Here is a 57,671-nt window from a genome sequence, read left to right on the forward strand (position 1 = left end):
CATCTATATCAATGATGTAAAGCCCGGTGACGTGCTGAAAGTCACGATAGAAAAAATCGATATCGCAAATACCGGCGTCATGGTCACAGGACCCGGGATGGGTGTCATGGGAAACAGGCTCAAGGACATGAACGTACGGAAATTCGATGTGGATAATGAGAAAGGTACAGTGGATTTTGACGGCCTTCGGTTACCGGTCAATAAAATGATCGGCGTCATCGGAGTCGCACCGCCCAACGCCGCCGTCAACAACGGCACACCCGATACGCATGGCGGGAATATGGATTCGGTAAAAGTGACAGAGGGTGCAGTACTCTACCTTCCCGTGTATCACGAAGGCGCACTCTTCGGGCTCGGAGACGTGCATGCAGCCATGGGAGACGGGGAAATCAGCGTATCAGGGCTTGAAGTCGAAGCGGATGTTACAGTAAAGCTCGAAAAAGCAGAAACACTCAGAACCTATCATCCTGTCATCACAGACGAAGACGGCGTCTACATGATGGTGTCAGACAAAGACCTCAACCTCGCCGTCGACCAGTCGGTCCATAAGATGACAGATTTGCTGCAGCCCCACACCAATCTACCACTGTCAGAAATGACCATGCTCATGAGCCTCGCCGGCCAGACACAGATCAACCAGGTCGTCGATCCGAAGAAAACCGCACGGTTCTTCGTTCCACGGTACATTCTCGAACATTACAATGTTGAATTGAAATAAAGAATAACAGTGGCATTCCCTTGGAATGTCACTGTTTAATTTATCCATTCAATTATTTTCTCAGACGCTTTTTGAGCATCTATTTCAGTTACATCAAGCCTTAAATAATTTTGTTCCTCGATTTCTCCTGGTAAGGAATTTAAGCGGTGATTTTCCACAGAATGTAAAAGTTCTTTCTTAGAGAGATCTATATCTCGTTTCGACGGTTTCTTTTCCAAACGGTAACTTGATCCATTCCTTTTCAATCTTTCCTCTAGGCTCGCTTCAAGCTCGACAAAATATAATTTATGATGTTTATCGGAAAATAACGATTTCAGTTTGTCTATGTATTTCCAATCATCTTTCAAGTCAAATCCCCACACAAAAGTAAAAACAATACCCGGGTGATCCCCATCTTTAGAAATATGATCAAAAATATCCATCCGCAGTTGATCTGATAATTCGAATGTGCGCTCATTCCAGCCGATATACGGCCATATAGCATCCAGTGTTACATGATTATGAAATAGAGGCAGACCAAGTGATTCACCGACCTTTTCTCCTATAGTCATCTTGCCAACTGCCTGTGGACCGAAGATAAGTATAATTTTCATGCAGCCACTCCTCATGAGGAAATTTTATTAAGCATATCATTGTTACATGGACTCTGGAACAGTTATCCAAACAAACTTGGAATATTAAACAATACTATGAGACAATTAATGTAAATCGACTTTTCGGGAGAACAATTAAATGAAAGTAACCATAGTAATCATCCTGATGCTCGCAGCAGGATTTCTGCCTCTGGCAGTCAATTTTATACCGGCCATACCGGACAGCTTTTCCACAGCCGCATGGATAGGAACGATCATATTGTTATTCATCGCTGCAATTGTCCTGGATAAACATAAAAGGCAGAAAGAAAAGAAACAGGATTCTTAAGACATTTCATCAGGAGTAGGTAATCATGGCTACATGTACAAATTGTGAGACTGAATGGACTTTTAAAGACAAAGCAAAAAAATCGGCCTCTTTTTCTCCGGCAATGCCCTGTCCATATTGCGGGGCAGATCAATTTGTTTCGCCGCGTTATAGAAAGAGAAGCGTTTCAACAACTTTTATAATGACATTCGTATTCTTCATTCCACTATTTTTTAATGTTCCATGGCAGATTCATATCCCTTTAGTTGCTCTGGCATTTATCACTACTATTATATTTCAGGTTTCACTCCTTGAGTTACACGACAGGGAAGAATACCCTTTCTGATATTTTTCACTCACGGATAAATAACGGCCTCCTGAACTTACAGGAGGCCGTTATTTTCATGAATTAGCTTTTACTCTTATGAACATCAGCATCAAAAAGGAGATCACAATGATTGTGATGACCCATGCCCAGGCGAGGGTCATATTTCCGGATTGTAACGCTGTGTATATCGCTGTCGGCATCGTCTGTGTACGGCCGGGAATATTGCCCGCCACCATGAGTGTGGCACCGAATTCACCGATTGCACGGGCAAAGCTTAATAACGCTCCTGTTACCAGTGCGGTTGTGGACAGAGGGAGGGTTACTTTTATGAATGTCTGCAGACTGTTTGCCCCGTCGACTTTTGCTGCGTTCTCGATATCCGCATCCACGTTCAAAAAACCCGCTTTTGCCGACTGGTACATCAGCGGGAATGCGACGACTGTACTGGCGATGACGGCTGCATACCATGTGAACATGATGGTGCCGCCGAAGAGAGTCTCATATAGATCACCGATGAAGCCGTTGTTTCCGAATATCATTATGAGCAGAAAACCCACGACTGTCGGCGGCAGCACCAGAGGCAGCATCAACAGTGTCTCGATTATGACCTTGCCCCTGAATTCCGTCCTTGCCATGAATCGTGCGGCTGCAGTGGCAAGGACAAATACGATCAGGAGGGCAATTATCGCCACCTGGAGTGATAACAATACCGGCGTTGTGAATTGTTCGGTTGTTAAGTTACTCAATAACAAAACCATAATCTTTAAATACCTCTAATGCCTCTTCAGATTGAAGGTAATCATAAAACTTTTCGGCAGCTTGCGGGTTTTGCGACTCGTTGATCATGCCTGCCGGATAAACGATCGGATCATGGGTATCCGCCGGTGCTGTCTCTATGATTTCCACTTTATCACTCGTTTCAGCATCTGTCCTGTATACGAGGCCGGCGTCCACATTGCCTGTTTCCACATAGGTCAGCACCGCCCGGACATCTTCAGCATAAACGAAAACCCCTTCCAGATCTTCCATCATTCCCATGGATTCAAGGGCCTCGGCCCCGTATGCGCCCGCCGGCACGGATTCAGGGGTGCCCATGGCTATCTGCTCCGCTTCACGGAGTCCTTCAAATGATGTCACTGAATCGTTGCCATCAGGGGCAATCAGTACCAGCTCATTTCTAAGCAACTCCGTTGAGTTTTCCGCATCTATGCAGCCCTCATCCATCACCGTCTGGAAATGTTCCCCGGACGCCGATAAGAACAGGTCGGCCGGCGCGCCCTGGATGATCTGCTGGCTCAGGGCGCCAGAACCGCCGAAATTATAGTCCACCTGCACTTCCGGGTATTCTTCCATGAACTTTTCAGCAATCTCATTCATCGCATCCGTCAGGCTTGCCGCTGCAGAGATGGTGATGGTCCCTTCAACGGTCTCTTCCGATCCGGATCCGTCCGCTGCACTTTCATTGCCGCACGCTGTCATGAAAAGCATGAGTAATCCCAATATCCCTAAGGCTCTTCTCGCCGACATCCCGCTTCCTTCTTTCCTGTTATGACCTTTATATGTATTGTACCAGTAAACAGGCACGCAGATCTTTGAACTTATTGAACATATTTCAGCCTCTGTAAAGCTGTATGCCCAGATAAATTGCCACGCCCCATATGATGACTGCTGATATTTTGTTTATTCGACCAAGCAGCTTCCCTTCAGTGTCGAAATTGCCGACTGTCCTTCCCGCGACTGCAAGCCCGATGAACCAAAGGCAGGAAACGGCGATACAGGAAGCGGTAAAGAGGATCCTTTCACCGCCTGCGTAACTCAGTGAACTCGTACCGATCACTCCGATAGTATCCAGAATCGCATGGGGGTTGAGCAGGGAGACGGACATGGCGAACAGTATCTGTTTTCTGGTCGAGAGCGCCGCTTCTTCTTTATCCAGGCCGGCAGGGTCGCTGTTCCATATCGACCAGCCCATATAAAGCAGAAAGATGATGCCGACAGAGAAGATGACCATCTGGAGCACCGGCACAGTGAGCACAATGACCGAAACACCCAAAACAGCGAGCAGTATGAGCAGAGCGTCGCACAGAGAAGCGGTGATGATGACGGGGACTGCGCCCCTGAATTTCGGCTGTGATGCGCCCTGATTGAAGACGAAGACATTTTGGGCACCCAGCGGGAGAATCAGCCCGAATGCCAGAATGATGCCGTGGATAAGTGCTGCTGTCATAAATCTGTCCTCCTGGAAACTTAAATATACTATCCCTAAATATTACAATATATTAAGACACCACTCCAACATGGAATGGTGTCTTATAGTCATTTTGCCGGGTGATGCTGCACGTGAACTTCATATGTGGTCAGCTCTGCACCAAGGATCGGGCTTTCCGCTTTGTCGTCTTTTGGGTTATTTTGGGCTTCATGCGCTTTCCTTGTGGCCCTGCTTTCCCGCCATGCTTCAAATGAGGCGTGGTCTTCCCACGTTGTACAGACCTGGATTTCATCGAATTCCTCGGTGTTTTCCTTGATGAGCACCTCCATCAGCACGAAGCCGTCGAACGTGTGGACTGATTTTGCCTGATTGAACTTTTCGGCTACTTCATCCCCCGTCCCTTTTTTAAGACGTATGGTGTTTACAGCTTTGATCATTTCATATCCTCCTGTTTTCATATTTTCCTATGCACTTATAATGATAGAGTAAATGCAGTTGTTTCACCATGGGTTCAATTTGAATAATAGGTGAAGTTTTTGCGCCGCATCAATTCGATTTCTTTCTCATGTGCTCCTGATATTCATAAAACACCTGGAAGAGCAGAATCAGCAGGGCGGAATCGTATGTGTCGTCCAGTATCTCCAGATCATGTCTGGATGCGAGTTTGAAAAACTCGGACTTCGTCGTCATTATTTCACGCCCGTCACGGTCTGTGACGGTAACTGAACGCGAAAAGAAACCGGACTGGAAAAAAAGACGGTTCCCCTCATTACTTTCGAATGTCATTTTCGGACGGAATGCCATCTTAGTCGTAAATTCACCGATTACCTCGCCGTCCTTCATTACACCCCAGACGGTTCTGAAGGGCGTCTTGAACTTTCCTTCGAATGACTTCTCCTGTTTTGTGGCGTATCCGGCATCTCCGCCTTCGATTTTAAAATTATGTTTCTGCCGGCCCAGATAGGCGAATGTCTTCTGCCTTTCGGAAGTATAGTACAGGCTGAGAGCATACTTTGGATTATCCCCTTCATCATAGACGTCTATCGCCTTTGTGGAGGAATCAAAAAAATTCTCCCGGTAATGAAAATTCACCATGATAATCTCTCCTATAATTTCATTTGTCTATAAAATACTTCTAATGCCGGCCCTTGTACAGCAATATCCAGCGTCTGTGATAAAATGGGGAATGGCTTCAATAATAATTCTTATACTACAAAAGGTGAGGGATTTTTAATGGGTAATTTGAAAGAAAATGGTTATGAAAAATATGATATGATGCACAGTCTGCATTACGATGGTATAGAGGAAGACTATAATGAGATACTCAATTATTTCGAAAATCTGCCGGAGGATGACTATGCCCCGGGCTTAAATAGATACAGACGATATTCAAGGGCGCTTGTCCTGCCATCATCGGGCGGCATCGAGTGGCTGCCGACCGTAAAAAGGGACGGCACTGAGTATGCCGCCTATTTCCAGGGCAAATTCAACCCCGAGCACAGCGGCTCCTACAGGGAGTTCCATTCAATCGATGAAAATATCCGCAATAATAAACTGCTCCGGGAAATCATCATGGCCGACTACCACGAAACGTTCTGGCAAGAGGAAGAGAAGATCATGCCGATCCATGTCGGTGTCCATTTTGTAAAGCTTCTGGTCAGGCAGGATGGTGAGAAAGCCGTATCATCACCCGACTGCCTCCACCAGGACGGAGAGCCATTCACTTTCGCCCACCTCGTAAAGCGCGGGAACGTAAAAGGCGGTACAAATGCAATCGGCATCCCGGCTGTCAGGGGCAGCCGGCCTGAAGATGTACCAAAAGGGGATATCCATGAAATCTTCGAACTGGAAAAACCTCTTGAATCATACGGGGTCTACGATTCCAAAGTCAGTCATTACGTAAGTCCGGTAGAGAAGGGCGATGGACCGGAGGAAACGGGTGTCCGGTCCATCATCCTGATCGACTATCAGCAGACGGTCGTGGCAGACATGGATGAATAATACCGGGATATTTCCCGGGAAACTTTTCAACAGGTTGACCCTGTAAACAACTTCCTTTGCCATTCCCGGGTCCCGTGATAGCATATTCCTTATAAAGTACTGAGGAGGTATGCATTATGTCAAGAGTGCTCGTAGTCGGAGCAAACGGCCAGGTGGCCAGCCACCTGACTGCCAAGCTCAAAGAAAAAGGCCATGATCCTGTGGCTATGGTGAGGAAAGAGGAGCAGGTTTCCCAATTTGAGGATGAAGGTATCGAAACAGTGCTCGCAGATCTTGAGAAGGATTTCTCGCACGCATTTGACAATGTGGATACCGTTGTCTTTGCGGCCGGATCCGGGCCGCACACAGGACCGGATAAAACGATCGTCATCGATCAGGAAGGTGCAATCGAGACCATCGATAATACGGTCGCGAAAGGTATCAAAAACTTTGTCATGCTGAGCGGCCTGCCGTCAGATGGTCCGAAAAACACTTCAGACAATATGAAGCACTATTATTACGCCAAACACAGGGCGGATGAATACTTGAAGGGCACCGACCTGAACTTTGCAATATTACGGCCTGGCCGTCTGACAGATGATGCTGAGACCGGTAAAGTCCGGATAGATGAGCATGCCAATGCGTCATCCGAGTCGACTGACGGCAGAGTGCCGCGACAGGACGTAGCCGAAGTCCTTGAGCAGATTGTCGACAGGAACAACCTGTCCGGCCAGACCTACTACCTGATCGGTGGGGACACTGCCATTGAAGATGCATTGTAACTCAAACAGCAGAGCCATCCAGCCGGTGGCTCTGCTGTTTTTTATCAAAAATCGGTGCTTCAGTCTATAATGGTACTGACACCGGCCTGAAAGGAAGTGATTGCCATCGATATCAAACATATGCGGTATTTCGTGGCTATTGTAAAATACGGCAGCATGACCGAAGCTTCACAACGGCTCTACATATCCCAGCCGACGATCAGCAAAGCGATACAGGACATTGAAACAGAACTCGGCATGTCTTTGTTCGACCGCAACAAAAAGAAAATCGCCCTGACTGATGCCGGCAGAATCTTCTTCGACCAGTGCGAGGAGATCCTCCGGCTCCATGCAGAGTTGCCAAACGACCTTAAAAATATGGTGGGGATGCGGCAGGGTCATATAAAAATCGGCCTGCCCCCCATCATGGATGCAGGCAAACTGATGGCAATCATCAGAGATTTTCACGACCTGTATCCGAAAATCACTTTCCAGCTCATAGAAAGCGGCAGCCGGACAATCGAGTCCCGCCTGATCCAAAATGAAATCGATGTCGGCATAACCGTCCTGCCGACAGAAAGTGACCACTTTGACAATTTCAATTTCATCAGTGAATCACTATGCCTTGTAGTACATGAGAACCATACGCTGGCCCCAAGACAGTCTGTACATTTGAGAGAGTTGAAACATGAGAGTTTCATCATGTTCAGCGAGGACTTCTATCTGAATGAGATCATCACCTCCGCATGTAAAAATGCCGGCTTCGTACCTGACATAATATCGAAGACTTCCCAATGGAATTTCATCGAGGAAATGATCGACCGGGAGCTGGGCATATGCATCATGCCTCAAAGTGTCGCGGGGCTCCTCAAAAGCTCCTCTGTCACAGTGGAGATTGACGATCCTCCGCTGAATTGGCGTCTCGGTCTCATCTGGAACAGAGATAAATATATAAATTTCATCACCAAGGAGTGGCTCAGATTTTTTCAGCATCACTATACCTGATGGATTGGCGCCGCTTTCATAGTTTTTATGCATACTTCCCATGAAATACCGCTATTTTTCTTAATCCGCTGCATCCCCCATACTGGCTTTATCAGACGAAAGAAAGGTAGAGCAAAGTGGCAGAAACAAAAAACCCCAGAGACAGCAGAGTAACCAGTATCGACCAGGTGTTTGCAAACGACCTGAATAACTATAATACGCTTTTCGGCGGTGTACTGATGAAGCGTATCGACAATGTCGCCTCCCTTGCGGCCAGGCGCCATGCGAGAGTCCGTGAATGCGTGACCGCTTCAATCGATTCCATCGATTTCCTCCATCCGATTACCCAGTCGGAATCGGTATGCATAGAGGCCTTCGTCTCTTCGACAGGGAATAAGAGCATGGAAGTTTTCTGCAAAGTGGTCACCGAAGATATGATTACCGAGAACAGGAAGGTCGCCGCAACAGCTTTCCTGACATTTGTGGCGCTGGATGACTCCAAGCAGCCGATACAAGTGCCCGGTGTTGCACCGGAGACCGACGAAGAGAAATACCTTTACCAGTCCGGCACACAAAGGGCGGCGATGCGAAGGGAAAGGCGCGTACACAGCAAGGAGCTCACACAAAAAATCAGTGTCGACAAACCATGGGATAAGTAAACGAGAGGAGTGGTTTTCATGTATGCCAGCCAGAAAACAGTACGCGGAATGCAGCAGGAACTGGACTATATAGGTCACGAATACCCCGAGCTTTACGCCCGAATCCAGCATGTAACAAGCTTTGCCAGACAGCTTCAGGTGAAATACAGATACCTGGCGGATCTGATAACCGGAGAATCCGTCGAACCGGAACCGAAATTCATCAAAGCCTCCGTCCTTGAACTGCTGATTGTGGAAGTCGGCAAACTGAAGGCGATGCCGCATTTCGAAGTGTTCCTGAAGCTCCTTGATGACAATGAGCATGCTGACGCTCCGGAAATATTCCTCCTGGTACTTGGTGCCAGAGAGGACACCGTGGTGAACAACGCCATCATCAGCTGATATACAATGAAATCCCCGGATTCCGGGGATTTTGTCATGTCTGTATTTCTTTTTTGAATAATTGCTTCCTGTCCCACTTGCCAAATTTGTAATACATGAAGGCGAACAGACTGCTGATGATGAAGCTCACACCCATCCCGAGACCTATGCCTGTCTGGCCGAAGATCGAAGAGAACAGATCGGTGAGCGGATAGCGGAGTACCCAGAATGAGATGATGTTCAGCACCAGCACCTGATACATGGCCCCCGCCGCCCTCACAATACCGTTCAGGACGAAATTCAGTCCCAGGAACGGATAGCAGAGTGCGACTATGCGCAGGTATTCGGTCCCGAAGGCGACGGATGCATCGTCCTGGATGAACAGCCTGACACCCGCCTCTGCAAAAATGATGACAGCCACTGCCACAGCGACCATGATTGCGAAATTATATACTGCCGCAAGCTTTGCGATTTTCCTGACACGGTTCCAGTCATTGATGCCGATATTCTGACCGGCCATGCTGTTCACTGCGGTGCCGAGCGCCATGGCGGGCAGCATGATCAGGCTGTCGAGTCTCTGGGCCGCGCTGAAACCAGCAACGGTATATCCCCCAAACTGGGTGACGACACTGAGGATGGCAGCGACCCCCGCATGTATCACTGCCATCTGCAGCCCGGCAGGTATGCCGAGGTTCAATATCAGCGATACTTCCGACCGCTTCGGCAATGATGGCGGCGTAAACGGAATCAGCCGGTTCTTCACCGAATAGTATATGGAATACAGGAATGCGATGCCCTGGGCTGCCACCGTGGAAAATGCCGCCCCCTCAATCCCAAGGTCCAATACACCGATGAACAGAGGGGCAAGCAGTGCATTCATCACGACCGCTATCAGCACGATCCTCATAGGGGTCCTGCTGTCGCCGATGGCGCGCAGAACTGTATTTACAAAGTTATATGCAAACAGGAAAAACATTCCCAAAAAGCTGATTTGCAGGTAGATCCTTGCCTCCGCGAGTATCGATTCCGGCGTGCCGATCAAAAGGAGCAGCTTTTCCGAGAATATAAATCCGAAGACACCGAATACTATGGCCATTGCGGTCATGAGCACCACAAAAGCATTCAGATAGCTTTTCAACCCCTCCTCATTCTTTCTGCCGTACTGCTGTGACAGGATCGTCAGTGCCGCATTGTTCATCCCGAGTATGAACGACAGCACAGTCACCAGTATGGTGGTGGCGACCGCCACCGATCCGAGCGCGCCTGCACCCAGCAGGTTCCCCACCCACAGACTGTCCACGATCTGGAATGATGTCTGCAGCAGATTCGTCAGCATGATGGGACCCGAGAACAGTATCAGAGGTTTCAGGATCCCGCCTTTGGTAAAATCGGTTTGATGTTTATCAGCCACCGCTCATCTTCTCCTTAAAATATCCCTATATAGTAAATAATAAATATCATTCTATCATCTTTGGAGGCAAAGTTTATTAAGAAAATGTGCGGGTATATCCCTAATACATGCAAGAGTAATCCATTAAGACAATCAACATGGAACGAAGCAATATAGAATTTAAATAGACGGAGGTATTGATCATGCGTAATATCGAAACGTTTACCAATGAAGAAGAGCTGAACGGCAGAATTGAGCAGCTGAAAGCAGAAGGCGTCAACGAAGATGATATAACAGTCGTATCCAGAGAGGAGCTTGCAGGCAGTGCGGTTGGATATACAGGCGTCAATTTCAGGACGTCGGAAGGGAACGCCTGGGATAAGATCGTCTCCTGGTTCTCCGATGAAAATCCCGAAGACCGTGTCATGACGGAGCTGGATGTGGATTCCCGCGAGGAAGGTGAATACAAGGAAGCCCTGGACCGGGGAGAAATCCTGCTTCATGTCAAAAACAGCTCAGAAAGCGGTACGGGAGTCTATCCGGAGCGCGGCACCGGCATCTACCCGGAAGACGAGAAGTCTGAAAATATGGATGCGGAACGCGGCACGGGGGTCTATGCAGAAGACGATGCTCTTGAAGACGATGAGGAGCTGCATACGACCCGGGACAACCGGACCGTCGGCAAAGGTGAAGCCGCAGAAGGCCAGCGTGAACAGAACGTGATGGACACACACAGGGATGACCCGCTCGGCGACAAGGAAGGCGACTACAGTGTCGATGAAAGGGCACTGAACACCAGCGGAGGCCTCGCAGGCAGCACTGACGAAGGTTATGATTACGATGAAAATGAAATCAGGGACCGCGAAATTGGCGACAGTGAACGCGAAGATCTCTCCGAAGAGGAAAGGCTCCAGCTGCGCGAAGAACACTTGAATGTGGATAAGGAAAATGTGCAGACGGGCGAAGTGAATGTAGGCAAACACGTCGAAACAGACCACCAGGAATTCGATGTGCCTGTTGAACGTGAGGAAGTGTCCGTGGAAAGGCGGCCGGTTGAAGATGATGCGAGACCGGGATCCATTGATGATACCGGCAGTGATGATTCCGTCCACATTCCGGTCAGTGAAGAGCGCGTCAATGTAGAAAAGGAAAATGTGGTCAACGAAGAAGTCGTGGTTAAAAAAGATAAGGTCAGAGATACGGAACATGTTTCAGAGGATGTGCGCCGTGAAGAAGCGGATATCAATGAAACGGACAATCAGGACCGTGAAACGAGGAACCGGGATACCGAAGGGAACATCAACGACGAAGACAGGAATTTCCCGGGAAATGATGATTACAGAAGATAACGGAACACGATTGACAGGCCCATAGTTTAAACTATGGGTCTTTTTTACTGGCATTCCCGAAATGGGCACTTGAAATGGAGCGCTAATATTGTTATTCTCTTAATGTTTGTAAATTACTTTATAAAAGTCCAGTAGCTTTTAATGCAATCCAATTAAGGGGAGAAAATGATGAACAAAAATACGAAAGACCGTAAACGGACCGTTTCCAACGTCTTCACATACTCTGCAGTGATAGTCGGCATACTGGTAGTTCTCGGTGCCATATTCCCGAATCAATTCGGTGACATTTCCGGCTCTATCTCTGCATGGGTCACTGAATATTTTGGCTGGTACTACATGATCCTCACCACACTGCTGGTATTCTTCTGCGTTTTCCTGATGCTCAGCCCGATTGGCAAGCTGAAATTGGGAAAACCGGATGACAAGCCGGAATTCCGGACGATTTCCTGGTTTGCCATGCTGTTCAGCGCAGGTATGGGTATCGGCCTCGTCTTCTACGGGGCATCAGAACCGGTATCGCACTTCATAGCACCGCCTTCCGCCGATCCACAGACGAATGCAGCTGTTCTGGAATCTATGCGCTCCACATTCCTGCACTACGGCTTCCACGCCTGGGCGATGTATGGTGTTGTGGCACTGGCGCTTGCATACTCCCAGTTCAGAAAAGGGGAAAGCGGACTGCTTTCCAAGACACTCCGTCCGATATTCGGGAACCGGGTCGATGGCGTCCTGGGCACCGTTGTTGATGTCCTGGCAGTATTCGCCACCATCATCGGGGTCGCCGTATCACTCGGCGTTGGCGCGCTGCAGATCAATGGCGGCCTCAATTACCTGTTCGGTCTGCCGAATAACATCATCGTACAGGGCGTCATCATCGCTGTCGTCACCTGTCTGTTCCTGATCAGTGCATGGAGCGGTCTGAGCAAGGGCATCCAGTATTTAAGTAACACCAACATGGTCTTTGCCGGCATATTATTTGCGACCGTACTGATAGTCGGTCCGACAATGATCATCCTCAACATGATGACCCAATCCACAGGCCTCTATCTGCAGACATTCCTGGAAAACAGCTTTGATGTCGCAACGCTGAATGAACAGAAGAGCGCATGGCTCAAGGACTGGACCATATATTACTGGGGCTGGTGGATGAGCTGGAGTCCGTTTGTCGGCATTTTCATCGCCAGGATCTCTCGCGGACGCACCATCCGTGAATTCGTCGGTGCCGTGCTTTTCGTCCCGACGATTGTCAGCATCATCTGGTTCAGCGTGTTCGGCATGACCGGCATCACAGTCGGACAGGATACACCGGGCATCTTCGACATGGCTCCTGAAACACAGCTCTTTGCGATATTCAATGAAATGCCTGTGGGATCACTGCTTTCCATTGTCGCCATCATACTTGTCTCAGTATTCTTCATCACATCTGCAGATTCCGCTACTTTCGTTCTCGGCATGCAGACGACATTCGGGTCACTCACGCCGCCTGCCATTGTCAAGATCGTATGGGGTATTTCGCTCTCTTCAATTGCCTACATCCTTCTGTTAGCCGGAGGGGAGACTGGGCTCAATGCCCTTCAGTCGGCTGCCATCATTTCCGCACTGCCTTTCAGTATCGTGGTCATTCTGATGGTTGTCGCATTTTACAAAGATGCCAATACTGAAAGAAAATACCTTGGTCTTTCCATCACGCCGAACAAGAAACGCATGCAGGCCTACATGGAAAGCACACCGGAAGAACACCAGGAAGACATCGAAACCTATATTGAAGAAAAAGAAGATGAAACAAAAGGTATATAGCCACCAGAGCACGGACCCGCCGGTCCGTGCTTTTTTGACTGAACACACCGTTAATTTATATGCGGATAGATGTTATTCTTATTATGGAAGCGCTTGACCGCCTAAATCTAGTATAATGTTAGTGATACATCAACTTCGGCCGCCTGAGGATTCACTCCGGCCGTCAATCAGAGGAGGATATGCAGTCTTGGAAACAAAGTATTTGGATTTATTAGCTGAAAAGTTTGACCAGGAAGAAAAAGTGGCCACGGAAATAATCAATTTGGAATCCATTCTCGACCTGCCCAAGGGGACTGAGCATTTCGTCAGCGACCTGCACGGAGAGTTCCAGGCATTCCAGCATGTTTTGAGAAATGGCTCCGGGAATGTCAGGCAGAAGATCACTGATATTTTCAAAGACACGCTTAGCAAGGAAGAGATCAGCCAGTTTGCGGCACTGGTCTACTACCCGGAAGAAAAGCTCCAGCTGATCAGAAACCAGTTCGAATCGAAAAAAGATCTGGATGCATGGTATGTCACGAAGATCGATCAGATGATCGAACTTATTGCGTATGCCTCGTCCAAATACACCCGCTCCAAACTCCGCAAGGCGCTGCCGGAACAGTTCGTCTTCATCATCGAGGAGCTGCTCTATAAGAGCGACGAGTTCAGCAATAAAAAACCATACTATGAAAAACTCGTCCAGCAGATCATCGGCCTCGGCCAGGCCGACAAGCTGATCATCGGCATGTCCTACACGATCCAGCGCCTTGTCGTCAACCACCTGCATGTCGTCGGCGACATATATGACAGAGGGCCGGAGCCGGACAAGATCATGGAGACTCTGATCGATTACCACTCCCTTGATATACAATGGGGGAATCATGACGTGCTCTGGATCGGCGCATATGCGGGTTCCAAAGTCTGCCTGGCCAACATCCTCAGAATATGCGCCCGCTATGACAATCTGGATATCATCGAGGATGCATACGGCATCAATCTGCGGCCGCTGGTCAACCTGGCGGAAAAATACTATGGTGACAACCCTGCCTTCCACCCGAAGAAAACCGCCGATCAGGAGCTTTCGGATGTGGAGAAGCTACAGATTACAAAAATACATCAGGCGATCGCCATGATCCAGTTCAAGCTGGAAAGCCCGATCATCAAGCGCCGGCCGTACTTCGACATGGAGGAAAGGCTTGTACTGGAGAAAGTCGATTACGACAGGCAGGAGATCACCGTCTACAACAAGACGTATCCGCTTGAAAACACCTGCTTTGCCACCGTGGACCGGGAAGACCCGGCCAGGATGCTTCCGGAGGAGGAAGAGGTCATCAACAAGCTCCTGCTTTCCGTACAGCAGTCCGAAAAGCTCAGGCGCCATATGAATTTCCTGATGAAAAAGGGAAGCCTGTACCTGAAGTATAACGGCAACCTTCTCATCCACGGCTGCATCCCTGTGGATGAGAACGGTGAGATGGAACAGATGGAGATCGACGGTAGGATATACGGGGGCCGGGAGCTGCTGGACCAGTTCGAGGATTATCTCCGCAAGTCTTTCCAGGACAAAGAGACGACAGATGACCTGGCGACCGACCTTGTCTGGTACCTCTGGACCGGGAAATACTCCTCCCTTTTCGGCAAGCGCGCAATGACCACATTTGAACGCTATTTCATCAAGGACAAAGCATCCCATAAGGAGGAAAAGAACCCATACTACCATCTGCGGGAAGACAGTGCCATGTGCCGCAAGATGCTCGCGGAGTTCGAACTCGATCCGGACCAGGGCAGGATCATCAACGGCCACACGCCGGTGAAGGAAATAGACGGGGAGGATCCGATCAAGGCGAGCGGCAAGATGATCGTCATCGACGGCGGCTTCTCCAAAGCCTACCAGTCCACTACGGGAATAGCCGGCTACACACTGCTCTATAACTCCTTCGGCATGCAGCTTGTCGCCCATCAGCATTTCAACTCCAAGGAGAATGTCCTGCTCGACGGTGCCGATGTGCTCTCTGTAAGGCGTGTTGTCGATGAGGAGCTGGAAAGGAAGAAAGTACGCGACACCAATATCGGCGAAAAGCTGCAGGAGGAGATCAGGATGCTCAAAAAGCTGATGTCCTACCGGTATATTGAATAGCGCATGACAGTGCGCTATTTTATCAATTTGGAGATGGACGTGTTATAATCCAATTAATCACATTATTCTTTGACTGACCGTCAAAGGGGAGTAGCGTTGGAAAAGATGCGTTCTTTTTCAAAATAAAGCCGTCAGTTCATGGAGGAATCCATCGGTTTTATTAGCAGATATTGCTCAGCGAGACCTTTGCCCCCCGGGGTGAAAGTCTCGTTTTTTGTTACTCTTTCCATATCCCAAAAGGAGGAAGCGATCTTAAATGGCCATTTACCAGAAAAGCATTGGCGCGGTTTTCGATGATGTGGATACATCAGAAAAAGGTCTGTCGAAACCGGAGGCTGCAGACCGTCTTGAAGAATACGGCTATAACGAAATCAAGGAAAAGGAGAAGGCTTCGACGCTGCAACTTTTCCTGGAGACTTTCAAGGATGCGATGGTCATCGTGCTCCTCGTCGCGGCAGGTGTCCAGATTGCACTCGGTGAAATTGCGGAATCCGCGATCATCTTCCTGGTGCTGATCATCAACGCCGTCATCAGCGTCGTCCAGACAAAAAAGGCGGAAAGCTCACTCGAGGCATTGCAGGACATGTCTGCTCCGGAGGCGAATGTCCTCCGGGACGGCACAAAGATGACACTGGCGGCAAAAGAGCTCGTGCCGGGGGATATCGTATTCCTCGAAGCGGGGGACTATGTGCCGGCCGATGGCCGTGTCATCGAGAGCGGCTCGCTCAAAGTGAACGAGGGCATGCTCACCGGTGAATCCGAAGCGGTTGAAAAAGGCATAGAAACTATCCGGGAAGAGGCTGTGCTCGGAGACAGGCACAACATGCTGTTCTCGAGTTCCCTGGTCGTATACGGCCGCGGCACCTTCGTCGTTACCGGCACTGCCGAACAGACCGAAATCGGCAAGATCGCCGACATGCTCTCCACCGCGGAACAGAAACAGACACCGCTGCAGCTTAAGCTGAACAGCTTCAGTAAAAAGCTCGGCATCGGCATACTCATACTCTGTATATTGATTTTTGCCGTACAGGCCGCACGTATCTGGTTTGGCGACAGTAACGCCGATACAACGACGGCATTGCTCAACGCCCTGATGTTCTCTGTGGCCATTGCGGTGGCCGCCATACCGGAGGCGCTGCAGTCCATCGTGACCATCGTCCTCTCAGTCGGAACGAACAAGATGGCAAAGCAGCACGCCATCATCAGGAAGCTGCCGGCGGTTGAAACACTGGGTTCAACGAGCATCATCTGTACGGACAAGACCGGAACACTGACGCAGAATAAGATGACAGTGACGGATCACTTCATACCGGACGGCTCCAGTGGCAGTCTGCCGGATAACCCTGAGAATTGGAGTACATCCGAAAGGATGCTCGTCAATATCGGCGTACTCTGCAATGATTCATATATCAACAAAGACGGCAATCCGATCGGCGATCCGACCGAGGTCGCACTGATCAACTTTGCGAATGCCGGCAACGGGGATTATGAAGAGATACGGGACAGATACCCGAGAGAGGCGGAACTGCCGTTTGACTCCGACCGTAAGCTCATGTCCACGGTCCATGAGATTGACGGCACTCCGATGATGCTCGTCAAGGGCGGACCGGATGTCGTATTCGAACGTGCGGGATATGTCCTCGTGGACGGTGAGGAACGCCCGATTGACGATGACATGCTCCAGAAATTCCAGGATGCGTATGAAACATTTTCAGAACAGGCACTGAGGGGACTTGCGTTCGGCTACAGGAAACTCGACTCCACAGATGCCGCAATCACCCATGATGATGAATATGACATAGTGCTCACCGGTATCATCGCCATGATGGACCCTCCGCGCGAAGCGGTGTACGGCTCCATCGAAGAATCCAGGAAAGCCGGCATCCGTACCGTCATGATAACGGGTGACCATAAGATCACCGCCCAGGCAATCGGCCGTGAAATCGGTCTGATGCAACAAGGTGATATCGCCGTTACAGGCAGGGAACTCGACGATATGACAGAGGAGGAACTTGAGGACAAACTGCAAAGCATCTCTGTATACGCCCGTGTATCACCGGAGAATAAAATCCGCATCGTCCGTGCATGGCAGCGCAGGGATGTCATTACAGCCATGACCGGTGACGGCGTCAATGACGCCCCGGCACTGAAGCAGGCGGATATCGGCATTGCCATGGGCAGCGGTACCGAAGTCGCCAAGGATTCATCAGCGATGATACTGACCGACGACAACTTCGTCTCCATCGTCAATGCCGTCGGCGTCGGCCGGACAGTGTTCGATAACATCAAAAAGGCAATCGGCTATTTATTCGCGGGGAACCTGGGCGCCATCATCGCCATACTGTATGCTGTAACGCTCAACATGCCGAATCCATTCACGGCGCTGCAGCTGCTTTTCATCAACCTGGTCAATGATTCACTGCCGGCGATTGCACTCGGCATGGAAAAATCCGAACCGGATGTAATGGACCGCAAACCGCGGGATGTCGATGAGGGGATTTTCGCAGGCGGAACGATGAAAGCCGTCATCACCCGCGGCATCCTGATCGGTATCGCCGTTATCATCTCCTTCCATATCGGACTCGGTGCCTCTGTGGAAATCGGCGTGGCAATGGCGTTTACGACTCTGATCCTGTCCAGGACCCTCCAGACATTTGCGGCAAGATCCAATACACAGACGGCGTTCGGCGCCGGATTTTTCCAGAACAGATATGTCATCGGTGCGGTGATCCTCGGATTTGCCCTCTATGGTATGACAACACTGCCTCTCGTGAGGGGAATCTTCAATATCCCGCCGGAATTCGGTATCGTGGAATGGCTGTATGCAACAGGACTCGCCCTCGCTTCCGTCATCATGATGGAAATTGTGAAAGTGGTCCAGCAGCGCATGAGCAGATAGGTTAAAATATCGTCTTTACCTGTGTATAATGTCAGCCAGTAAAATATAAGGGCAGGAAAATGAATGAAAAGGACAATTCTTACAGCACTCATACTGATCCTGGCGGTGACAGGGTTCATCGCCTTTAATGACCGGTCTGGAGAAGGACTTGTCAAAGAGATTGAATATGCCGTAATGCCCGACCCGATGGAGCACAACAGATATGACGAAGGCCAGTGCACCCACTATATTTTCGAACGGGTGAAAACAGACGGGAATATGATCGAAAAAGGCTGGAGTGACGCAGAACACTGGGCAAAGAAGGCCGAAGAAGACGGCTATACGGTCAATGCAGAACCGTCTGAAGGGGCCATCCTCCAGACCGAACGGGGCGAGCTGGGGCATGTCGCCTATATCGAGGCCGTGAACGATGACGGCTCAATTGAGATTTCCGAGATGAACTTCGTTGAGGCATATGAAGTCACCGAGCGGACAATCGGGGCCGGCGATACGGACCGGTACCGGTACATCCATCCCAAAGAAAATCCGTATGACGGCAGCGGAGAGTCTGCATAGATTTTTCCGGATGTGAAATACATCAGAGAGGTGAAACGCCATGTCAGAGATACGCATAATCGGCGCCAATCAGAACAACCTGAAAAATGTGTCAGTCGATATACCAAAGCATCGGCTCACAGTATTCACCGGCCGTTCCGGCTCGGGGAAATCATCCCTTGTATTCAGCACGCTTGCAGCCGAATCAGAACGCCTGTTGAACGAGACGTATTCCAGCTATATGCAGCATCAGCTGACCCGCTTCGAAAAGCCGGATGTCGACCATATAGAAAATCTGCCGGTGGCGATGATCATCAACCAGAAAAGACTGGGAGGAAACTCCAGGTCGACGGTGGGGACCATTTCGGATATATACTCCACTGTCAGGCTGCTCTGGTCCCGCATCGGCGAACCGTTCGTCGGCTATTCCAATGTGTTCTCATTCAACAACCCCGGCGGTATGTGTGAAAAATGCCAGGGGCTCGGCTATGTGGAGGACATCGATCTCTGCGAGCTGCTGGATTTTGACCGTTCACTGAATGAGGATGCCATCAGATTTCCGTCTTTCAGACCGGACAGCTGGCGGGGGAAACGTTATTTATACAGCGGTCTCTTTGATAACGACAAGAAGCTCAGAGACTATACGGAAGAGGAGATGGATACTTTCCTCTACACCAAACCGAGGAAACTGAAGGACCCGCCTGAAAACTGGCCGCGGACTGCGAAATTCGAGGGGCTCATCCACCGTTTCAGGCGCTCGTTCCTGCTGAATGACAATTTCGAAAAGAAGCGGTTCCTGGAAGATGTGAATCGGGTCGTCACCTCTCATAAATGTCCCGCATGCGATGGTAAAAGACTCAACCCCAAAGTGCTGAGCTGTAAAGTAGCCGGACTGGACATTGCCGAATTTACCGCCCTGTCCATTGATGATGCCATTTCTTTCCTTGAAGCGCGGAAAGATGAAAAAGCGGTCTTCATCATCAAGCCGCTGCTCGAACAGCTCCGGGCCCTCTCCTATGTCGGTCTGAACTATTTGACGCTCGATAGGGAAACACCGACACTCTCGGGCGGCGAGTCACAGCGGATAAAACTGATCCGTCATCTGAACAGCCCGCTTACAGACCTTGTCTATATCATCGATGAACCGAGCGTCGGACTGCATCCGGAGGACATAGAGAAGATCAACGGCATCATGTGTTCGATACGGGATAAGGGAAATACCGTCCTCGTTGTCGAACACGATCCCGACGTCATACGCATTGCAGATCATGTCATCGATATCGGGCCCGGTGCGGGCAGGCACGGGGGAGAAATCATCTTCCGCGGCACATATCAGGAACTGACAGAGTCGGAAACACCGACCGGCGAAGCGCTGAAACGGAAGCACCGGCTGAAGGAAGCTCCGCGGCAGCCGGATGGTTTCATCCGTCTTGAAAATATCACGCGGAACAATCTGACGGATGTATCCGTGGATATACCCAAAGAGGCACTGTCCGTCATCACCGGCGTTGCCGGTTCCGGAAAGAGCACACTGCTTTTTGCGGGTCTCGGAAATTCATCAGAAAGCATATTCATCAATCAGAAGCCGGTGCACGCTTCAAGCCGTTCCAACCTGCTGACATACATGGACCTTTTCGACGACATCCGCTCTTTCTTCAGCCGTCAGACCGGCCTGAAAAAAGGCATGTTCAGCTATAACTCGGAAGGTGCATGCCCGGAATGCGGCGGCAAGGGCGTCATCCGGACCGAGCTTGCATTCATGCCCGATTTCTCCCAGGTCTGTGAAGTCTGCGGCGGCACACGCTACCGGCCGGAGGTTCTTGAAGCGAAAGTGAAAGGATACTCCATCGCAGATGTGCTGGCATTGACCGTCGAGGAGGCACTGGCAGTATTCAGACAAAACACCGGCGTCATCACCCGTCTCAGACACCTCGAAGCGACAGGCCTTCATTATATGACACTGGGACAGTCACTTGATACGCTATCCGGCGGGGAGATCCAACGCATTAAACTCAGCAGATATATGGACAGCGAGGCAACAGGGCAGATTTTCATCTTCGATGAACCTACGACCGGGCTTCATGAGGATGATATCCCGAGACTGCTCGCATGTTTCGAACAGCTGATCTCACAGGGCAATACAGTCATACTGATCGAGCACAATCTCACAATGATGACCCATGCGGACTGGATTGTCGACGTCGGCCCGGGACCCGGCGCACGCGGCGGCAGCGTGATGTACAGCGGATTCCCGGGCGGACTTCCCGGCATCAGCGGCTCGCCCACGGCAAAACACCTCGGCAGGTACATCAGTGAATGAAGGAAACGGGCTAAAACGTCCGTTTCCTTTATTATTCTCACTTAATCTCTGAATAATCTGATATTGATGATTTAAACGGATGCAAAAGGGGAAACATGAAAGATAAAGACTCGGGAAAGGAGATATAGACATGAATGACCATCTTGAAATTACGCTGAACGGAACAAAGCAGAGCGTTCAGAATGACGTTATGCTTTTGAGTCATCTGAAGGAGAATGGGACAGAGCCGCCGCACCTTTGCTACCACGAAAGCCTCGGTGCCCTTGAAACATGTGATGCATGTATCGTCAAGGTCAACGGTGAATACGTCCGTTCCTGTTCCACTACCATAAATGAAGGGGATGTGGTGGAGACTGTCGGGGATGATATCCACGAAGCGCAGCTCATCGCCATGGACCGTATTTTAGGCAATCACGAACTCTATTGTACGGTGTGCGATTTCAACAACGGAAACTGTGAAATACATAACACGGTGAAAGAGATGAGGATCAGCCACCAGGATACGCCGCACACAGGAAAGGACCATGAAGTGCAGCGGAATGCATTCTACCGCTATGACCCTGACCAGTGTATCCTGTGCGGGCGGTGCGTCGAGGCATGCCAGGACCTCCAGGTGAATGAGACCCTCCTGATTGACTGGACACTTGAACGGCCGCGCGTCATCTGGGATAACGATACTACGATAGATGAATCATCATGTGTGAACTGCGGTCATTGCTCCACAGTGTGCCCGTGTAACGCGATGATGGAAGTCGGCATGGAAGGGGAGGCCGGTTTCCTGACCGGAATGGCTGAAGAGACATTCCGCCCGATGGTCGATATTACAAAGGATATCGAAACGGGATACGGCTCGCTCATGGCCGTCTCGGATGTCGAAGCGACAATGCGCGAAGAACGGATCAAAAAGACGAAAACCGTCTGCACATACTGCGGTGTCGGCTGTTCATTCGATGTATGGACGAAAGACCGTGAGATCCTGAAGATCGAACCGCAGGAAGAGGCCCCGGCAAACGGGATTTCCACCTGCGTCAAAGGCAAGTTCGGCTGGGACTTCGTAAACAGCGAGGAACGTCTGACAAAGCCGCTGATCCGCGAAGGTGATGAATTCCGGGAGGCGGAATGGGAAGAAGCCCTCTATCTCATCGAAAAGAAATTCAAGGAAAACCGGAGGGAAAAAGGACCGGACTCACTCGCTTTCATCTCATCTTCTAAATGTACGAATGAAGAATCCTACCTGATGCAGAAACTTGCAAGAGGTGTCATCGGAACCAACAACATCGACAACTGTTCAAGATACTGCCAGTCCCCGGCAACAATGGGACTTTGGCGCACCGTGGGGTACGGCGGGGACTCCGGCGGCATCGGTGATATCGCACAGGCGGAACTCGTCATTTCCGTCGGGTCCAACACCGCAGAATCCCATCCGGTGCTTGCGACGCGTGTGAAGCGTGCGCAGAAACTTCACGGACAGAAAGTCATCGTCGCCGACCTGCGTGAAAATGAACTGGCAGGCCGTGCGGACCTCTTCGTCAGACCTGCACCGGGGAGCGATCTGGTATGGCTGTCAGCCGTGACAAAATACATCATCGACCAGGGCTGGGATGATAAAGCATTCCTCCGCGACCATGTGAACGACGTCGATGAGTACATGGCGAGCCTGGACAAATACACACTGGAGTATGCTTCTGACGTTACAGGAATGACAAAAGAAGAACTGATTGAAATCGCGACATCGATACATGAAGCAAAGACGACATCCATCCTGTGGGCGATGGGGATCACACAGCACGGCGGCGGCAGTGATGCGAGTACCGCAATCTCCAACCTGCTGCTGGTGACCGGGAACTATATGAAGCCGGGCGCCGGCGCATACCCGCTCCGCGGACACAACAACGTGCAGGGGGCGAGTGACTTCGGCAGCATGCCCGACCGTTTCCCGGGCTATCAGTTCGTGACGGATGATGACGTGCGCGCACGCTTTGAAGAGAACTGGGGCGCGGAAATACCGACAGAGCCGGGGCTGAACAACCATGAAATGGTCGAGGCCATCCACGAGGGCAACCTCGAGATGCTGTATCTGAAAGGCGAGGACATGGGCATCGTAGACTCCAATATCAACTATGTCCAGTCTGCGTTTGAAAAGCTGAAATTCTTCGTCGTGCAGGACATCTTCTTCTCTAAGACATGCCAGTACGCCGATGTGGTACTGCCTGCCAGCCCGAGCCTGGAAAAGGACGGCACATTCGTAAATACGGAAAGAAGATTCCAGCGCCTTTATAAGGTGATGGATCCGCTCGGTGAATCCAAACCGGACTGGCAGATCATACAGGAGATCGCCAACCGCATGGGAGCAGGATGGGACTACAGCCATCCGGGTGAAATCATGGATGAAGCGGCTTCCCTGACACCGCTTTTCGCAGGGGTAAGCTATGACCGTCTTGAAGGATATGACAGCCTGCAGTGGCCGGTCGCTGAAGACGGTACGGATACGCCGCTTCTGTTCGAAAAGGAATTCCCGCTGCCTGAAGGCAAAGCGCGGCTCTGGCCGGTCGAGTGGACGAAACCGCTCGAATTCGAAGATCAGTATGATCTGCACGTCAACAACGGCAGGATTCTGGAACATTTCCACGAAGGGAACATGACATACAAATCGGAAGCCATCACAGGGAAGACACCTGAAGTATTCCTTGAAGTATCGCCACAGCTTGCCGCGGAGCGCAAACTCGAAGACGGGACCAAAGTCCGACTGACCTCCCCTTACGGCAGTGTCAAAGTGAGCTGCATCGTCACAGACCGCGTATTCGGCAAACAGCTGTATCTGCCGATGAACACAGCCGGCGAAGGGGCGATCAACCACCTGACAAGCTCCCATTCGGATAAAGATACGGACACGCCTGCATACAAAGAAGTCTCTGTGAAGATGGAAGTGCTGGAGCCAAAAGGAAAAAGCCCGCTTCCAAAAACCAACCACCGTTACGGCAATCCGCAGCCGCAGATCGGTGTAAACGTGGAAGAGAAATGGGCGCGCCGCGACTATATCTTCCCGGGAGACATCGTCAAGGCGAGAAGGGGGGATAAATAATGGCCAAAGCGACGAAAGTGATCCATAAGATGGAAACCGATCCCGAAGTGCGGCACGAATGTGAACTCCGGGAGCTGGAGCAGCTTTTGACGAATCATAAGGAAGTCCTGGGGGATATCCTGTCGATAGCGGACAAGATGAAGGACCGCGAATTGCTGGATATGATGAGCAGCGGTCTCGGACAGGGGGACAGGATCGTACACCGGATAGTGACCGCACTCGATGATTCCGAAACGCCCCAGTCCATCAAGAATGCACTTCTTTTGTTCCAGCTGCTCGGGACGGTGAATATGACTGAGCTTGAACCGCTCGTACTGAAGATCAATACCGGAGTTTCAAAAGCGGCTGAATACGAGCACGGGAATGAGAAGGCGGGATATGCCGGCCTCATCGGCGCATTGAAGGATCCGGAAGTGGTGGAAGGCGCCAATGTCCTCCTTCAGATACTGAAGGGCATGGGCACCCAGAAAGATGAAGAGGAGCACATCAAACCCCAGACCGAACGGGTGCGGAATCCCGAACGTGAAATGGATGAACAGGAAAACGATCATGCAGAAGGCCAAAAAAAGCCGTATGGCTACGCGCTGGCGGCAGGTGCCGGCGCTTTGATGATGATCCCCCTCATATTGCTGAGAAAGTGAAAGAGGTCCCAAAATCGGGACCTCTTTTTCTGTCTCTATGATTTCTGATAAGTGTACTGCAATTTCCGGACCGCTTCCGACAGTTCTTCATCGGGGCCGTCAACTTCCACGCCGCGTATCACCTCAGGGATGGAGAGGCCCCGGAGATTTCCGGCCGCGACACCCAGATCCTCATGCCAGTGCTTCAGCTGTTCTGATGAGCTGGCATATACTATGCGGCCAAGAGACGCGAGCCCGTGGGCGGAGGCGCACATCGGGCAGTGCTCCCCCGAAGTGTAGACCGTTGCAGCACGCCGTTCCTCTTCACTCAGATTCGAAGCCGCCCACCTGGCAATCTCGAATTCCGGATGTCGTGTATCGTCACCTCCGGCGTTTCGGTTATGATCTTCAAAGAGAACTTCACCGTCACTGGATAAGAGCAGCGAGCCGAAGGGGGCGTTGCCCTTTTCAAGCGCCTCCTCAGCCAGTTCCACACAGCGTTTCAAATAGATCCTGTCCGACTCATTAATCATGTATTCGCCCTTTCCCAGGTTTTTATCGACCTGTACGTTTATCGTTTTTCTTTTAGTATATACTTAAAGTAATATAATATAGTATAATCCTCAAATGAATGAGGCTAAGACAAGGATGGTTTTATGAAACCCAGGATTATTTTTCTACTTAACTCCATAGGTGTCAACAAGGGCGGACTCACACATGCATCCTTAAGGCAGGCAAGCACTTTTGCTGATGCAGGCTATGATACCCAGATACTGACATTCAGCTATGAACCACGCTTCCCCGTCATCTGTCAAAAACTCAAGGAGATGGGTAAAGTCAGCAATAAAGTAATCATACGTAACATGTTTGAGGATTTAGCTTTATACGGGAGACGGGATAAGATCAATGTCCGCAAAATGAAAATAGACCTTTCCGATTATGCGGGGGAATATGCCGTAACCCAGAGAAAGAACTACAATGCCTACAGACTTTATAACAACGGCATATATGAAAAATACATCGCGCTCCGGGATGATGGCACTCTCGATTTCACAGACTACTTCAATGAAAACCGGTACAGGGTGCGACGGGAGAACCACAACTATTACGGACATGTAAGCAGAGTGCAGTATTTCAGCTTTGAAGAGAACAAGGTCAGACAGGAAGTATTCTTTGATAAATCAGGGGCGGCCTTCCTGAATTTCTGGCATGAACCCTCCACCGGAAAAACCAGCCGGATTACCCATTTCGGTTCGAATAAGGAAGTGCTCAGTGAAACGACCGGCGATGCCGTGCCCCATAAACTGCACTGGTTGAACAGTGTCATAAACGAAGCGGATTCCCGGGTAGTGGCCATTTCGGATACACGCACCACCGATGAGCTGCTCGTCAAACTGGATAATCCACTCGCAAAAAGAGCACTTCGCCCTCACAGCAATCATCTGAGGAACCCGGATGATCCTGATTCCGAGCTGAATAAACGGAACAGATATGCGGTGGAGAATATAGGAAATGTCGATGCGCTCATCGTCCTGACAGAAAAACAGAAGAATGACATCGTGAACCGTTTCGGCCATGAGGATAAAGTGTTTGTCATCCCGAACTATTATGAAGTGAATGTCCCGAAAATCAGAGGTGTAAGATCTTTTGTTGCCAATGTAAAACACTACAGCGGCCAAAGTGAAAGGGACATGTCCAAAGTTTCAATCGTATCAAGATTCTCAAGTGTCAAAAACATAGACCATACCATCAGGGCATTCAAAAATGTCGTCAGTGAAGTGCCGGAAGCCAGATTGGAAATCTGGGGCTCCGGGGATAAAAAGGAAGAATATGCCGACTTGATAGAATCACTTGGGCTCGGGGATAATGTATTGATAAAAGGGTATACCCAGAACCCTGAAAAAGTATACCAGGGCGCTGCGTTATCCGTCGTAACCTCCAACGCTGAAGGCTTCTCCCTTTCCGTCATGGAAAGCATGGCGAATAACACTCCGGTCGTCAGTTATGACATAAGATATGGTCCTTCTGATATGATTGAGGACGGGACAAATGGGTTCCTCATAGAAAAAGGGGACATAGAAGCCTTATCAGAAAGAATCATCCATATGCTTAAGAACCCTGAAGAAACAAAGAGTATGGGCAGTGAAGCAGGCAGGACAATGCAGACGAAATTCAGCAGGGAAAACTATCAGAATTTATGGTTCTCGCTCGCAGGTAAGCTGCTGGAAAAAGAAGAAAGGAGCAACAGCAATGAATAATTTGATTTCTGTAATCACGCCGGCAGAAAAAAATGAGGAGTATATCAATACTGCCTTGGAATCATTGAGGAAACAGGCATACACAAATTTTGAAGTACTGGTCCTCCATTCAGATACAGACTCATTGAAAAAAGTGATTGATGATGCATACCTGGATGATGACAGATACAGATTCATCGATACACCTGCGGATTTGAACGTGGGCGCTGCGCGCAATATCGGGATCGAAGAAGCAAAAGGAGACTATATATATTTCCTGGACAGTGACGATTATATATCCGAGAACATGCTGCAGCTCCTGAGTGATAACATAGGTGAATTCCCAATGATCCGCGGCAGGATGAAATCGACGGACTTCAGTTCAAGTTCTGTCATCATACTGCCGGGTACGAACAAGATAAAGATGTATTCAACGAGAAGATACAATCTGCTCCGGACAAATTCAGCCATCAACTTCCTGATTTCAAAAGCAGTCATCGATCGCATGAACCTCCGGTTTTCCGAAGAATTCAAGACATATTCGGATTTGACTTTCATGATTCCGCTGATGGAAGAGATTGAAATGATACCCTATTCCTACGAAGCAATCTACTTCAGAAGGAGAAGGAATGATCCAATCAACAATCCGTCTCTCAGACAGTCTCCCCTGGAACAGCTGACACCCGATCTCTTAGGCATCTATAACCAGCTGAGGACAGAGGAACTCAGTGAGGAAGCCCGGAAATATCTGGATGACAAACTCCTCAACTTCTACAGGAAGCGGCTGGTGCCCGAATTCAAGGACGATTCCACCATCGATCAATACTTTGAAGGCCTTGTGGAAAGTATAAAGAAAATTGATCCGGAACGACTGGAAAACAAAGACTTCATCCTGAAAAATGACGTAAAAGCGATACAGTCGAACCGGAAAAACATCTTCCGGAAACTGAGCAACTTCAACCATCTTCTGAGGGATATCAAAAAAGGATTCACTTCCAGAAAAGGACGCAAGGAACTGCTTTATAAACGTGTGTTCAAAAACATGGATTTCAAAGACAACCTCGTAGTCTTTGAGAGTTTCCAGGGTAAATCCTATTCCGACAGCCCTAAATACATCTATGAGTACATGCTTGAAAACAAAAAGGACTATAAATTCGTATGGGTGATGAACAATCCTGGCAAGATACCGGGAAATCCTGAGACTGTAAAACGCTTCTCACTCAGGTACTACTACTATCTTGCAAGGGCGAAATATGTCGTCAGCAACGTAAGGATGCCCAACAGCTACATCAAAAGGGATGGCCAGTCATATCTTCAGACGTGGCACGGCACGCCGCTCAAAAGGCTTGCAGGCGACATGGCTGATGTCCATATGCCCGGCACAAATTCTGCCCGGTATAAGAGGAACTTCAACCGTGAAACGGATAAATGGGATTATCTGATTGCTCCCAACCAGTATTCCTCTGATATTTTCAGAAGAGCGTTCTGGTTCAACAACACGATGCTCCAGACCGGATATCCGAGAAACGACATTTTGACGAACCGCAATGATGAAGAAACCATGAAGAGACTTAAAAGAAGAATCTACTTGCCGACCAACAAGAAAATCATCCTTTACGCACCAACATGGCGTGATGACGAATATTACAAAGTCGGAAAGTACAGATTCGATCTGAACCTCGACCTGCACAGGATGAAAGAGCAATTCGGGGATGAATACATCATCCTGCTCAGGATGCATTATGTCGTCGCTTCCAATATCGATCTGACAGATCTGGAAGGCTTCGCATATGATGTATCAAAATACAGTGATGTCAGCGAACTGTATCTGATGTCCGATATTCTCATCACAGACTATTCATCGGTATTCTTTGATTATGCCAATCTGAAACGTCCGATACTGTTCTACACTTACGACATTGAAAAATACCAGGGACAGTTGCGCGGCTTCTACATCGATATGGAGACAGAGCTGCCCGGGCCGCTGCTAATGAATAATGACGACGTAATGGATACGATTGAAAATATCGATGAAGTCAGCGAGAAATACAAGGAGCGATATGAGAAATTCCATGAAAGATTCTGCAGCTGGGATGACGGAAGGTCATCAGAAAAAGTCGTGGATGCAGTATTTGAAAAATAATATGTTAGTGAAACGGGGCTGATCCGGATCAGCCCCGTTTTTATACCGACAGATTATAACGCCATGCGTTATCCGCCCAAACCATTGACATGAAAGGGATTACGGGAGTTATAATAGCTGACGTAACGCCCGGCATCATTTCTAATTACGGCTGATTCACTGCATTTGAAACAGGGTAGAGAGGACTAAAGGACATTTATGGAGGAGGATTACTTATGGAAGATGTGAAAGTCCAGGCGGAAAAGATGGATGGCTGGTCAGTCGAAAATGAGGTGGTCATCAGGAAGTTCAAATTCGTTAAATATCTTGATGGCATTTCTTTTGCAGAAAAGATCGGCACCTATGCCGAAAGCGTGCAGCACCACCCTTTCATTTCAATCGATTATACAACGGTCACCGTTTCATGGACGACACATTCCAAAAATGCACTGACTGAAAAAGACATCGCAGCTGCCAAAGCGTGCAACAACCTGTATCGTTTGTTCAACTGATCAGAAAGCCCATCCGGAAAAAGTTCCGGATGGGCTTTTAAGTTTACATGCGGTTCAGGCAAATTCAGACCACGGATGTTTATCCGGCGGCGGACAGTCGACAGTGATCATTTCCTTTTTGGTTGGGTGTTTGACGCTCAGACGGAACGCCCATAAAGCAATCTGCTGTCCGGGCCTGTTTACGTGCTGCCCGTATTTCTGATCTCCGTAGAGTGGGGCCCCCTGATTGGCCAGCTGAACCCTGATCTGATGTGAACGGCCGGTCTGAAGATTGACTTCGACAAGACTGCCGTTGTCATCGTTTTTCAGGACTACGTAATCAAGCACGGCTTTTTGGGCGTCTTTCTCATTCTGTTTCACTACGCTGACAACATTCTTGCTGCGATCTTTCCTCAGATAATCCGTCAGTCTCCCGTTCTCCTTCGGCAGATGCCCTCTCGTTACAGCGAGATATTTTCTGTAGATCTGGTGCTTCCTCAGTTCGTCCGACAGACGGGAGGCAGCTTTCGACGTCCTTGCAAAAACCATCGCACCGCCGACAGGACGGTCCAGCCGGTGTACCAGCCCGAGATAGACATCACCCGGTTTATTATATTTCTCTTTTATATACTGCTTCAGAACGGTCAGAAGATCTTCATCTTTTGAACTGTCGCCCTGCACCGGAACATTGACGGGTTTCTCAACGATGAGCAGGTGATTATCCTCATAAAGTACATTGATATGCACTTGATTCACTCCTATTTTATAAATGCACATAGTTAATGCCCGGCCGCAACAGATGCACTGGACACTGGAAAAACTTTAACATCCAATATAACATCTGTGCGGATTAAAGAGAATCATATTTCCCGGAATTCTACACTGATGACGATTTTACCGGGGTTTCACATGTATGACAGAGGGGAAGATAAAGTATATTGGAGGGATGATGATGGACTACAGATTACTGGGTGATTCGGGGCTGAATGTTTCCAAATATGCCCTTGGCACAATACCGTTCAGCGGTACAAATGGCTTTGAGCCAGCAGCAGGCATGGCTCAGGAGACAGCAGATGCACTGGTCGATCATGCACTTGATAACGGCATCAATCATTTTGACACTGCAAATCTCTACGCCAAAGGGGACGCTGAAATCATGCTCGGCAAGGCCATCCGCGACAAACGCAAGGATATGGTGATTGCCAGCAAGACAGGGTTCCAGCTTACCGAGAGTCCAAATGATGTCGGTGCAACCCGCATCAATATTGAAGCATCCATAGACGCGACATTGGAAAGGCTCGGCACCGATTACCTCGATTTATATTACGTCCATGTCTGGGACGGCCAGGTATCTGTTGCAGAAACGGTACTGGCAATGAACGACCTGATCAAAAAAGGGAAAATCCGCTACTGGGGCGTTTCCAACTACAGTGGATGGGCACTGGGTAAAACCCACACCTTCGCGGTGGAAAACAACCTGATTCCGCCGGTTGCCCATCAGATCTACTACACACCTGAATCCCGGGAAGCGGAATACGAATTGCTGCCCGCAGGAAAAGAGCTCGGCATCGGCAATACGATATGGTCACCGCTCGGGGAAGGGCTTTTGACCGGCAAGATTACGCGGAATCAGAAAGCGCAGCCGGGCACGCGGCAGGGCGAAGGCTGGCCCGAACCATATATCAAGGACAAGAAACTGTTCTATGACCTTGTGGAGCTGCTCCAGGATGTGGCGTCCGGACACGATGCCACGGTGCCGCAGGTAGTGCTCGCCTGGATGCGGGAAAGGCCGAATGTCGATTCCATAATCATCGGCGCGCGCAACAAAGATCAGTGGCATGAGAACGTCGCCTCATATAACCTGCAGCTGAGTGATGAAGAGACCGCCCGGATAAACGACCTGACCCTTCCCGAGCCGATCTATCCGATATGGCACAGGGCGATGAATACAAGCGACAGGGCATCTGAAGCGGAAAAATCCTACCTTGAGGATTTCAATGCATATATGGAAAAACAGGATAAAGATATATAAATACAGAGCCGGGAGCACAACAGTGCTCCCGGCTCTATGCCTATTGTTTTACGTGAAACCCTGTTTTATCACGACTTGCCTGCCGAAGTGCCCGGTTCTATATCGTAGGATTTCTGTACCATCTCGTGCCTCTGACCGAGGTTTTCATCAGTCTTTTTATCCCACAATTCTTCCCTTCGTTCCTTCACCATCGGAATCATTTTCTCAGGTATCACGTTCCTGTAATTTTTCGTTTCGCCGAGTATGACTTTCACCGCCGGTTCAATAACTTCTTCCGGATCGAACTGTTCATAAGGGAAGGATGCTTTTTCGTAGTCAAATATCGTTTCATCCGATTTTTCCTGCCAGTCCTTCCATGTTTCGAACTCGCGGTCATTAAAGCCAGTCAGATAAGGTCCCGGATTGATGGTGGCAACTTCTATGTTGAATTCCTGCAGCTCCTTGCTCAGTGATTCCGCAAAGGCTTCCAGCGCATGTTTGGAGCCGCCGTAGGGGCCGGAAAACGGGTCTGCCATAAAACCGGAAACAGAGGATATGAAAACAATCCTGCCTTTCTGTCTCTCTACCATCCGGTTCACAAAGCCCTGTGTCAGAAGAATCGGGGCAAAGGTGTTCACCTCAAACTGATGACGGAGATTCTTCTCAGGTATATCGGCAAGCGAACCGCCTTCTTTTACCGCTGCGTTATTGACCAGTATATCGATATCCCAATCCCATGCCTTTTCCCGGTCTTTGGAATCAGTAACATCCAGTTTCTCTATCTGCATCGTCACACCGCGTTCTTTCGCTTCCTTTTCCAAATCAGAAACCTGTGACATGACTTCCACTCCTGCAATGACCGATTTCCCTTTTTCCGCCAGGCTGAAAGCCATGCCTTTGCCGAATCCGGTTCCGGCGCCTGTAATCAGTACTTTTTCTTCACTCATTCAAAATCCTCCTGAATATTTATTCGAAAACTTCTTCTGCTTATTTTTACCCTGTACAACCTCCAGTTATGCAGTATAGGCATTTTATTACACATCGTTATGATGTAGTGATAGGGTGGCTGTAGAGGAGGCAGAGATAAACATGAATGAAAAATACGCACCGTTGTTTGAAAATGTTCAGCTGCCGAACGGCGCTGAACTCAAAAATAGATTTGTACTTGCTCCGATGACCCATGTTTCATCAAATGATGATGGCACGGCATCGGATATGGAAATCGACTATATGGGAAAGATGTCGAAAGATGCCGGCCTGGCAATTTCCGCAGCCTCGAATGTCACTGACCTGGGCAAAGCTTTCCCGGGCCAGCCGTCTGCGGCCCATGATTCAGATATAGAAGGGCTGAAAAAAGTCGCTGATGCCATGAAGAGAAACGGGGCGAAAGCGATACTCCAGATCCATCACGGCGGCGCCCAGGCACTGCCCCGGCTGACACCGGGCGGAGATTCTGCCGCACCGAGCCCGATTACACTGCAGAGCTTTGATGAACACAAGGCGCATGATGCCCGTGAAATAACGGACCAGGAAATCGGGGAAACGGTCAAAGCATTCGGCGAGGCAACACGAAGAGCGGTTGAAGCCGGATTCGACGGCATTGAAATACACGGTGCCAACCATTATCTCATCCATCAGTTCGTGTCCCCGCATTTCAACAGACGAACAGATAAATGGGGCGCGGACCGCTACCTGTTTGCAGAAAGGGTCGTGGATGAAGTCATAAAAGCAAAAAGTGAATATGCCGGAAATGATTTCATCATCGGGTACAGATTTTCACCGGAAGAGGCGGAAACGCCCGGTATAAAGATGGAAGTTACGAAAGAACTCATCACCAGGCTGGCCGGGAAACCGCTCGATTATCTGCATGCTTCACTCGGAAATGTGCACTCAAAAACGCGTGACGGCACGTATGCGGGAAGAGAACGCATAGAATTGCTCCATGAATGGATCGGAGGGCGCATGCCGCTGATAGGAATCGGCTCGGTATTTACGGCAGATGAAGCGCTCGGGGCCATCGAAGGCGGCAATCTGGAACTTATCGCGCTGGGCCGTGCACTGCTGCTCGACTACAATTTCGTCGGCAAGATCAGAGACGGACGGGAAGATGAAATTGCGAACGTGTTCGAACCGGACAGGCAGGACAGATATGAACTGCCGGAACCGCTTTGGAAACAACTTTACAACGGTTTCTATCCGCTGCCGCGGACCGACGGGCAGTAGCCAATTGAAAAACTGGCGTTTTAAAGCACTCATGCATCATGAGTGCTTTTTATCCTGCAAAGAATGAAATGATAGATGATGGTAAAGTTATAAAGAAAATTACGCATTTATCATTGCAGTCGCTTTCTTTTTATAGAATACTTGGGGAGAGGGCAGGTTTTATCCTTATCATTAAGCAGTTGCGCAAAAAGGAAAATGAACAGGAGGCTACATATGTTTGAGGTTACAGGTACTTTACTTGCGATAATCTTCGTTATCGCTGTGCTCATTATCGCCGCTGTCGGCTGGTACTTGTTCATGAAAGCCAGATACCGTACGGTTCCTTCCAATGAAGCGCTTATCGTCACGGGCCCGAATCTGGGTGATGAGACGAAGGAGACGAACATCTACAAGGATGACCAGGGGCGCTACATGAAGGTCATAAGGGGCGGCGGCCACAGGCTCAAGCTGTTCCAGACCGGCACGAGGGTGTCTCTGAAATCATTCCAGCTGCAAATTTCCACCCCGAAGGTCTACACGCTTGAAGGTGTGGGGATTTACGGTGAAGCCGTGGCTACGGTAAAAGTGGCTGACGATCTCGACGGCATCGTCAAATATGCCGAACAGTTCCTGGGCAAGGACCAGAAAGATATTGAACATGAAATTTCTGAAGTCCTGAATTCGAATCTCCGTGCAATCCTCTCCAAGATGACGGTGGAGCAGATCAACAAGGATCGGGAGAGTTTCAACGAACAGGTCCGGGAGATTGCACAGGATCAGCTGAACAGGATGGGCTTCAAGATTACCTCACTTGGTCTGTCCGACTTGAGGGATGACGAGAATTACCTGGAAAACCTGGGACGTCCGCAAATTGCCCGGGTGAAGAAAGAAGCAGAAATTGCCGAGTCCGAAAATAGACGTGAGACCGAAATCCAGCAGGCCAAAGACAACGAGACCATCTCAAATGAGCAATATAAACGGGAAATGAATATTGCCGACAGCCGTAAAGAGAAAGACCTGAAGGATGCCCGCATCCTCGCTGAGACCGAGAAGGAGAATGCAGCAGCAAGAGCAGCCGGAGAACTCGAAGAAGAAGAGCGCCGGCTTGAAGTCGAGCGGCAGCGTCTGGAAATACGCGAGCAGGAGAAGCAGAACGAATTGAAGCTGCGGCAGATGGAACGTGAAAATGACGTTCAACTCGAGAAACAGCAGGTTGAAGTACGCAGGCAGCAGGCAGAGGCGGATTACTACGCCCAGACCAAAGATGCCGAAGCAAAAGCCGAAGCCCGCATGGCTGAAGGTAAAGCGGAAGCGGAAGTCATCAGGGAGAAAAGCCTGGCCGAGGCTGAAGCGATCGAACGCCGTGCCAAGGCAATGGCGGAACACAAAGACGTCATCATCCTTGAAAAGCTCATCGGAATCATGCCGGAATTCGCCAAGGCCGTCAGCGACTCCATGAGCAACGTTGAATCCATCCGCATCCTGGACGGCGGCAGCGGTGACCAGTTGAAATCACTGCCGAATACCGTCACCGGAACAATGGCAAAACTGCAGGAGAGCATGGGCCAGATGACGGGATTCGACCTGGAAAATTTCCTGGGAAATCTCTCAAACAGCGAAGAAGCGGATTTCAGTGAAGTGGATGAAGCAGAAGAAAAAGACACGGACTCATCCGGGGATAAATTCACCGGAGATAACGACAACCATGATGACCACGATGATGTAAAATAGTATCAGAAACAACTTCCAGCCAGGGGCAGCTTCATTATTCATGAGGACTGCCTCTGGTTTTTCTACAGTATTATAAAGATGAACCATGGAGGTAGAATACAATGAAGCAATTTTACAGTGATATCATTCAGTTCAGGGGTACCCATTATGATTTTGGTTATTACCAGGGTGAGATCTTGAGGGACAGCCCGATTCTGCCCAATCGTGAAAAACAATGGGGACCGAAAAGGGACAGGCATTTCATGATCGACCCGGAAAGGTATTTGAAAATCATAACTGAGATCGCTCCCGCCATCCTCGATGAAATTCACGGTCTTGCCGATGCACTCGATATGGACATGGAAAAGGTATTCCGTTCATTTGGCGGATACTACCTGGAATTCAAGCGGAGCGGCTGTTCCATTTTCACAGATTCAGACTACATGGTGCGCAATTACGACAGCCATCCGCGGGCGTATGAAGGCCGTTATGTATTCTATGCCCCGAGTGATGGGGGCTATGCCTTTATCGCACCCTCCATGCAGATTACGGGACGGATAGATGGCATGAATGAAAAAGGATTGGTGACGGGGTATAACTTCACCCACAGCAAGATGGCGGGCGATGGCTTCATGTGCAGCATGATTGCCCGGCTCATACTGGAGACATGTGCAGACGTAAAAGAGGCCATTTCTTTATTGGAAAACATCCCCCACCGGCACTCGTTCAGCTATGTCCTCCTGGATACGGGTGGAGAAACCTACGTCGTCGAAGCTTCGCCGAGAAAAGTTGCAGTCAGGCAGTCCAATGTATGCACGAATCATTTTCATATACTCAATGAAGAAAACCGCTACCGCCAGGAAGAGACAAGACGCAGGGAGCAGACGATACAGACCCGGCAGCAGGGTTCCACGAATGCCTACCAGGCATTTAAAGTGATGAACAGTCCCGCGGAAGGTGTGTTCTCAGAAAAATACGATGCAGCAGCCGGAACGATACACACCTCCGTATACCTCCCCGGGGAACTGAAGGCGTGGTTTGTCATCGGACCCGACAGGGCGCCGGTCATTTTCGACTTCGCCAAATGGCTCCGTGGAGACAATGTCAACGTTACACGGATAAAAGGAATGCTCCGGTATGACCGTCCATTTGTGAACATGGAGATGCCCAGCTCAAAAAAGGACCGGCATTAGGCAAAACCGGCCCTTCCACATATTTCATATTTAACGGATAAAGAGGAGGACTGCGAAGAAGATGATAGCGATGATCAGAATCCTCTGCAGCAGTTTATCAGGCAGAACACTCGCGTACTTGCCACCCATGAAACCGCCGATGGCAGAACCTGCGGATAACGCCGCGGCAAACTTCCAATTGACCAGGTCATTGGCTATGAAGACGAAGGTCGAAACGGATATGTAGATTGTGACAACCATAGTCTTTATGCCGTGCATGTCCGCCATCGGTATCCTCGGCACCAGTACCAGCAGTGTGAGAATGATGAAGAATCCGACACCCGCCTGCAGGGCCCCGCCGTATATACCGATGAGTATGAATGCCAAAAACAACAGCACCAGTGACACTTTCGGATTGATTTTGCCTTCTATGTAACGCTGGGGTTTGATGATGAGCAATATCACGAATATGATCATAAATGTTGCGAGCAGCGTATCGAATGTACCGTGTGCAATATTGACTGCAATTTCAGCACCATATATCGAAGCGATTGTTGCCGGTATTGCAAGCAGCAGGCCCAGCCGCCAGTTCAGGTGGCCTTTTTTCTGAAACTGATACAGAGCAAACACATTCTGGACCATGATCGCGATTCTGTTCGTCCCATTTGCAACATTCGACGGCAGTCCGAAGAATATCAACAACGGCAGCGTCAGCATCGAGCCGCCGGCTGATACGATGTTGACGAAACCGACAATGACGCCGACAAACAATACAGCAATGACCGGCAGTATTTCCATAGGATCCCCTCATTCTATCTGTTTACTATCATCATACTGATACCCCGGTTTCAATTCCACCAGCTTCAATTTTAATTCCTCTCTCGGAAATTAACAAATTTTCAGGTTTTATACATATAAAAGACACAAAACAGCCTGCACATATCAAAATTTTCAGAAATAATACAGAAATAATACAGGAATATCTCAACATTACATAAGTAACCGTGTTTTGTAACTTCTTTATTATTAGGCTGTAACACACTATGTATTTTTTTATGATATATTGTTCACTGTCTTGAAAAAAGTAAAGCTTAAACGTGTTCTTGCACATCACGATATAAAAAACAATAACTATTATATAAAGTACAATTACTGGAGGAAGTAAAAGTTATGAAGAAAACTGTCTTGACTACAACACTTGCATTAGGTTTGGGAGTAACTGCTGTCGCAGCAGATCAGAACGCTGAAGCATCAGAAATCAATAAGGATGAGCTTGCACAGATGGCTCAGTCCAATTCAAGCGAATTGAATAACGCGCCAATCCATGAAGGGGAGTACAGCTACAACTTCACGGTTGACGGCGTTAACTATAACTTCGAATCCGATGGCTATTACTACACATGGTCTTATGGCGGCTATAGTAATGAACTACCACAAAATGAAACTGCTCAAACAGAGCAGGTAGAAGAAGCGCCACAGGTGACTGAAGAAGTACAGCAGGAAGAACAGACTCAGGAAGCACCTCAGGTGACTGAAGAAGCGCCACAGGTTGAAGAAAACTATGAAGCGCCTGCTCAGCAGACTGAAGACGTACAGGCAGCTGCACCTGCAGAAAGCACACAATCAACTGGCGGCTCCACTAAGGAACAATTCCTTAATGCCGGTGGTACAGAAGCTATGTGGCAAAGCATCGTTATGCCTGAATCAACAGGTAACCCGAACGCTGTAAGCCCGAATGGCTACAAAGGCCTTGGCCAGACTAAACAATCATGGGGAACAGGCTCTGTCCAGGAACAGACTGAAGGTATGCTTAACTACGCAAAAGAGCGTTATGGTTCAGTCGACGCTGCCATCCAATTCCGTGAAGCGAATAACTGGTGGTAAGATCTTAACCAGCTGATATAAACCCGTATTATCCGGATCCCGGATCGTACGGGTTTTTTCTTAATCCAAAAATATGGATACATCTGCCACTTAAAACAATTTTCAGAAATAATACAGCAGTTTACCAATATTACACACCTTTACAGCCCATGCCGGTGAATGTAATTGCATTATTATTTGAGTGTAACCTGCAGAGGATTTATGTGTGATATATTAGGCACTGTCTTGAAAAACAAGGCTTATGAAGTGTACAGCTTATAACGGTTAAAACATCCAAGATCAGTATAGATTATCTGGAGGAATTAAAGTTTATGAAGAAAACAATCTTAACTACGACACTGGCATTAGGCTTGGGAGTAACTGGTGTCGCGGCAGATCAGAATGCAGAAGCATCGGAAATCAATAAAGACGAGCTTGCACAGATGGCTCAGTCCGAATCAAACGAATTGAATAATGCGCCGATCCATGAAGGGGAGTACAGCTACAACTTCACGATTGACGGCGTTAACTATAATTTCGAATCTGACGGCACTTACTATGTATGGTCCTATGGTGGCTACGATGCTGAACTGCCACAGAATGAAGCAGCTGAAACAGAGCAGACACAGGAAGCACCACAGGTAACTGAAGAAAATACAGAACAGGCTCAACAGCCTGCCGAGAACACTGGGCAGCAGGAAAATGCACCGCAGGTAACTGAGGAAAATGCGGAACAAGCAGAACAGCCTGCCGAGAGCACACAACAGCAAACTGAAGATGTCCAGGCAGCTGCACCTGCAGAAAATACCCAGTCATCTGAATCAGCCGGCGGCTCCACTAAGGAACAATTCCTTAATGCCGGCGGTACAGAAGCTATGTGGCAAAACATCGTAATGCCTGAATCAAGCGGTGACCCGAATGCAGTCAATGAACTGGGCTACCAAGGCCTGGGTCAGACTAAAGAATCATGGGGCACTGGCTCTGTTGAGGAACAGACAGAAGGCATGATCAACTATGCTCAAGAGCGTTATGGTTCAGTTGAAGAAGCCATCCAATTCCGTGAAGCGAATAACTGGTGGTAAGATCTTGACCAGCTGAAATAATAAACCCTGTATTGCCCGGTTTTCCCGGGCAATACAGGGTTTTTTTATTACATAAATCTATTATTTGATGATCATTACAGGTGTATTCACCCGTTTGGCGATTTTATGTGTCACATGGCCAAGCACATGTTTAATTTCTCTTTTCGAACGTCTGTTACTCATCAGGACGATGTCGTATTCGTTTTCCTTGATCTCTTTCAGCAGTTCTGTAATTACACGACCTGCCTCGAAGCGCACTTCATAATTCAAGCCCCGTTCATCAAGTTTGTCCGTGAACGGTTTAAGCTTGTCGGCTCTTTCTTTGGTAATTCCGCTGAAAGATTTACCATTGAATCTGACATCACCGGACATCTCGCCATCTGTAACAATATTAAGAACGGTGATTACAGCCTCGTCATTGTTTTCCGTCAGTTTTACCAGCTGGTCAGGCACGTTGTCGAACGTATTCGTAAAATCATAAGGCAGCAGAATCTTCTTATACATATATACACATCCTTTTCTTCCTGATGGATAAAGGGCTCAGCCTCTTATACAAAAGTATTTCCGTTAGCATAGCAGATTCCGGCTGCTTTGGATACAAATTTCTGCACGTTAATGCCTGGTTTCCCCACGCAGGGTTTCAACCAGACTGAATAGGGAAACAGAGGATATAAATGTATCAGATGGAGGGGGGATTGGATGAAGGTATTTGTTTTTGGCGGCAGTGAAGGTGTCGGGGAGCATGTTTTCAAGCGGCTTGCTGCAGAAGGTCATGAAACCGTGACTGTTGCGGAAACTGACAACAGAGCTGAAGCACTGAGAATGCTTGGGGCAACTGATGTAATCGTTTCGAAAAAGAATAAAAATTTCACCGGAGGAATCGGCGGCTCCGATGCGATCATCTACATTGCCGGGTCCAGTTTCGGTGCAGGGGAAGACCAGGAAATACTGGTTGATTACGAAGCAGTGGTAAAATCACTTGAAGAAGCGCAGCGTCAGGAAACCGGACGAGTCGTTTACTTAAGCCCTGTGCGCACGGATGAATCAGAGGAATCCAAAGAAACCGGCGGAAAGTATAAAGCCGAAGATTGGATCAGGAAAAGCGAACTGATATACACAATCATCCGAACGGCAAAGAAAGTCAGCAAGCCAGGAAAAGGGACGATAAAAGCAGCAGAAACGATTGCTGAAGATGATGACGAGATTCCGCATGAAGATGTGGCTGCGGTTCTTGTTGCTGCAATCGACAATCAGAATACATTCAGGAAATCCTTCGACATAACCGAAGGAAGATCTTCGATAAAAGATGCACTGGATTCACTCTGAAATACAATAATGACAGAACTGAAAGGTGGTTCTCATGGGGAAAATTTCAAAATATCTGCCGTCAGCCATTATGAGTACTTCGGTGGCGGCGCCGCTTGCTTATATTGCCTATATCTACCGAAAGGACGACCGTCAGAAACAGCATGCGATTCTGCGTAACTTTCCACTGCTTGGACGTGTACGGTACATGGCGGAACATGTCGGGCCGGAACTGAGACAGTACCTGTTCTCGGACGACAATGAAGGAAAGCCCTTTTCAAGACTTCAGTACCAGGACGTGGTGAAAGCCGGGAAATACAATGAACGGCTGCTGGGTTTCGGTTCCAACCGCGTTTTCGAGGAAGAGGGCTATTATATACGGAACAGTCTGTTCCCGAAACTTGCCACTGAAATGAGGGTCGACAATACAGAGAAAACAAATTCGTATAAATATCTCGTGGATAATGAAGGTCTGTTTTCCCGCAAAGAACACCGCGAGGAAGCGCAGATCGATCCGTATTTTCTACGGGATGAAGATGCGGTTGTACTCGGGGAAGGAAAATGTCGCGAGCCGTTCCATGTCAAAGGTCAGGTGGGAATGTCTGCGATGAGCTATGGTGCCCTTGGGGAACGGGCGATTACAGCGCTGTCAAAAGGACTTGCTGCTGCCGGCGGCACATGGATGAATACCGGGGAAGGCGGAATATCCGATCACCATCTGGCCGGTAATGCCGATCTGATCATGCAGATCGGACCGGGATTGTTTGGCGTCCGGACACTTTCCGGCGAATTCTCGTGGGAGGCATTCAGGGAAAAATCTGAAATGGAACAGGTGAAGGCCTTCGAGGTCAAACTTGCCCAGGGTGCCAAAACCCGTGGCGGCCATCTTGAGGGACAGAAAGTCACTGAAGAAATCGCTAAAATACGGTTGATTGAACCCGGTAAGACAGTCAACAGCCCGAACCGTTTCGTCGACTATGATTCTTTTTCGTCATTATTCGATTTTATCGAAGAACTGCGGGAAGTCGGCGAAAAACCGGTGGGGATGAAAATAGTGGTCGGAGATGTTGAAAAACTTGATGAAATGGTGAAGTACATGAGAGATTCCGGCAAAGGACCGGACTTCATCACGATCGACGGCAGTGAAGGCGGGACAGGCGCCACTTATCAGGAACTTGCGGATTCTGTCGGCCTGCCGGTTATGACAGCTCTGCCAATCGTGGATGAACTGCTCCGACAGTATGATATCAGGGACCGCGTCAAATTGATCGCCTCCGGCAAGCTGATCACTCCGGACAAAGCAGCAATCGCGCTAGGCATGGGGGCGGATCTCATCAATATCGCCCGTGGTTTTATGATCAGCGTGGGCTGCATCATGGCTGAAGTATGCCATACGAATACTTGCCCTGTTGGAGTAGCAACGACAGACCCCGAGCTCCAGAGCGGTTTAATAGTGGATGAAAAGCTTTACAGGGTCACCAACTATGTGACATCACTCCGTGCCGGTCTGTTCAATGTTGCCGCAGCCGCCGGTGTCGATTCGCCGACAAAACTGGAACGGAAACACCTGGCCTACAAAGATGACCGTGGCCGTGTGTCATCTGTGGGCAGCATGTTGCACGAAGTCCAGCAGGCCGAAGTGGGACAGAAAGATGTGGATTCACTTCCGGATAAATAGCTTGGTTCTATATAAGAACACTTAAACCTTGTCACCCTTTGACAAGGTTTTTTGAACGATACAAAATCACCGGTTGCGATGGATCACAGACCACTTGCGGAAAAACCACCCACTGGATAATTGATTCGTTATATACTGTAAAAAACAACTCAGAGGGGAGGCTGATTATGAATACCGAATTGATTATTGACGAACAGTTAAATGATGATGAGGTCAAAATCCACACTAAAACTGCAACAACCGGTGCACGGATCTTATCTTATATAGATCACTTTACGACGGATAAGGAGAATTTGATCATCCGCTCGGAGGAAGAGTTTCTGATGATACAGAAGTCCGATGTCATCTGTGCAGAAGTACGGGATAAGACGTTGACAGTCTACACGAAGACGGACCGGATCGTGACCTCAAAAAGTTTGAGTGCTTTTATGGAGGAAATGAAATCTGAAACGTTTTTGAAAGTGTCAAAAGCAGAAATGTTAAACACCCAGATGATCGACCGTGTAGAGCCTTCATTTTCAGGGAATTTAATTGCACGTATGAAAAACGGTAGGAAAGTCAGCATTTCAAGACGCTACGTTTCAAAACTGAAGGAAAGGCTGGGAATATGATGTTACAGAATCTATTGAAAAGTCTCGCTCTATCAATAGGTATCGGGAGCTTTATCTATCTATTGAATGGTGTAGCCGGTCCGCTTAACGAAATTCAGCCGAAAGAAATCATCTCCGTATGGATCGCCTCTGCCCTCATAGGTGTTGCATCTACGTTGTACTACACAAAAATATCAGAGTCACTCGTTGCAGTAATCCAGTTTGCTGTAGGTATTACAGCATTTACAGCCGTTGCCTTGTTGAACGGATGGATAACAGTCGATCCTGCGGATATTCTCTTCTATGCCGGTGCAATATTTGTCATCATGCTCATCATCTTCTTCGCATTCTATTTTCTCTCTCTGCTCGACAGTAGAAAAATCAATGACAAATTGAAAGAGAAGTAGCATATCAACAAAGCACTCTCCGATCAGATTCGGAGAGTGCTTCTAACTGTATGATTATTCAATTATATGTGAGTGCGATCAGCAGATATCGATGCATCATCTTATACTGAATCCGCGGTAACGGTTGAGCGCACCCATGAATTCCTGTTTCCTCGGCAGTGCCATATTACCGGGATGGCCGGAGTGGGGTGAAATGGCATCCATGCCGTTCTTATCTATATGGTCATATATTCGGTCCGCTGCCTGGGATAATGTCAGTCTGTCATCCAGTACTTCATTTTTCAGATAGTCTATCATCACAGAGATGCAATTGGTCTGGCTGTCGTCGACAAGCTGTTCCAGGCCAGCGATTTCGATCGGTTCCCTGCCGTACATGATGACAGTCCGGCCTTTTGCTTTCAGCCTGGCATCTTTGCCTGACTTCCGGAACCCGGATTTCAAAGGGATTCTCGGTGTAATGTCGCCGAATATGCTGTCTGACATATTTTCTTTCCGATGGACGTCAGTATCGGCAATTTCTTTGGCAGCACCGGTTACATCCTTCAGTCTGTATTCATCCATCATCAGGACACGGTCGGCGACATCGAAATAATCGCCGGATCCCCCGACAATCAGTATTGTTGAAACACCCTTGTCATCGTACAGAGGTTTCACTTTCTCCGAGAACGGCGTGATGGGCTCCTTGTCCGGTGCAATGAGTTTCTGCATGCGGGCATCCCGGATCATGAAGTTGGTCGCTGAAGTATCTTCATCAATCAGCATAAGCCGGGAACCTGATTCCAGCGCCTCCATCACATTTGCTGCCTGGGATGTGCTGCCGCTCGCATTTTCTGTCGAAAACTTAATGGTATCTTTCTTTGCCGGCAGATTATTAATGAATGTGCTGATGTTCACCTTTTCAATATTACGGCCGTCCTCAGCCCGGATTTTCGAAGCATTGCTCCTTACGATGACCAGCTCGCGGCCATCGCCCGGGATATGGTTGTAGACGCCGCGTTCCAAGGCCTGGAGCAGGGTGGATTTGCCATGATAGCCGCCGCCGACGATGAGGGTGATTCCTTCGGCAAGCCCCATACCTGAGACTGTCTGCCCGCTTGGAAGGCTGATTTCGATTTTGAGATTGTCAGGGCTTGAAAATGGAACGGCATCTTTCATAGGTTTATCCGACACACCGCTGTGGCGGGGGAGGATCGCATCATCGGCAACAAATGCGACAAGACTCCTCTGCTCCAGTTCCCTGCGTATATGCACCTGGTCCAGCATGAGAGCCACCTGCTCCTTAAGCCCTTCCTGATCAAGGTTTTGGTAGAGCAGTGCATCATCGGCAATTTCGGGGAGTATGCCGGTCATGATGCCGGCTGCCGCTTTGCCCAGGATCTTCCGGCCTGCAGCCGGCAGACCGACTTCGAATCGTACCTCCAGTTCATTTTCATCAATGACAACAGATGTTCGCTCCAAAATTTCCTGGCCGGGACGGTCAATCAGTATTTTGATGTTTTTACTGTTCGTTTTAGCGGCATTCTTCTGCTTTTGAATGCTTTCTCCAAATGCACGCGTCAAAAAGTCTGCCACTGCCGTGATTTTATCCTTTGTATCCAGCAAATCCGCTGGAATTCCTGCTGTTTCACGGTTCATGATGACCCGCATCTTGGATGGCGGGGCATATGGGTCGACCTGTATATGATCAATCGCCAGTTTGAAACGTTTGAACTGGTAAATACCCTTCAACTGCTTGTAGGCACCGTATTTCTGTCCGTCCAATTTATTCAGTACAGCTTCAAGTTGTTTAGCGTCCTTCATACATATGCTCCTTCTGGAAAGTATGTGTTTACGATACATATACAAGTTTAACAATGGAGCCGGCTGAATTATAGGGATGTGTTTCGATCATTCATGGAGGAGGAATGGAAACAGCACCATTCTTGTACGAATTTCCCATCGAGGTTCTTTATCAGAAAACAAACTGTATCAGAATCATATAGCAAAGTGTGCCGCCCGCTATTGAAATCAGCATGTTTTTCTTCCAGTAGTGCAGAATGACGATCAATCCGACTGCAAGAAGCTCGGGTAAAAAACTTTCGAAACTCGTAAAGGAAACATTCCGTAAAGCATAGACGACAAGGAGGCCAAATACTGCAGGGGGGAGTACATAACCCAGATATTTGATATACTGCGGCGTCTCTTTATCCCGGGAGAAGATAAGAAACGGCAAAAATCTTGTGATCATTGTTCCAGCTACAACCACGACGATAATGAGAATCTGCTGTGTTACCGACATCTCAGGAAATCACCTCCCGTTTTTCCAGTATTTTTTTAATGGAGGATAATGCAAGCAGTATTAGTATCATGGCCGGTATGATGAAATTGTCCGGGCCGAATAAAACCAGGCATAAAACCGATGCAGTAATACCGATAACTGAACTCACATGATAACGTTCCTTCATCCACTGATCCAAAAATATGACGACAAAAAGTGCAACCATGACGAATTCAAGCCCGTCGGTGTTAAATGAAATTGCCGAACTGAAAAGGCTGCCGAGTGTTGTGCCGCCCACCCAGTAGATCTGGTTGAGAAACGTGACGTAAAACATGAACCAGCCCTTGTTTATGTATGAAGGCACATCTGTCGTGCTGTTTATGACGAATGATTCATCGCACATGCCGTATATCAAATAAGGCTTTTTCCTCCCTGAGCCTTTGAATTTATCCAACATGGCAATGCCGTAAAAAAGGTGCCTCGCATTAATCATCAAAGTCAGGAAAAACGCACTCAGCGGACTGAATGGCCCCAGAAGCAGGCTTCCGGCTACAAATTCCATGGAACCTGCGAAAATGAATATGCTCATCAATATTGCGTATGCCGGCCCGAATCCTAAAGAGTTCATATAAATACCGTAGGATATACCGAGGAACATGAAACCTGCAAGTATCGGTATTGTTTTAGGAAAGGCGTATTTTAATGTGGCAATATGGTTATCAAATGACATTGGAAACACCTCCATTGTGAAACTATTTTTTGTAGAATAGTATGTCTTTAAACTGAACTGTACCCTCACCGGCATTTTTGTAGATATGTGGCTGATTGCCGTCGAAAATGACTGCATCATCTCTGTTCAGCATGATTGACTGCTCGTCTATAACCATTTCCAGGGTGCCGGAATTCACAAAAATATGTTCTTCCACTTCAGGGCCATGCGGTTCTGCCACATGCGTTTCTCCCTCTGTCAATTCAACTGAGAATACTTCAAAATGCCTCTCCGGTGAAAAGGGGACAATATTCCTCACCCTGTAATTCTGGTCGTTTTCAGTGATCAGCACACCCTCATCTTTTCTAACCACTTGCACTTCTCCCTTTTGGTCATAAATCAATGATGAGAACGAAACTTTGAATCCAGTGGCAATTTTCCAGACAGTAGTAATCGTCGGTACCGAATCACCGCGTTCAATCTGTGCAAGCATGCCTTTGCTGACACCGGTTATTTCAGAAGTTTTATCCAGGCTGAGTCCCCGTTCCTGCCGTAATGATTGGAGATTGCTGCTGATATTATTAGATATGTTTTCCATCTTAACTCCTTTCTTAAATTTAATTTCATCGTTGTTATCAATATAGCATACATAAGTATTTTATAGCATACAAAAAACTCCTTAAAATAATAATTACTTTAAGGAATTCGTTTAAGTTACCGGAGGTGTCCGCCAGACTAATATTCATTTCAGCTGATTTGTATTGAAATTTAATAAAAACTCCATCATTTATGATGGCTCTCGCCGCATCAGTCTGCATACGGTTTATTTTATATCATCTTCTTTTATAAACTCGAGAAAATCGTCACTTTGTTCATTCATAATACGATTTTCATTAAACTCATCATACTCTTTTAAAGCCAAGGCATCTGCAATTTCTTTTTTTATATTCCCTGCATTTTCGAGAATTTCCCTATCATTAAATTTTAAAAATGCATCCAGTTTTTCTTTCCAATCACTCATATACATCGGCTGTTTTCTCTCAGCCTGATCTTCTGCATAATCCAGATACATCGTTACGATCCTATTCATTGATTTAATCTCTGATTCATTTAAATAGTTTTTCGCAACTGTTACATCACTTCTACGAACTTTATCACCTTTGTAAGTCTGCAACCCCATATTATCTTTTGACGCATCCACTCTCGCATTTATTAACTCTGTTGCGGTCATTCCGTGAATGGCGTAATGTAATTTATTTTGTACCGTGGCAAAAAATTCTCTGGTTAGTGATGACTGAGAGTCCTAATCAATTGATGTAGCATAAATATCTGTGATCTTTAAATAAAATCTCTTCTCTGATACACGAATATCACGAATTCGTTCTAACAGTTCATCAAAATAATCAGAACCAATATTACGCATTTCCTTCAATCTATCATCATTCATTGTAAAGCCTTTTACAAGATATTCATTCAGACGGTTAGTTACCCATTGCCTGAATTGGGTACCCCGATGAGATCCTACACGGTAACCTACAGCAATGATTACCTCAAGGTTATAAAAATTAGTCTGCCGGGCAATCTCTCTGTTACCTTCGGTTTGAACTATTCGGTTTTTCCGAAGAGTTGCAAATTCAGTAAGTTCTCCGTCATCATAAATATTTTTAATATGCTCATTGATGGTCGGCAGACCTTTTTGGTAAAGTTCTGCTATTGATTTTTGAGTCATCCAAACTGTCTCATCTTCTAAACGTACGTCTATCTTAGTTTCTCCATCTTCAGTCTGGTACATTAAAAAGTTTATATTGCTCAATTTCAAACCACCTTATAATGGATTTATAATTGTATATTTTACCACAAAACGGAACTGACGTTCTTATATTTATATCTCTTTTAAAATTACATATGAAGGTCGAATTTCGTGTAAAGCTTATTTATGATAGCTCTCTATGTATCGGCTAATGATACGATTTTATGAATATTAAAAAATTCTTTAACTTTATTATGTTGCAGTCTTTAATAAATTATTCACTATTCTACTAAAGCAGCCTCAAATTTGAAGATATTTATATTCTTTAAAAAATAACGTATTATTACACTGTGTTTATAAGGTGTTACGGATGGGTAAACTTACTCAAGGAGGATGATATTAATGAAAGCAGTTACTTATCAAGGTCATAAAAATATGGAAGTTCGAGAAGTGAATGATCCAACAATAGAAGAATCAACAGACGCAATTATAAAAATAACAGCTTCAGGTATATGTGGTTCTGATTTACATCTTTATCATCAGGGCGATTTATTTATGGATTCTGATTTTGTTATTGGACATGAGCCAATGGGAATTGTAGAAGAAGTAGGAAAAGAGGTTAAAACCTTAAAAAAGGGAGATAGAGTAGTTATACCTTTTAACATAGGTTGTGGCGATTGTTTCTATTGTAATAATGAAATGGAGTCTCAGTGTGATAATTCTAATCCATCACCGGCAAGTTGGAAAATGAATAATGGTGGACTCTTCGGTTTTGGTGGCATGCACGGAAACTATTGGGGAGGTCAAGCAGAGTATTTAAGAGTGCCATTTGCCGATTTTTCCTCTTTCAAAGTTCCAGATAGTGATTTGAAAGACGAACAAGTATTATTTTTATCTGATGTGGTCCCAACAGCTTATTGGAGTGTTGAACATGCAGGCGTAAAATCTGGAGATACCGTTATTGTTCTCGGTTGTGGTCCAATCGGTTTAATGGCACAAAAATTTGCTAAATTAAAAGGCGCTGAACGTGTTATTGCCATTGACAATGTAGAACATAGATTAAACCATGCCAAAAAATCCAATGGCGCTGAAGTATATAATTTTTCTAAAGAAGATAATATAGGAAAATTACTTCATGAAAGCACACGCGGTGGTGCAGATGTCGTTATAGATTGTGTTGGAATGGATGGCCAAGTTGCTCAAGATGATTTAGAGATAAGTTCAAATTCAGCGCAACGAGGTAATATTAGTCCCATTATTACAGCAGCTGAATCAGTAAGAAAATTTGGAACGATTCAATTAACTGGTATTTACGGTACACCTGCAGACAATTTTCCAATAGATTTAATTTTCAATAGAGATGTCCAAGTAAAAAGTGGACAAGCGCCAGTTATTCATCAAATGCCAAAATTATATGAAATGATTAAAAATGAGGTTTTTGATCCAACAGAAATTATAACGCATACAATGCCTTTAGAAGAAGCAAGTCAAGCTTATGATATTTTTGATCAGAAAAAAGATAACAATATTAAAGTCATTTTAAAACCGCAATGATAACTATATAAATACAAAAGAAGTATAAACGTAACTTCTTGATTAAATGAAGAAAGCCCATTTCTCTTGAAATAATATAGAAATGGGCTTTCTTATATTATTTTAATACTATGAATGAGAGTTTTTTCTGTTTTATATTTAGACTCCCGAGAGAACAAAAGAAGATAAGGAATACTAGTTAAAGTTGCCTTATAAGAAATTAGATCCAACAATACTGAGTTATTATACGTAAGGCAACCAATAAACAAATTTATAAAAACTCATTTAATAGCTATTTCAATTTAATAAACAATTTCTTAGAATGATTAAAAATCTCATCAACGATGATATGCTTCTGCGTACCGGTCTACGATGCGGTTTTTTGATTAGTTAGAATGGTGATTTTAGAACCTTTCTTTCACCTTAACACACGAGCCCATCACTGTATTATATCTTCATATGCAATTCCACACTTAACACTGTATTTTGAAGGGAACCAAGCTAAAATTGAAATATTTGAGAACAGAACAATATTATTGCAATACTTTGATGATTATTTTCCTCGCGAAAATGCTGCGTAAAAACACAATACTGCAAGTCCTACTTTTCCTTCATCTGTTTCAAGCTTTTCTTCTATAATAAATAACCGTTCAGAAAATCGCTTGAAACGTTCAGTGATTTCAACAGGTACATTGAACGAATTAATTTTCACTATATTTTCAATTTCTAATTCTCCAAATAAAACATCTGAATTGGTTTCATACCTGTCGCCATTCACTTCAATAATCACATGAAATTTGAATAACGACTTGAAGAAATTTTGTCTGATTGTACCTATTTTATGTCCAGATTCGTTGAGTATAAATATTTTCTTATTAAAAAAACCTCGAACATCCAGTGTCATTAAATGACCATTTTCACTTTCAATATAATGTTTGAATGGGAGAAAGTTGATTAATGGTTCCAGATATTTTAACCAAGATTGACCGGGAAAAAGTCTGCCAACCATATTTCCGTATTCATTATAAATAATCAGCTGATTGATGGCATGTACCTCAGGATGTATAAGAAATCGTTTGAATGGCATAATATCCGTATACTCTGTTACATTTTCCGAGTCATCCGAATTTTTGGTTCCATATGCTTTATAAAACAACAAACCAGAGATGCCAAAGAGAACTGCAGCAAACAAAAATTGAAATATGATTTCTTGCAGTGGCTCTCCTCGATTCCACATGAACACTGTTATACTTAAAATTAAAAGTGCCAATAATGAAATCCCAAGTGCACTTAGTAGAAATTGTCTTGAAATCATCTATTTAACACCTCTTCATACTGATCCATCCCCTTTATACTGTTTATTTTAAAAATCCTTGTTTTTATAAATACTGTAAGTGAGGACCCATGAACCAAAATATATGACGAGAACAGATAATAACAATGCAGAAAAGAGTAAAGCATTGCTGACGGAGCTGTTTAGGAACAGATTGCCGAATTCAATCATCTGCTCTGAAAAAGTACTCAATAATCCAACGCTCAGCACAAATGCAACAATGATGATTGTTGCTATGTTGCCTTGCTTGAATATTTGGAACAGCGGATAGGTGAAAGCAGCAATAATGAGAAAGAATGATATACCTATCACAATGTCTAAAAGTGAAAACGACTTATTAAATAGTACAAGTATCAGACTGACCAGTATCACAGATACGAACGTATATACCAAAGTGCCGAGGTAACGATATAATGTGATTTCCAATCGAGTATATGGAAGTGAATTCAACAATTTGTCTGAATTTACCTGTTCATCATACGCCAATGCATTGTATGGTATATACAATGCAGCTAGAGTATATATCAGAGAAGGGGATGATAATGAATATACAAAAATTAAAATGAAAGGAATATACAGCCAGAGTAACCTTTTCTGTAATATCAGATCTCTTCTCAATAGATAAATCACATTAATCAGCTCCATTCAAAAAATACATTATTTCTTCCAAAGAAATGTTATCTATCGACACTTCATCACCAAATACCTCATAAATGACTTTGGGATTCTGCGTCATCGCTTCAAAATACTCACCTTTATAATTTATATAGTCAAATTCATCTTCAGTATCTCTGTCAATCAGTGAACGATCACCTTTGACCAATGCAAATTCATTTTGTAATGAATTGATTGAATGGTTGAATATGATTTCCCCATCTTTAATAAAGACAATATAATCAGCAATTTTTTCAAGGTCCGAAGTTATATGTGTAGAAAAGAATATGGTTTTATTTTCATTCATCATTATTTCCTGAAGTATATTCAGGAGTTCCTTTCTGAAAACAGGATCAAGACCGGCTGTGGGCTCATCCATGATAAGCAGTTCAGGATTGTGAGACAGGGCAAGCACAAGAGAAGCTTTCATACGCATGCCTTTTGAAAAATATTTTATCGGCTGATTCAACGGTAAATCAAATGTTTCGATATAATGCTGAAATGCTTTCTTGTCCCAATTTTTATATGCCGGTGCAACGATTTTGTGTAAATCTCTTAAATTCAAGCCCTCATAGTATATATTGTCATCGTACACAAACCCTATTTTCTGTTTTATGTCTTTTTCATCATTATTATGGTTCATCTCGAATATATTTACCTCACCTGAATCCGGTTTGACCAGATTCATGATCATTTTTATCGTAGTTGATTTTCCTGAACCATTCGCTCCGACAAAGCCTGTGATATACCCTTTGTTGATGTTTAAATCAATATTTTTGATAGAGAATCCGGAATATTCCTTGCTTATATTTTCGAATTCGATGACTTTATCCATTGTACTCACTCCCTATAAAAAATTTTTAGCATTTCCTGCAATTCTTCCAAACTGATACCGATTTCCTTGCTGTTTGAAACCACGGCCTGAAGCTGTTCTTCGACAGCCTGCATTTTCTTCTCCTTGATCAGTGCGATATTATTTTCTGAAACGAAAGAACCCTTGCCGACGATTGAATAAATGAAACTTTCTTTTTCTAGTTCGTCATAAGCTCTTTTGACAGTGATGACACTGACACCAAGATCGTGTGCGAGTTTTCTCATCGAAGGCAGATTTTCACCATCTTTTAACTCATCTGACAAAATAAAAGATTTGATCTGCTCGTAAATTTGGTTGTAAAAAGGTTCTTTGGAGCTGTTTGATAATAGGATTCTCATACATATGACCTCAGTAAATTTCACTTTTTATTATATTGTTACCATACATTATATACAATGATAACATTTATTTCAATAAAATTTTAAGGTTCCATCTTTTCTTACCTCAATGTTATTTATATAAGCCCGCATCAATAAGCATCTTATGCGAGGAGTTTTACAATTTAAAAACTATAAAACAAACAAGTAAACCGCATTGCAGAGAGATAGTAATCGTATCAGTCTGCAATGCGGTTTATTTATGGTAATTCTCATTCCTGATGATCTTATTCACCCTGAAAATCTGTTCGAGCAGCATGACTTTCATCATCTGATGGGGGTAGGTAAGGGAGCCGAAGCTGATTTCCTGGTTGGATCTCTGCTTTACGCTGTCTCCTATGCCGTTGCTGCCGCCGATGATGAATACGATGTCGCTTTTTCCTGTATTCATCCATTTCTGATATTCTTCGGCGAGTCTTTCACTGGTGTATGCTTTGCCCCTGATTTCGAGTGTGACGACGTGCTGTGTGTCTTTGATTTTGGCGAGGATTTTCCGGGCTTCTTTTTCCTTTATGATTTCTATATCTTTATCCCCGGCGTTGTTGGGTTCTTTTTCATCCGGTATTTCAATCAGTTCGAGTTTGGCATACCCGCTGATGCGCTTTTTATACTCTTCAACCGCCTGTTGCCAATACTTCTCTTTCAATTTCCCCACTGTGATTACAATGATTTTCATACTGTTTCATCCTTTCGTCCCATTTGTAATATCTTGACTGTTCGTGTGAATTGTTAAATAATTAAGATAACGTCCAAAATATGTAAAGGAGTGTTCCTATGCCGAGTCTTGCGTATAGTATACTTAAATTTCATGAATTAAACGACCTTAACAAGATGATAGATTTCGCCTTCAACAATGATGAGGAAATGGACTTCAATGTGATTGAGAGGATCCCTGACGGCCTGGATATCCACGCCGCGCCTTATCAGGATGCTGCGATTGCCTCTTATTATAATACACTCGATGATGATGGAAAGAAAAAGCTGGTCGAGGATCTCGAGGCCAGTGAGTTTGTCGATCTTGATGAAATTTTAAGCGAGGCGGCTGTGCAGGAGCAGGAACAGATCCTTGTTGCTGAGGAGCGTATTGACCTGGGCGAAAAATACTATAAAAATCTGATTGAATTCGGCGTGCCGGATGCTTATGAGTGGACGAAAATACACTGGGGCATGAAAGGGTATGCGATGAATACCAGTGTGGATGAGGATAAGCATGAGATCAGCTTCATGACGGCCGGCAAGGGGGTACGCGCCCTGATGTATAAACTTTACGAGAAGGCGGGCATTCCTTTCGTCTACCGGTACACTGACAATGAATTCAATGAATACGGGGAAATTGTATTCAGTGAGAATGGCATCAGCGAAAATGATGTGGACGGGTCCTGGGTCAAAGAGACGTTTTCTGATAAACAGTAAAAAAGAGGGGTACATCTGATTGTGATGTACCCCTCTCTGTTTTTGTATCTGTTTTCCACTTTTCCACCGGTTGTACACAACTGTACCGGAGTTATCCACGTTATTGTAACGTTATCCACACATTTTTGTATATAAACTGTGGATAACTCATACTGTGTATATCTTCGTCGGTGCTGCCTTGTCTGTATCGCACAGCATTATTTCGTCTTTTGTATCGATATCATACTGGTTGAGAACCTGTTCCACACTCATCTTTGCCAGCTCTTTGATATTATTGTCGAGACTCAGATGACTGAGGTAGATCCGTTTGGTGCGGGGGGTTATGACGTCACGCATCGCATGTGCGGCGTCTTCATTGGAGACGTGCCCGACGTCTGAAAGTATCCGCTGCTTCGTCACCCACGGATACCTTCCCATGCGCAGCATGTCGACATCATGGTTGCTTTCGAAGACGAAGCAGTCGCTGTCTTTGATGATGCCTTTCATATGGTCGGAAACGTACCCCGTATCGGTGATGACCGATATCTTCTTATCGTCGCGTGCAAATGTGTAGAACTGTGGATCCACTGCATCATGGGAGACGCTGAATGAATTGACGTCCATGCCCACGATCTCTTTCTCTTCAAGCGGATTGAAATGGAACTTCTGCCCGGGATTGATTTCAATCCCTTTTTTCTCTATCTGTCTCCATGTATTTTCATTCGCAAAAATAGGGATGTCATACCGTTTGGCGGTCACTTTCAGCCCTTTGATATGGTCCGAATGCTCATGTGTGATAAGTATCGCATCTATGTTACTCAATGAAGTACCCAACGTATTCAGTGCTTCCTCTATCTTCTTACATGAAAGTCCGACATCTATGAGCAGGCTGCCTTTTTCTGTTTCGATGTACGTGCTGTTCCCTGTGGAACCGCTGGCCAACACGCTCATTTTCATTGCTTTCACTCACTTTCGATTATATCTTCTGTTTCACTGATGGCATCTATATAGATCGTCTTCTCGACGCCCTGGTCGGAAATCCTGAATTCCCATTTCGGCCTCAGCATGACCTGATCCCCGTCGTTCAGGATGACGTAGTAGCCGAGCCGCGCATTTTCAACCACGGCTTCCTCTGAAATCCTGTCGCGCTGATACAGATCGATGACACCCTGTCTGGGATCCCTGACCGCAGCCGGGGTGGAGTATGAGTTCTCTCTCAGGTTTTTAAGATGTGCCTGTTCATACACTTCCGCTTCGGGTCCTTCCCCGCGGAAGATGAGCCTTGCTGATTCATGATTGAAGATCGGCAGACCTTCGAACTGCTGGTTGAATATCCGCCTGTTCCCTTTGCTCATCACTTCATCATACTCGTAATCCCCGCCCCTGTAAATACTCTCCGACTTATATTGCTCAAGCGATTCTGGATCCATCGACGGGGCGGGGTCCCCTTCTTCGAACTCCACAACGAGACTGTGGCTGTTCTCGGACGATTCTACATCGGATGCGTCAACGTCTTCCACATCTTCAAAATCCTCCGCCTCTCCGGTCAGCACGTTAAGCTTCATCGGTTCATGCTCAGGGACAGCCGATACGTCTATATCGGTCTCTTCGAGGACACTCGGTGCATCCTCGATCTTTTTCACGCTGTCCTGCTGCTTGTTGTAGAACATGAAAACGAGTGCCAGATTGATGATGAGGAATACCAGTATATAAAGGGATTTTGTCAGCTTCCAATCCATCTAATAAAGACCCCCTTCATCAAAACGCATCCATTCCCCGTCATATTTCACATACCACTCAGGTGTGAACTCCAAAAGGTTCAGCTCTGTCTGGCTTTCTGCAAAGCCCATGTCATAGCCGATGGTGATCTTGGATACTTTTTGAAGATCCAGCTCCTCATTCAGGGCAATCTGATACCTGACATTTTCAAGCGTGGTCAGCTCCTTCGTCTGGTCCCCGGGCACATGTGCATCAATGTGCAGCTGCGGCCGTTCATATTCATACACCGCATTATTGCCGTACTTCACTGAAATGGTATTCTGCATTTCACCGCTGAACACGACATAGCCGTTCATGGTTAACCGGTAGATGGACTCATTCGATTCCTCTTCGTAGTCGAACAGTATATGTTCGTTGGCCAGTGCCGTATGTGAATTGAGGAAATCGAAGCTCCGCTGTATCGTCTGATGCGGATTCCTGCCGGAAGAGAGCGTTTCATCCAGGTTCGTATACGAATAGCTGTAGGTGTCGCTGCTGTATGTTGCGATATTGCTCTCGCCCTCATACACATAGACATCCTCGTTGCGCGTGGTCGATATTTCATCATCCATGAAGAGGATGTCATTCACCACGTCCACACTGTACTGGGTGGAGAGGAAGTTCTCGACGCTGACCTCTCCCGGGTCACTCGGACCGTAAATGGCCGTCTTGTTGTTCGATGTCTGCTGGTTGGTGATGATGCCTGTATAATCCTCGAATGAATCCTCATATCTTTCAACGATGGACAGCAGGTACTCACTCTCTATATCGGTATTTGCCACGGCGACTTTGTCCAGTGATTCATTGAGCATGAAAAACGTCACATTCTCAGAAGCCATATCCACGATGATACGGTCAAAGCTGTAGTCGGGGAGGGCGCTGTCATAAACAAAACCGAGCACCTGGAACAGTGATTTTGCCGGCATTTCGGACGGATAGTCCACGATGAGGAATTCTTCCTGCCCATCCTCGTTCACAGCAGGGTCGAGCCTGTTCATATTGTTGTAGACGTTTATGTCCTGTATTTCAGTACCCTCGAGAAATTCCCTGACACCGACGACAGCATCCTCTTCTATCGTGCCCTGAACGTCACTGCCGTCCGCCCAGATAAGCTGATAGGCACGCATGACATTTTTGAATGATACCGTTTCACCG

The 57,671-nt window shown here is 46.9% G+C and carries 55 protein-coding genes and 1 pseudogene (1 of these 56 running past the window's edge); 31 read left to right on the forward strand and 25 right to left on the reverse strand.

Features of this window, described 5'->3' with window-relative positions; genetic code table 11:
• The coding region (locus tag WN59_RS06175) for an acetamidase/formamidase family protein (RefSeq protein ID WP_046514426.1) at positions 1-718 on the forward strand (718 nt) is incomplete at its 5' end.
• A 35-nt stretch (positions 719-753) separates the two neighbouring features.
• Here the strand turns inward: WN59_RS06175 and WN59_RS06180 are convergent.
• Positions 754-1,311 carry a DEAD/DEAH box helicase family protein gene (locus WN59_RS06180; protein ID WP_046514430.1) on the reverse strand — a complete coding sequence of 186 codons (558 nt, stop codon included), beginning with the start codon at positions 1,309-1,311 and terminating at the stop codon, positions 754-756.
• Between the two features lie 139 nt (positions 1,312-1,450).
• Between WN59_RS06180 and WN59_RS06185 the strand changes: the two genes are divergently transcribed.
• Together WN59_RS06185 and WN59_RS06190 are read left to right on the forward strand one after the other, a co-directional pair.
• Positions 1,451-1,639, forward strand: coding sequence for a hypothetical protein (locus WN59_RS06185; protein WP_046514434.1), 189 nt, complete (start codon positions 1,451-1,453; stop codon positions 1,637-1,639).
• 25 nt (positions 1,640-1,664) lie between these two features.
• Positions 1,665-1,964: a TIGR04104 family putative zinc finger protein gene (locus WN59_RS06190; protein WP_046514437.1), complete on the forward strand. Its 300-nt coding sequence runs from the start codon at positions 1,665-1,667 to the stop codon at positions 1,962-1,964.
• Positions 1,965-2,020: 56 nt separating this feature from the next.
• Here the strand turns inward: WN59_RS06190 and modB are convergent, their stop codons facing one another.
• The 5 genes from modB to WN59_RS06215 all read right to left on the reverse strand — a co-directional run bounded on the left by modB (position 2,021) and on the right by WN59_RS06215 (position 5,250).
• The gene (modB, locus tag WN59_RS06195; protein ID WP_046514441.1) at positions 2,021-2,704 is read right to left on the reverse strand and encodes a molybdate ABC transporter permease subunit; all 684 of its coding nucleotides are present in this window, start codon (positions 2,702-2,704) and stop codon (positions 2,021-2,023) included.
• Positions 2,685-3,473: a molybdate ABC transporter substrate-binding protein gene (gene modA / locus WN59_RS06200; RefSeq protein WP_046514445.1), complete on the reverse strand. Its 789-nt coding sequence runs from the start codon at positions 3,471-3,473 to the stop codon at positions 2,685-2,687. Before modA ends, modB begins: the two co-directional genes overlap by 20 nt.
• Before the next feature lie 85 nt (positions 3,474-3,558).
• Positions 3,559-4,173, reverse strand: a complete 615-nt coding sequence (locus WN59_RS06205; protein ID WP_046514448.1) for a LysE/ArgO family amino acid transporter — start codon at positions 4,171-4,173, stop codon at positions 3,559-3,561.
• 89 nt (positions 4,174-4,262) lie between these two features.
• On the reverse strand, positions 4,263-4,592 hold the full coding sequence (locus WN59_RS06210; RefSeq protein ID WP_046514452.1) for an antibiotic biosynthesis monooxygenase: 330 nt from the start codon (positions 4,590-4,592) through the stop codon (positions 4,263-4,265).
• 109 nt (positions 4,593-4,701) lie between these two features.
• Positions 4,702-5,250, reverse strand: coding sequence for a tubby C-terminal domain-like protein (locus tag WN59_RS06215; RefSeq protein ID WP_046514455.1), 549 nt, complete (start codon positions 5,248-5,250; stop codon positions 4,702-4,704).
• 138 nt (positions 5,251-5,388) lie between these two features.
• Here WN59_RS06215 and WN59_RS06220 point away from each other — a divergent pair, with 138 nt between their 5' ends.
• The 5 genes from WN59_RS06220 (at position 5,389) to WN59_RS06240 (ending at position 8,920) form a co-directional block, all read left to right on the forward strand.
• A complete protein-coding gene (locus tag WN59_RS06220) occupies positions 5,389-6,156 on the forward strand; it encodes a 2OG-Fe dioxygenase family protein (protein ID WP_046514458.1) in 768 nt (255 codons plus the stop codon).
• A gap of 116 nt (positions 6,157-6,272) precedes the next feature.
• The gene (locus WN59_RS06225; protein WP_046514461.1) at positions 6,273-6,917 is read left to right on the forward strand and encodes an SDR family oxidoreductase; all 645 of its coding nucleotides are present in this window, start codon (positions 6,273-6,275) and stop codon (positions 6,915-6,917) included.
• A gap of 120 nt (positions 6,918-7,037) precedes the next feature.
• Entirely contained in the window at positions 7,038-7,901 is an 864-nt protein-coding gene (locus WN59_RS06230; RefSeq protein WP_269430684.1) for a LysR family transcriptional regulator, read from the forward strand.
• Between the two features lie 116 nt (positions 7,902-8,017).
• The gene (locus WN59_RS06235) at positions 8,018-8,539 is read left to right on the forward strand and encodes an acyl-CoA thioesterase (protein ID WP_046514464.1); all 522 of its coding nucleotides are present in this window, start codon (positions 8,018-8,020) and stop codon (positions 8,537-8,539) included.
• Positions 8,540-8,557: 18 nt separating this feature from the next.
• Positions 8,558-8,920, forward strand: a complete 363-nt coding sequence (locus WN59_RS06240; protein ID WP_046514468.1) for a hypothetical protein — start codon at positions 8,558-8,560, stop codon at positions 8,918-8,920.
• Between the two features lie 34 nt (positions 8,921-8,954).
• Here the strand turns inward: WN59_RS06240 and WN59_RS06245 are convergent, their stop codons facing one another.
• Positions 8,955-10,310 (reverse strand): MATE family efflux transporter, encoded by a 1,356-nt coding sequence (locus WN59_RS06245; protein WP_046514471.1) that lies wholly within the window; start codon positions 10,308-10,310, stop codon positions 8,955-8,957.
• 182 nt (positions 10,311-10,492) lie between these two features.
• Between WN59_RS06245 and WN59_RS13300 the strand changes: the two genes are divergently transcribed.
• The 8 genes from WN59_RS13300 (at position 10,493) to WN59_RS06285 (ending at position 25,030) form a co-directional block, all read left to right on the forward strand.
• Entirely contained in the window at positions 10,493-11,638 is a 1,146-nt protein-coding gene (locus WN59_RS13300; protein WP_052747311.1) for a DUF2382 domain-containing protein, read from the forward strand.
• A gap of 165 nt (positions 11,639-11,803) precedes the next feature.
• Positions 11,804-13,435, forward strand: a complete 1,632-nt coding sequence (locus tag WN59_RS06255) for a BCCT family transporter (RefSeq protein ID WP_046514474.1) — start codon at positions 11,804-11,806, stop codon at positions 13,433-13,435.
• A gap of 187 nt (positions 13,436-13,622) precedes the next feature.
• Positions 13,623-15,554: a fructose-1,6-bisphosphatase gene (locus WN59_RS06260; protein ID WP_156172401.1), complete on the forward strand. Its 1,932-nt coding sequence runs from the start codon at positions 13,623-13,625 to the stop codon at positions 15,552-15,554.
• Between the two features lie 256 nt (positions 15,555-15,810).
• Positions 15,811-18,453, forward strand: coding sequence for a cation-translocating P-type ATPase (locus tag WN59_RS06265; RefSeq protein ID WP_046514477.1), 2,643 nt, complete (start codon positions 15,811-15,813; stop codon positions 18,451-18,453).
• A 63-nt stretch (positions 18,454-18,516) separates the two neighbouring features.
• A complete protein-coding gene (locus tag WN59_RS06270) occupies positions 18,517-19,008 on the forward strand; it encodes a CHAP domain-containing protein (protein WP_046514480.1) in 492 nt (163 codons plus the stop codon).
• Positions 19,009-19,048: 40 nt separating this feature from the next.
• Positions 19,049-21,307, forward strand: coding sequence for an ATP-binding cassette domain-containing protein (locus WN59_RS06275; RefSeq protein ID WP_046514484.1), 2,259 nt, complete (start codon positions 19,049-19,051; stop codon positions 21,305-21,307).
• A gap of 130 nt (positions 21,308-21,437) precedes the next feature.
• The gene (gene fdhF, locus WN59_RS06280; protein ID WP_046514491.1) at positions 21,438-24,389 is read left to right on the forward strand and encodes a formate dehydrogenase subunit alpha; all 2,952 of its coding nucleotides are present in this window, start codon (positions 21,438-21,440) and stop codon (positions 24,387-24,389) included.
• Positions 24,389-25,030, forward strand: coding sequence for a DUF1641 domain-containing protein (locus tag WN59_RS06285; protein WP_052747313.1), 642 nt, complete (start codon positions 24,389-24,391; stop codon positions 25,028-25,030). Before fdhF ends, WN59_RS06285 begins: the two co-directional genes overlap by 1 nt.
• A gap of 35 nt (positions 25,031-25,065) precedes the next feature.
• Here WN59_RS06285 and WN59_RS06290 read toward each other — a convergent pair whose 3' ends face one another.
• A complete protein-coding gene (locus WN59_RS06290; RefSeq protein WP_046514495.1) occupies positions 25,066-25,542 on the reverse strand; it encodes a nucleoside deaminase in 477 nt (158 codons plus the stop codon).
• A 123-nt stretch (positions 25,543-25,665) separates the two neighbouring features.
• Between WN59_RS06290 and WN59_RS06295 the strand changes: the two genes are divergently transcribed.
• The 3 genes from WN59_RS06295 (at position 25,666) to WN59_RS06305 (ending at position 29,880) form a co-directional block, all read left to right on the forward strand.
• Entirely contained in the window at positions 25,666-27,267 is a 1,602-nt protein-coding gene (locus WN59_RS06295) for a glycosyltransferase (protein ID WP_046514498.1), read from the forward strand.
• Complete coding sequence (locus WN59_RS06300) at positions 27,260-29,389, forward strand: bifunctional glycosyltransferase/CDP-glycerol:glycerophosphate glycerophosphotransferase (RefSeq protein ID WP_046514502.1); 2,130 nt, start codon at positions 27,260-27,262, stop codon at positions 29,387-29,389. The genes WN59_RS06295 and WN59_RS06300 overlap by 8 nt, the downstream gene beginning before the upstream one ends.
• A 215-nt stretch (positions 29,390-29,604) precedes the next feature.
• The gene (locus WN59_RS06305; protein WP_046514506.1) at positions 29,605-29,880 is read left to right on the forward strand and encodes a 4a-hydroxytetrahydrobiopterin dehydratase; all 276 of its coding nucleotides are present in this window, start codon (positions 29,605-29,607) and stop codon (positions 29,878-29,880) included.
• Between the two features lie 54 nt (positions 29,881-29,934).
• On the opposite strand, the gene WN59_RS06310 is transcribed toward WN59_RS06305, so the two are convergent.
• On the reverse strand, positions 29,935-30,606 hold the full coding sequence (locus WN59_RS06310; RefSeq protein ID WP_082099207.1) for an RluA family pseudouridine synthase: 672 nt from the start codon (positions 30,604-30,606) through the stop codon (positions 29,935-29,937).
• Between the two features lie 205 nt (positions 30,607-30,811).
• Between WN59_RS06310 and WN59_RS06315 the strand changes: the two genes are divergently transcribed.
• Complete coding sequence (locus tag WN59_RS06315; RefSeq protein WP_046514512.1) at positions 30,812-31,891, forward strand: aldo/keto reductase; 1,080 nt, start codon at positions 30,812-30,814, stop codon at positions 31,889-31,891.
• Positions 31,892-31,959: 68 nt separating this feature from the next.
• Here the strand turns inward: WN59_RS06315 and WN59_RS06320 are convergent, their stop codons facing one another.
• The gene (locus tag WN59_RS06320; protein WP_046514515.1) at positions 31,960-32,817 is read right to left on the reverse strand and encodes an SDR family oxidoreductase; all 858 of its coding nucleotides are present in this window, start codon (positions 32,815-32,817) and stop codon (positions 31,960-31,962) included.
• A gap of 142 nt (positions 32,818-32,959) precedes the next feature.
• Here WN59_RS06320 and WN59_RS06325 point away from each other — a divergent pair, with 142 nt between their 5' ends.
• From WN59_RS06325 to WN59_RS06335, 3 genes are all read left to right on the forward strand, one after another.
• The gene (locus tag WN59_RS06325) at positions 32,960-34,093 is read left to right on the forward strand and encodes an NADH-dependent flavin oxidoreductase (RefSeq protein ID WP_046514517.1); all 1,134 of its coding nucleotides are present in this window, start codon (positions 32,960-32,962) and stop codon (positions 34,091-34,093) included.
• Positions 34,094-34,306: 213 nt separating this feature from the next.
• Entirely contained in the window at positions 34,307-35,803 is a 1,497-nt protein-coding gene (locus WN59_RS06330) for a flotillin family protein (RefSeq protein WP_046514521.1), read from the forward strand.
• A gap of 101 nt (positions 35,804-35,904) precedes the next feature.
• On the forward strand, positions 35,905-36,975 hold the full coding sequence (locus tag WN59_RS06335) for a C45 family autoproteolytic acyltransferase/hydolase (protein WP_046514525.1): 1,071 nt from the start codon (positions 35,905-35,907) through the stop codon (positions 36,973-36,975).
• A gap of 30 nt (positions 36,976-37,005) precedes the next feature.
• Here WN59_RS06335 and WN59_RS06340 read toward each other — a convergent pair whose 3' ends face one another.
• Positions 37,006-37,752 carry a sulfite exporter TauE/SafE family protein gene (locus WN59_RS06340; protein ID WP_046514530.1) on the reverse strand — a complete coding sequence of 249 codons (747 nt, stop codon included), beginning with the start codon at positions 37,750-37,752 and terminating at the stop codon, positions 37,006-37,008.
• 372 nt (positions 37,753-38,124) lie between these two features.
• On the opposite strand from WN59_RS06340, the gene WN59_RS06345 reads away from it, so the two are divergent.
• On the forward strand, positions 38,125-38,838 hold the full coding sequence (locus tag WN59_RS06345; RefSeq protein ID WP_046514534.1) for an aggregation-promoting factor C-terminal-like domain-containing protein: 714 nt from the start codon (positions 38,125-38,127) through the stop codon (positions 38,836-38,838).
• A 311-nt stretch (positions 38,839-39,149) separates the two neighbouring features.
• Positions 39,150-39,899 carry an aggregation-promoting factor C-terminal-like domain-containing protein gene (locus WN59_RS06350; RefSeq protein WP_046514538.1) on the forward strand — a complete coding sequence of 250 codons (750 nt, stop codon included), beginning with the start codon at positions 39,150-39,152 and terminating at the stop codon, positions 39,897-39,899.
• An 81-nt stretch (positions 39,900-39,980) separates the two neighbouring features.
• Here WN59_RS06350 and WN59_RS06355 read toward each other — a convergent pair whose 3' ends face one another.
• Positions 39,981-40,403: a universal stress protein gene (locus WN59_RS06355; RefSeq protein ID WP_046514541.1), complete on the reverse strand. Its 423-nt coding sequence runs from the start codon at positions 40,401-40,403 to the stop codon at positions 39,981-39,983.
• Positions 40,404-40,598: 195 nt separating this feature from the next.
• Between WN59_RS06355 and WN59_RS06360 the strand changes: the two genes are divergently transcribed.
• The 4 genes from WN59_RS06360 (at position 40,599) to WN59_RS06375 (ending at position 43,879) form a co-directional block, all read left to right on the forward strand.
• Positions 40,599-41,225: an NAD(P)H-binding protein gene (locus WN59_RS06360; protein WP_046514545.1), complete on the forward strand. Its 627-nt coding sequence runs from the start codon at positions 40,599-40,601 to the stop codon at positions 41,223-41,225.
• 34 nt (positions 41,226-41,259) lie between these two features.
• A complete protein-coding gene (locus WN59_RS06365; RefSeq protein WP_046514549.1) occupies positions 41,260-42,882 on the forward strand; it encodes an FMN-binding glutamate synthase family protein in 1,623 nt (540 codons plus the stop codon).
• Between the two features lie 167 nt (positions 42,883-43,049).
• On the forward strand, positions 43,050-43,493 hold the full coding sequence (locus WN59_RS06370; protein ID WP_052747315.1) for a LytTR family DNA-binding domain-containing protein: 444 nt from the start codon (positions 43,050-43,052) through the stop codon (positions 43,491-43,493).
• A complete protein-coding gene (locus WN59_RS06375) occupies positions 43,490-43,879 on the forward strand; it encodes a DUF3021 family protein (protein ID WP_046514551.1) in 390 nt (129 codons plus the stop codon). The genes WN59_RS06370 and WN59_RS06375 overlap by 4 nt, the downstream gene beginning before the upstream one ends.
• Positions 43,880-43,975: 96 nt before the next feature.
• Here the strand turns inward: WN59_RS06375 and WN59_RS06380 are convergent, their stop codons facing one another.
• The 5 genes and pseudogenes from WN59_RS06380 to WN59_RS06405 all read right to left on the reverse strand — a co-directional run bounded on the left by WN59_RS06380 (position 43,976) and on the right by WN59_RS06405 (position 48,637).
• The gene (locus WN59_RS06380) at positions 43,976-45,679 is read right to left on the reverse strand and encodes an ABC-ATPase domain-containing protein (RefSeq protein ID WP_046514555.1); all 1,704 of its coding nucleotides are present in this window, start codon (positions 45,677-45,679) and stop codon (positions 43,976-43,978) included.
• Positions 45,680-45,830: 151 nt separating this feature from the next.
• Complete coding sequence (locus tag WN59_RS06385; protein ID WP_046514558.1) at positions 45,831-46,157, reverse strand: branched-chain amino acid transporter permease; 327 nt, start codon at positions 46,155-46,157, stop codon at positions 45,831-45,833.
• Position 46,158: 1 nt separating this feature from the next.
• Positions 46,159-46,866, reverse strand: a complete 708-nt coding sequence (locus WN59_RS06390) for an AzlC family ABC transporter permease (RefSeq protein ID WP_046514562.1) — start codon at positions 46,864-46,866, stop codon at positions 46,159-46,161.
• A 22-nt stretch (positions 46,867-46,888) separates the two neighbouring features.
• Positions 46,889-47,443, reverse strand: coding sequence for a helix-turn-helix domain-containing protein (locus tag WN59_RS06395; RefSeq protein WP_046514566.1), 555 nt, complete (start codon positions 47,441-47,443; stop codon positions 46,889-46,891).
• 225 nt (positions 47,444-47,668) lie between these two features.
• Positions 47,669-48,637: pseudogene (locus WN59_RS06405) on the reverse strand (virulence RhuM family protein).
• A gap of 360 nt (positions 48,638-48,997) precedes the next feature.
• On the opposite strand from WN59_RS06405, the gene WN59_RS06410 reads away from it, so the two are divergent.
• Positions 48,998-50,149: an alcohol dehydrogenase catalytic domain-containing protein gene (locus tag WN59_RS06410; RefSeq protein WP_046514572.1), complete on the forward strand. Its 1,152-nt coding sequence runs from the start codon at positions 48,998-49,000 to the stop codon at positions 50,147-50,149.
• A 532-nt stretch (positions 50,150-50,681) separates the two neighbouring features.
• Here WN59_RS06410 and WN59_RS06415 read toward each other — a convergent pair.
• The 5 genes from WN59_RS06415 to rlmH all read right to left on the reverse strand — a co-directional run bounded on the left by WN59_RS06415 (position 50,682) and on the right by rlmH (position 54,042).
• Positions 50,682-51,443, reverse strand: a complete 762-nt coding sequence (locus tag WN59_RS06415) for a hypothetical protein (protein WP_046514575.1) — start codon at positions 51,441-51,443, stop codon at positions 50,682-50,684.
• A gap of 48 nt (positions 51,444-51,491) precedes the next feature.
• Positions 51,492-52,106, reverse strand: coding sequence for an ABC-2 transporter permease (locus WN59_RS13950; protein ID WP_046514579.1), 615 nt, complete (start codon positions 52,104-52,106; stop codon positions 51,492-51,494).
• On the reverse strand, positions 52,093-52,950 hold the full coding sequence (locus tag WN59_RS06425; protein ID WP_046514582.1) for an ABC transporter ATP-binding protein: 858 nt from the start codon (positions 52,948-52,950) through the stop codon (positions 52,093-52,095). The genes WN59_RS13950 and WN59_RS06425 overlap by 14 nt, the downstream gene beginning before the upstream one ends.
• Positions 52,951-52,955: 5 nt before the next feature.
• Positions 52,956-53,327 carry a GntR family transcriptional regulator gene (locus WN59_RS06430; RefSeq protein ID WP_046514585.1) on the reverse strand — a complete coding sequence of 124 codons (372 nt, stop codon included), beginning with the start codon at positions 53,325-53,327 and terminating at the stop codon, positions 52,956-52,958.
• 235 nt (positions 53,328-53,562) lie between these two features.
• Entirely contained in the window at positions 53,563-54,042 is a 480-nt protein-coding gene (rlmH, locus tag WN59_RS06435) for a 23S rRNA (pseudouridine(1915)-N(3))-methyltransferase RlmH (RefSeq protein ID WP_046514589.1), read from the reverse strand.
• Positions 54,043-54,140: 98 nt separating this feature from the next.
• Here rlmH and WN59_RS06440 point away from each other — a divergent pair, with 98 nt between their 5' ends.
• Complete coding sequence (locus tag WN59_RS06440) at positions 54,141-54,779, forward strand: hypothetical protein (protein ID WP_046514593.1); 639 nt, start codon at positions 54,141-54,143, stop codon at positions 54,777-54,779.
• 147 nt (positions 54,780-54,926) lie between these two features.
• Here the strand turns inward: WN59_RS06440 and WN59_RS06445 are convergent, their stop codons facing one another.
• The 3 genes in view from WN59_RS06445 to WN59_RS06455 are tightly spaced (at most 5 nt apart) and all read right to left on the reverse strand, a layout consistent with a single transcriptional unit that may run on beyond the window.
• Positions 54,927-55,715, reverse strand: coding sequence for an MBL fold metallo-hydrolase (locus tag WN59_RS06445; RefSeq protein ID WP_156172402.1), 789 nt, complete (start codon positions 55,713-55,715; stop codon positions 54,927-54,929).
• Positions 55,716-55,720: 5 nt separating this feature from the next.
• The gene (gene yycI / locus WN59_RS06450; RefSeq protein ID WP_046514595.1) at positions 55,721-56,497 is read right to left on the reverse strand and encodes a two-component system regulatory protein YycI; all 777 of its coding nucleotides are present in this window, start codon (positions 56,495-56,497) and stop codon (positions 55,721-55,723) included.
• Positions 56,498-57,671: the 3' portion of a YycH family regulatory protein gene (locus WN59_RS06455; RefSeq protein WP_046514598.1), read on the reverse strand. Its footprint extends 140 nt past the window's final position; the window shows 1,174 of its 1,314 coding nt (coding positions 141-1,314); the start codon falls outside the window, past its right edge — the gene reads right to left on this strand; its stop codon occupies positions 56,498-56,500.

Source organism: Salinicoccus sediminis (genome assembly GCF_000986795.1).
Classification (GTDB): domain Bacteria; phylum Bacillota; class Bacilli; order Staphylococcales; family Salinicoccaceae; genus Salinicoccus; species Salinicoccus sediminis.

Bases quoted from the DNA above. Each gene is read 5' to 3' on its own strand.
- WN59_RS06180 (WP_046514430.1), bottom strand. From the start codon at position 1,311: ATGAAAATTATACTTATCTTCGGTCCACAGGCAGTTGGCAAGATGACT.
- WN59_RS06185 (WP_046514434.1), top strand. From the start codon at position 1,451: ATGAAAGTAACCATAGTAATCATCCTGATGCTCGCAGCAGGATTTCTG.
- WN59_RS06190 (WP_046514437.1), top strand. From the start codon at position 1,665: ATGGCTACATGTACAAATTGTGAGACTGAATGGACTTTTAAAGACAAA.
- modB (WP_046514441.1), bottom strand. From the start codon at position 2,704: ATGGTTTTGTTATTGAGTAACTTAACAACCGAACAATTCACAACGCCG.
- modA (WP_046514445.1), bottom strand. From the start codon at position 3,473: ATGTCGGCGAGAAGAGCCTTAGGGATATTGGGATTACTCATGCTTTTC.
- WN59_RS06205 (WP_046514448.1), bottom strand. From the start codon at position 4,173: ATGACAGCAGCACTTATCCACGGCATCATTCTGGCATTCGGGCTGATT.
- WN59_RS06210 (WP_046514452.1), bottom strand. From the start codon at position 4,592: ATGATCAAAGCTGTAAACACCATACGTCTTAAAAAAGGGACGGGGGAT.
- WN59_RS06215 (WP_046514455.1), bottom strand. From the start codon at position 5,250: ATGGTGAATTTTCATTACCGGGAGAATTTTTTTGATTCCTCCACAAAG.
- WN59_RS06220 (WP_046514458.1), top strand. From the start codon at position 5,389: ATGGGTAATTTGAAAGAAAATGGTTATGAAAAATATGATATGATGCAC.
- WN59_RS06225 (WP_046514461.1), top strand. From the start codon at position 6,273: ATGTCAAGAGTGCTCGTAGTCGGAGCAAACGGCCAGGTGGCCAGCCAC.
- WN59_RS06230 (WP_269430684.1), top strand. From the start codon at position 7,038: ATGCGGTATTTCGTGGCTATTGTAAAATACGGCAGCATGACCGAAGCT.
- WN59_RS06240 (WP_046514468.1), top strand. From the start codon at position 8,558: ATGTATGCCAGCCAGAAAACAGTACGCGGAATGCAGCAGGAACTGGAC.
- WN59_RS13300 (WP_052747311.1), top strand. From the start codon at position 10,493: ATGCGTAATATCGAAACGTTTACCAATGAAGAAGAGCTGAACGGCAGA.
- WN59_RS06255 (WP_046514474.1), top strand. From the start codon at position 11,804: ATGATGAACAAAAATACGAAAGACCGTAAACGGACCGTTTCCAACGTC.
- WN59_RS06265 (WP_046514477.1), top strand. From the start codon at position 15,811: ATGGCCATTTACCAGAAAAGCATTGGCGCGGTTTTCGATGATGTGGAT.
- WN59_RS06270 (WP_046514480.1), top strand. From the start codon at position 18,517: ATGAAAAGGACAATTCTTACAGCACTCATACTGATCCTGGCGGTGACA.
- WN59_RS06275 (WP_046514484.1), top strand. From the start codon at position 19,049: ATGTCAGAGATACGCATAATCGGCGCCAATCAGAACAACCTGAAAAAT.
- fdhF (WP_046514491.1), top strand. From the start codon at position 21,438: ATGAATGACCATCTTGAAATTACGCTGAACGGAACAAAGCAGAGCGTT.
- WN59_RS06285 (WP_052747313.1), top strand. From the start codon at position 24,389: ATGGCCAAAGCGACGAAAGTGATCCATAAGATGGAAACCGATCCCGAA.
- WN59_RS06290 (WP_046514495.1), bottom strand. From the start codon at position 25,542: ATGATTAATGAGTCGGACAGGATCTATTTGAAACGCTGTGTGGAACTG.
- WN59_RS06295 (WP_046514498.1), top strand. From the start codon at position 25,666: ATGAAACCCAGGATTATTTTTCTACTTAACTCCATAGGTGTCAACAAG.
- WN59_RS06300 (WP_046514502.1), top strand. From the start codon at position 27,260: ATGAATAATTTGATTTCTGTAATCACGCCGGCAGAAAAAAATGAGGAG.
- WN59_RS06305 (WP_046514506.1), top strand. From the start codon at position 29,605: ATGGAAGATGTGAAAGTCCAGGCGGAAAAGATGGATGGCTGGTCAGTC.
- WN59_RS06315 (WP_046514512.1), top strand. From the start codon at position 30,812: ATGGACTACAGATTACTGGGTGATTCGGGGCTGAATGTTTCCAAATAT.
- WN59_RS06320 (WP_046514515.1), bottom strand. From the start codon at position 32,817: ATGAGTGAAGAAAAAGTACTGATTACAGGCGCCGGAACCGGATTCGGC.
- WN59_RS06325 (WP_046514517.1), top strand. From the start codon at position 32,960: ATGAATGAAAAATACGCACCGTTGTTTGAAAATGTTCAGCTGCCGAAC.
- WN59_RS06330 (WP_046514521.1), top strand. From the start codon at position 34,307: ATGTTTGAGGTTACAGGTACTTTACTTGCGATAATCTTCGTTATCGCT.
- WN59_RS06335 (WP_046514525.1), top strand. From the start codon at position 35,905: ATGAAGCAATTTTACAGTGATATCATTCAGTTCAGGGGTACCCATTAT.
- WN59_RS06340 (WP_046514530.1), bottom strand. From the start codon at position 37,752: ATGGAAATACTGCCGGTCATTGCTGTATTGTTTGTCGGCGTCATTGTC.
- WN59_RS06345 (WP_046514534.1), top strand. From the start codon at position 38,125: ATGAAGAAAACTGTCTTGACTACAACACTTGCATTAGGTTTGGGAGTA.
- WN59_RS06350 (WP_046514538.1), top strand. From the start codon at position 39,150: ATGAAGAAAACAATCTTAACTACGACACTGGCATTAGGCTTGGGAGTA.
- WN59_RS06355 (WP_046514541.1), bottom strand. From the start codon at position 40,403: ATGTATAAGAAGATTCTGCTGCCTTATGATTTTACGAATACGTTCGAC.
- WN59_RS06360 (WP_046514545.1), top strand. From the start codon at position 40,599: ATGAAGGTATTTGTTTTTGGCGGCAGTGAAGGTGTCGGGGAGCATGTT.
- WN59_RS06365 (WP_046514549.1), top strand. From the start codon at position 41,260: ATGGGGAAAATTTCAAAATATCTGCCGTCAGCCATTATGAGTACTTCG.
- WN59_RS06370 (WP_052747315.1), top strand. From the start codon at position 43,050: ATGAATACCGAATTGATTATTGACGAACAGTTAAATGATGATGAGGTC.
- WN59_RS06375 (WP_046514551.1), top strand. From the start codon at position 43,490: ATGATGTTACAGAATCTATTGAAAAGTCTCGCTCTATCAATAGGTATC.
- WN59_RS06380 (WP_046514555.1), bottom strand. From the start codon at position 45,679: ATGAAGGACGCTAAACAACTTGAAGCTGTACTGAATAAATTGGACGGA.
- WN59_RS06385 (WP_046514558.1), bottom strand. From the start codon at position 46,157: ATGTCGGTAACACAGCAGATTCTCATTATCGTCGTGGTTGTAGCTGGA.
- WN59_RS06390 (WP_046514562.1), bottom strand. From the start codon at position 46,866: ATGTCATTTGATAACCATATTGCCACATTAAAATACGCCTTTCCTAAA.
- WN59_RS06395 (WP_046514566.1), bottom strand. From the start codon at position 47,443: ATGGAAAACATATCTAATAATATCAGCAGCAATCTCCAATCATTACGG.
- WN59_RS06410 (WP_046514572.1), top strand. From the start codon at position 48,998: ATGAAAGCAGTTACTTATCAAGGTCATAAAAATATGGAAGTTCGAGAA.
- WN59_RS06415 (WP_046514575.1), bottom strand. From the start codon at position 51,443: ATGATTTCAAGACAATTTCTACTAAGTGCACTTGGGATTTCATTATTG.
- WN59_RS13950 (WP_046514579.1), bottom strand. From the start codon at position 52,106: ATGGAGCTGATTAATGTGATTTATCTATTGAGAAGAGATCTGATATTA.
- WN59_RS06425 (WP_046514582.1), bottom strand. From the start codon at position 52,950: ATGGATAAAGTCATCGAATTCGAAAATATAAGCAAGGAATATTCCGGA.
- WN59_RS06430 (WP_046514585.1), bottom strand. From the start codon at position 53,327: ATGAGAATCCTATTATCAAACAGCTCCAAAGAACCTTTTTACAACCAA.
- rlmH (WP_046514589.1), bottom strand. From the start codon at position 54,042: ATGAAAATCATTGTAATCACAGTGGGGAAATTGAAAGAGAAGTATTGG.
- WN59_RS06440 (WP_046514593.1), top strand. From the start codon at position 54,141: ATGCCGAGTCTTGCGTATAGTATACTTAAATTTCATGAATTAAACGAC.
- WN59_RS06445 (WP_156172402.1), bottom strand. From the start codon at position 55,715: ATGAAAATGAGCGTGTTGGCCAGCGGTTCCACAGGGAACAGCACGTAC.
- yycI (WP_046514595.1), bottom strand. From the start codon at position 56,497: ATGGATTGGAAGCTGACAAAATCCCTTTATATACTGGTATTCCTCATC.